Below are 57,671 nucleotides of genomic sequence, written 5' to 3'. Positions count from 1 at the left end.
CTAAAGCACCGACTCCCGTCTTAGTTGGAGAGGGCAAGAACCGGAGTCGTAACCCCAGTCGCTCGCCATGACAGGTGAAATCAGTTCTTGCGAAACCCCAGCACCAGCACCACGCCGCCCAGCACCATCGCACCCAGGCTCATCCACTGGGGGATATTGACGGATTCTTTTTCCTTCACGGTGAGTTCCAGCGGGCCCAGCTTGGCTTGGGTGGTGTCCTTGGTAAAGCTGAAGCCGCCGGTCAAAAACCCGGCCAGCCCCGCCACCAACAACAGCACACCAACGATTCGCATTGCATTCATGACACTTCTCCCGATGCCGGGTTTGGAGGACTGCGACAAAGTGGACCCGGCTCCCGGCCTTTGCGCCAGCCCAATGTAGGTGCGCCAGCGCAGGGCCATCGTAGGACGCCGCCCCGGCGCGATGTAGCAGGCGGGCGCGATCCGAACCGCCTTCCCCTGTGCGCTCCGGGCTCTTGCCCTGCGTGCTACCCTCACGCCCCATGTTCAGCCCCTCCCAAGCCGATGTGCGCCGCTTTCTGTGCGGTGTGCACGCCAAGACCCAGAGCGGCGCCCCCATGGAAGCCATCGAGACGCTGGCCAGCCTGTGGATCGCCGAGCACCCCGAGTACCACGCCGACCTGTCCGACGCCGATGCGGCCGTGGCCCGCAACTACGACGAAACACCGGGACAGACCAATCCCTTCCTGCACCTCTCGATGCACCTGTCCATCAGCGAGCAGTGCAGCATCGACCAGCCGCGCGGCATCCGCCAGGCGGTGGAACTGCTGACAGCACGGCTCGACTCCTTGCACGACGCGCACCATGCCGCCATGGACTGCCTGGGCGAGATGCTGTGGGAGAGCCAGCGCGCAGGCCGTCCGCCCGATGGCGACGCCTACATCGCCTGCGTGCAGCGGCGCGCCACACGGGACTGACCACCCACGCTACATCCGCTGGCCGGTCACAACAACTTGAACGCCAGCACCGCCACCATGGTAGGTGGCAAGGCACCCAGCAGCAGCCCCAAGGGGTGGATGGCGTTGTCAGCGAACTTCTCTTTCAGGATCGCCGCGCCTGCAGGGTTGGGTGCATTGGCAATCACAGTCAGCCCCCCACCCGTTACTGCACCCGCCACCAAGGCGACCTTGAACTCGTCACTCAGGCCTTCGACCAACGAGCCCAGGTAGGTCAGCGCAGCGTTGTCCGTAAAAGCCGTGAGCGCCGCCGCCCCAAAGAACACGGCATTGGCGTCCATCTTCATGAGCACCGGCTGCAGCCACCACTGCTGCAAACCACCCAGCACCACCAGCCCGGCCAGGAAGAAAGCCACCAGCAAGGCCTCCCGCAGGATCAGCGGGTTTTGGTGGCGCTGGTAGGCCGTGGTGAACCCCATGAAAAACAGGAACAGGCCCATGAAGACTGCTGGGTGGTGCGCAAACAGCACGACAAGCCCCAGAAATACCAGATGCACCAGCATCACGGACACAGGCACGGGCGCCTCGTGCGTCGTGATCTTGCGTCCCATGTGCCCCACCTGTTGGCGAAACAGCAGCGTGGCGATACCGGCGTTGACCACCACTGCGACGGCCGCCTTCCAGCCAAAGTTGGACACCATGAACCACAGGTCCCAGTTCCACTGCGCCGCCACCATGAGCACCGGCGGCGCAGCGAACGGCGTGAGGGTGCCGCCGATCGAGATGTTGACGAACAGCACGCCAATGGTCGAATACTTGAGCTTGTTCGACAAAGGCTGCGAAAACAGGATGTCACGCAGCATCAGTGCCGCCAGCGTCATCGCAGCAGGCTCGGTGATGAAGGAGCCCAGCAGCGGAACGGCCGACAACACCACAAAGTACATCGCCACACCGCGCTGAAAAGGCATGCACCTTGCCAACACCCGCACCGCGGAGCCAGCCATCTGAAGAATCGGCCGTGTAGCCGCAATCACCATGATCGCGAACACAAACAGCGGTTCGGTGAAATTGCGCGAGTCCAGGTAGGCCGTGGCCTCCTGCTTGCCGCTGATGGAGAACATGAACAGCATGAGCACCAGCGCCCAGAAGCCGAATACCACCTCGACCTCGCCCAGCAAATGCCAGATGCCCGCATGCTTGGGCTGCGTATGCGCCAGGCGTTCGAAATACTTGGTGGAGAAGGTGTGGAGGATGGCCAGGCCGAACAGGACGGCACCGATCACCTGGATCAGGGTGGGAGAGGAGTTCATGGGTCGCAGAAAAACCGCGTGGCGGCCCGACCAGCGCATGAACCTGCCAGGCCACCATGGCGCCGACACCCAGCTTCCATTTTACCGTTGCACAACGGCGGCTCCGTGTAGGCGCAGCGCGCTTGGAACGCCGCTCACGGCATACACACAACCATGCACCGCACTCGGGAGTCGCGCTTTCCAGACAATGCGGGCACCGTACCCGGAGGCACCATGCACAGTCACCCATCCGCACAACCCTTGACTTCACCACCCCCTGCGCCGATCCCTGGTCCCGTGGCCTGGCTGGGCTATGGTGGCCTGCTGCCGTTTGTGGCACTGGCGGCTGGGGGCCTGTGGGCACCCAGCACGCCCTGGTGGAGCGCGGCGCTACTGGCCTATGGCGCGGTGATTCTGAGCTTTGTGGGAGCGCTGCACTGGGGCTTCGCCATGGCGCTGAGCGGCCTCAGCACCGCCGAGCGCACACGCTGCTTTGTGTGGAGTGTGGTGCCATCGCTGATGGTCTGGCCTGCGACGCTGTTACCCCCAGCGGGAGGGGCAGCGCTGCTGGTGACAGGCTTTGTGGCGCACCTGGTGCAAGACCATTGGCTGGCCGCACGCACATCGCTGCCGGCGTGGTACCTGCCGCTGCGCTGGCGCCTGACAACCACGGCCTGCGTGTGCCTGGCCGTTGGCGCCATGGCCGCCAGCCGCTGACGATTCGATAGCCCAGCAAAAAGCCCGCCGAAGCGGGCTTTTTATCAACGGTGGTGTCGCTTAACGGAAACGTGACTGAGGCACCGTGTGCAGATCACCTTCGAGGCCGCTGATGTAGTTGGACAGCGCCTTCAGCTCAGCGTTGGTGAATTGCTTGGCCACACCGCCCATGATGGCGTTACCACGGCCCACATTGGCGTTCTTCTCGACCTTGTAGGACTTGAGGGCCACGAAGAGGTAGTCGGCATGCTGGCCGGCGATCTTGGGGTACGAGGGATCAATGGGCTTGGCGAAGTTGTCGCCGTGGCAGGACACGCAGGCGCCCTTCTTCAACAGCTCGGCCACCTGCACACTGGGTTCGCGGCCGGGCTTGGCGGGCAGCTCGGCCCCCGTCTTGCCGTGCTGTTCGTAGTAGGCCGACACGTCTGCGATGTCCTTCTCGGACAACGACTCGGCGATGCCGCGCATGGTGGGGTGCTTGCGCTCGCCCTTCTGGTAGGCGACCAGGGCTGCCGCAATGTACTTGGCGCTTTGGCCCGAGATCATGGGCACCTTGTGGATCTCAGGAAAGCTGGCCTGGTAGCCAACAATGCCGTGGCAGCCAATGCACATGGCAATCTTTTGCTTGCCGGCTTCCACGTCGCCTTTGGCTTCCTGGGCATGGGACAAGGCGGTCACGGAAGCGACAGCCAGGGCAAATAGCGTGGTCAGCGTTTTGTTCATTTTGCGCGCACAATCTCGTGGAAGTTCAGCTCTGGGCTCTGATCAGCCGTCGATTATAGCCAGCGCCCTGTCAAGCCCATTCATCAACGATCCGGTGTTTTCCCCCATGAAATTCCAAGGCTCCCAGAACTACGTCGCCACCCAGGACCTGATGCTCGCCGTCAATGCCGCCATCACGCTGCAACGGCCGCTGCTGATCAAGGGCGAGCCCGGCACGGGCAAGACGATGCTGGCCGAGGAAGTGGCCCAAGCGCTGGACATGCCGCTGTTGCAGTGGCACATCAAGTCCACCACCAAGGCCCAGCAGGGCCTGTATGAATATGACGCCGTGAGTCGCTTGCGGGACAGCCAGCTCAACGACGGCGACAGCGCAGAGCGCGTGAAGAACATCCGCAACTACATCATCCAGGGCGTGCTGTGGCAAGCCTTCACGGCCGACCGGCCCGTGGCACTGCTGATCGACGAGATCGACAAGGCCGACATTGAATTCCCGAACGACCTGCTGCGCGAAATCGACCGCATGGAGTTCTACTGCTACGAAACGCGCGAACTCATCAAGGCCAAGCACCGCCCGCTGGTGTTCATCACGTCGAACAACGAAAAGGAGCTGCCCGACGCCTTCCTGCGCCGCTGCTTCTTCCACTTCATCAAGTTCCCCGAGGCCGACACCATGCGGCAGATCATCAACGTGCACTTCCCCACGCTCAAGAGCGAGCTGCTCAGCGTGGCGATGAAGACGTTCTATGACGTGCGCAACCTGCCGGGCCTCAAGAAGAAGCCATCGACCAGCGAACTGATCGACTGGCTCAAGCTGCTGGTGGCTGAAGACATTCCGCTCACCGCCTTGCAAAGCGCCGACAACAAGGTGGCGGTACCCCCGCTGGTGGGGGCGCTGCTCAAGAATGAACAGGACGTGAGCCTGTTCGAAAAGCTGGTGTTCATGAATCAGCGCAACCGCTGACTCCCCGGCAATGTCCCAACACCCTACCCCTTCGCTGGCAGACGGCATTGCCGACGCCATTGGTTTTGTTGGCGGCGCACTCGCCGGTTTCTGGCTGGGTCAGTGGCTGGGCATGGACATCTTTGCGCCAGGCTACGGCACCCCGGCCCTGGTGGGCATTGCCCTGGTGGGACTGGGCGGCGGCCTGGGCCTGCACGCTGCGCGGCGCTGGCAGACCAGTCGGCGCAACAAGCCCTCCAAGGATTGACGAAGAGAAAAGACCCATGGCTTTTGTAGAACCAGTCACCCTGCGCGACCGAGGCATCCGCCTGGAGCCCCTGGCGCTCTCCCACGAACACGGCTTGGCCGCCGCTGCGGCCGATGGCGAGCTGTGGAAGCTGCGCATCACCTCGGTACCCGAGCCCCAGGACACCCGCGCGTACATCGAAGCCGCCTTGAAGATGCGCGAAGACGGGAACCGCTTTGCCTTTGCGGTGGTGGATGACGCGACGGGCAAAGTGCTCGGCTCCACCAGCTACCACGACATCGTGCCGGCCGTGAAGCGCGTGGAGATCGGCTGGACCTGGTACTGCCAAAGTGTGCAGCGCACCCACGTCAACACCACCGCCAAGCTCTTGATGATGGGCCACGCCTTCGACACGCTGGGCTGCCATGTGGTGGGCTGGCGCACCGACAACTACAACTTTGCATCGCAAAAAGCCATCGAACGCCTAGGCGCCAAGAAGGACGGCGTGCTGCGCGGCCACGCGCTGCGCCGCGACGGCACCATCCGCGACACGGTGATGTACAGCATGCGCTCAGGCGAGTGGCCTGAGGCCAAGGCGCAGTTGCTATATCTTTTAGAGCGCCACGCGCAATAAGCACTGGCGCTAGAGGCCCAAATCATGCTCATCGACTTCTTCTACACCCTGCGCTCGGCCAAGTTGCCCGTGTCGGTCAAGGAATACCTCACCCTGCTCGAAGCCCTGCAGGCCGGTGTGGTGGGCCCCAAGTCGGATGACGCATGGAGCCTGGACGACTTCTACAACCTCTCGCGCCTCACGCTGGTCAAGGACGAGAAGCACTACGACAAGTTCGACCGGGCCTTTGGCGCCTACTTCAAGGGCGTGGAGATGGTGGCCGACTTCACCAAGGAGATCCCGGCCGACTGGCTGCGCAAGATCCTGGAAAACGAGCTCACGCCCGAGCAAAAGGCCGCCATCGAGAAGATGGGCTGGGACGAGCTGATGGAGACGCTGAAGAAGCGCCTCGAAGAACAAAAGGAGCGCCACGAGGGCGGCAGCAAGTGGATCGGCACGGGCGGCACCAGCCCGTTCGGCCACGGCGGCTACAACCCGCAGGGCGTGCGCATTGGTGGCGCGGGCAAGAACAAGAGCGCGGTGAAGGTGTGGGAGCAGCGCGCCTACAAGGACTACGACGACCAGCAGGAGCTGGGCACGCGCAACATCAAGGTGGCCCTGCGCCGCCTGCGCAAGTTTGCGCGCGAAGGGCATGAGCTGGAGCTGGACCTGCCCGACACCATCCGCAGCACGGCCGCCAACGCGGGTTACCTGGACATCAAGATGGTGCCCGAGCGGCACAACAACGTGAAGGTGCTGCTGCTGATGGACGTGGGCGGCACCATGGACGAACACATCCAGCGGGTGGAAGAGCTGTTCAGCGCGGTCAAGAGCGAGTTCAAGCACCTGGAGTTCTATTACTTCCACAACTGCGTGTACGACTTCATGTGGAAGAACAACCGCCGCCGCTTTGCCGAGAAGTTTCCGACCCTGGACATCATCCGCAAGTACAACAAAGACTACAAGCTGATCTTTGTGGGCGACGCGACCATGAGCCCCTACGAAATCCTGCAGCCCGGCGGCAGTGTGGAATACAACAACGAGGAAGCGGGCGCCGAGTGGATTCAGCGCCTCACGCACGCCTTCCCCAAGTTTGCGTGGATCAACCCCGAGCCCCAGGGCGTGTGGCAATACCGCCAGAGCATCAGCATCATCCAGCAACTGGTGAGCAACCGCATGTACCCGCTGTCGCTCAAGGGGCTGGAAGAGACCATGCGACTGCTGTCGAAGTAGGCGGGATGGGGCCCCAGCGCTTTGGAGCCCATCGCGCGGAACTGTCTGACACGACCGGGCTGATTTTCGGTGCATAGTGGCGGTGGGCCGGTTTTGCAGCCAGCCCCAACCACCCAAACCACCTTCTCCTGCCGTGCCTTTTCGCGTCCTGCGCCCCACTGCCCTTTTGTCAACGCCGGCCCCATGGTCGGCGTTGCTGCTTTTCAGCGCGCTGTGCCTGCAGGGCTGCAGCCTGCTGCCGCGCGGTGAGGATAGCGAGAGCACAGGCTCGGCGCCTACCCCGGCCATTGCCGAATCGGGCACGCCCTCTTTCGCTGTTCAGGTCAACGCCCCCGCCAACGTGCGCGAGACGCTGGAGCGCCACCTGGAGCTGCAGCGCTTTCGCCACCTGCCCGATCTCCACGCCAACGAGCTGCAGCGCCTGCTGGGCGCAGCCGATGCCAACGCCCGCGAACTGTTGGGCACGATGGGCTACTTTGCACCCACCATCACGGTGGAGCTGACCGAAACGCCCGACAGCAAGGCTGCCCCGCGCACGGTGGTGGTCACGGTGCAGCCCGGCCCGCAGACCCGCATTGCCAGCGCGGACATCGACTTCACGGGCAACACGGGCGGTACGGACAGCTCCAGCGCGGAGCAACCAACAGAAGAAACCGGTACCAGCGCCAGCATCCGCCAGCAGCAGCGCGTGCAGCGCAACTGGTCCCTGCAGCCGGGCCAGCCGTTCACCCAGTCTGCCTGGGACTCGGCCAAGAACGACGGCCTGCGCCAGCTGCAGGCGCGCCGGCACCCCACCGCCCGCATCGCCAGCAGCCGGGCCGAGATCGATGCCGACCAACACGCGGCAAAACTCAGCGTAACCTACGAGACCGGCCCGCCCTACCGCTTCGGGCCGCTGCGGGTAGAGGGCAGCCAGCGCTACGACCCCGACGGCGCCCGGCGCCTGGCGCGCCTGCCCACAGGTGCGGTGTATGACGAGGCCGAACTGCTCGACGCCCAGCTGCGGCTGGCCAGCAGCGGTTACTACGATTCGGTGTTCCTCACGCTCGACACCGAGGGTACTGACCCGCAGGCCGCGCCCGTGGTGGCCCAGGTGCGTGAGGCACCGATGCAAAAGCTGGTGTTCGGCCCCGGCTTCTCAACGGACAGCGGCGCGCGCCTGTCGCTGGAGCACATCCACAACCAGTTGCCCGTCATCGGTTGGCGCGCGGTGAGCAAGCTCTCGCTGGACCGCGAGACCAAACACGCCAGCAGCGAATGGACCGACCTGCCCAACAACAACGGCTGGCGCTGGTTTGCAGGCGCCCAGCTGCAGCGCGAGGCGACGGGCGACTACGACGTCAACAGCGGACGCGTGCGCTATGGCCGCAGCAAAAGCACCAAGAACATCGACCGCAACTACTTCCTGCAGTACGACTACGCCAACAGCCAGGGGCTTGCCGCCAACGTGCAGTCGCCGTCCGACACCAGCACGGCCCTGAGCGTGAACTACGGCTGGACGGGCCGCTACTTCAACAGCGCCACCGCCCCCACGCGCGGCCATGGCATCGCCGTGGAGCTGGGGCTGGGCACCACGCTGCGGCCTGAGCGCGACCCGTTTGTGCGCACCCTGTTGCGCTGGCAGTCGTTCATCCCCGCAGGCCGCGTGCAGGACGCCGCTGGCGTGGGCCGCAGTGCCCGCGTGGCCTTGCGCGCAGAGGGCGGGACCGTGCTGGCGCGCGATGGCGCGCAAATCCCTGTCACCCAACTCTTCCTGACCGGGGGCGACACCACGGTGCGTGGCTACGGCTACCGCAGCATCGGCGCCCGCACCGACAACGGCCAGCTCTACGGCGGCCGCTACCTGGCCGTGGGCAGCGTCGAATGGCAGCGCCCCATCGTCTACCAGGGCGCCATGACCGACTGGGAGAGCACGCTGTTCGTGGATGCTGGCGCCGTGGCCGACCGCCTGGGCGACCTGGACCCGCGCGTGGGCATTGGCGCTGGCGTGCGCTGGCGCAGCCCTGTGGGGCCGCTGCAGGCCGACTTGGCCTATGGCGTGAAAACCAAGGAAGTGCGACTGCACCTGCGGCTGGGGTTCAGCTTCTGATGAGCGCTGCACCCATGCCCCCCCACTCCCCGACACCCCGCGCACGCTCCTCCGATTTCAGCGCAGGGGCATCGCACCACCAGGGTGGCCAGCACCCTTCGCCACGACGTGGCCGCCGTGCGCTGCGTGCACTGGGCTGGCTGTTGGTCGCAATGATTGCGCTGCTGATCACTGCCGCAGCCGCCGTGTGGTGGTGGGCAGGCAGCAGCACTTCGCTGGCCCTGGCGCTGGCGCGCGCGGCGCAGTACCTGCCCGCCAACCAGCAACTGGAGAGCCGCGAGGTCACCGGATCACTGCGCAGCGGGGGGCGTATTGGCTGGCTGCGCTGGCGCAGCCCCAGCCTGTCTGTCGAGGTGACCGACATCCGCCTGGGCTGGCAGTTGGCCCCCTTGCTGCAACGCCGCCTGGAGCTGGGCGAGGTGCATGCCGCACGCGTGCAGATCACGCCACTGGGCAGCCAGCCCAGTGCAGAGCCACCCACGCCCCTGACACAGCTGGTGCTGCCCTTGCAGATCGGTGTGCCGTTCCGCGTAGACCAGATCCAATGGGCGGGTGCCCCGGCCGTGGAAGCCCAGGGCCTGGCCGGCGACTACCGCTTTGACGGGCGCGAGCACCGCCTGAACATCGCCAGCGTGGCGCTGGCCCAAGGTCAATACACCGCGCGGCTGACGCTGCAGGCCCAGGCCCCCATGGCGCTGAACGCCACTGTGGACGGCACGGTGAGCGCCGCCGTGCCCGGCGGCGCCACCGCCCTGCAGGTGGGTGCACACGCTACCCTGCAAGGCACGCTGGCCACAGCGGCAGCGCAGCTACAGCTGCAGGCGCGCATCAGCCCCACCGCCGCCCAGGCCGGGCCCACGCAGCCACCCCCTGCCCCTGCCAAACCACCCACCGCCAAACCAGCAGCACCGCCACCACCCGCCGCAGAACCCATGCAGGCCGACCTGCAGGCCACGCTGGCACCCTGGTCCCCACAGCCCTTGCAATCGGCCCAGGCCACGCTGCGTGCCGTCAACCTGGCAGCTCTGTGGCCCCAGGCCCCGACCACCCGGCTGCATGGCACCGTGCAGGCCGGGCCCACCGGGAGCGGAGCAACAGCCAGCACTGGTTGGTCCCTGCAGGCACAGCTGCGCAACGAACTGGCAGGCCCGTGGGACCAGGCCCGTCTGCCCATCACCGCCCTGCAGGCCGATGCCAGCTACGACGGCACCCGCTGGACGGTGCCCGGCGCCACTGTGAATACAGGCACCGGCGCAGTCACCCTGCAAGGCAGCTACACCCCTGGCACTGGCGCGCTGGAGGGCCAGGCTGAACTGCGCAACCTGCGCCCAGACGCCCTGCACACCGCCTGGGCAGCCGCCCCGCTGGCGGGCCGCGTGGGCGCGCAGATGCAGGGCGACGTGGTGCGCTTTACGGCAGATATCCGCGCCACCGGCACCGCCGCCTCCGGCAAAACTCCCACCAACCGCCCCGCCTTGCTGCGCATCAACACGCTGACCACCCAAGGTAGCTGGCAACCCCCGTCACCCACCCAGCCCGGCGGCACCTTGCAGCTGGATCGCCTGCTGCTGGACGCCCTGCAGGCCCGCATTGAAGCCACCAACCTGCGTGTGGCCCCCGGCGATCTGTCGGGCCAGGGCCAGATTGCGCTGACCGTGCCCGGCGCCACAGCGCGCGCCCAAGGCAGCCTGGCGCCCCAGGCGGGTGCGGGCGACCTGCAGGTCCAATGGACCGACGTGGACCAAACCCAACGCTGGCTGGCCAGCCTGCCGCTGGTAGGCCCCCGTTTGAATGAATCCCTGCGGGGTGCCACCGCCAAAGGCGCCGTGCAGCTGAACGCGCGATGGAAAGGTGGCTGGCAGACAGCGGCCCGGCAACTGCAAGCCGCCACCGCAACCACCAGCGACAGCACATCCCCCAACGCCAGCCGCGCGGGCAACACGCCACCATCGGACAAAGCCACCTTCGAGCTGCAAGCCAAGCTCTCCACCTCGCTGCTGGACCTGTCACTGCCTCCCGGTAAAGACGAGGGCGGCGGTGCCACCGCCGTGCAACTGCGCGCTGTGCAGGCCGGCCTCTCGGGCACCCTGGCGCAGGCCACGCTCACGCTGGATGGCGAAGCCCGGCTGAATGCATCCCAGCCCCAGCAGATGCAGCGGCTGGCCCTGCAAACCCGCGCCACGGTCGGGCTGGCCACACCCACGCAAGGGGCGCAGGTGCAGATCAGCGAACTGCGGCTGGTGGCACAAGACACAGCACGCCCCGGCCCCTGGACGCTGCAACTGGCCGAGCCTGTATCTATCACCGCACGCGCCACCACCGGTACACGCTCGCCAACAGCGGGCTACACCGTGTTGGCCACTGCAGGCCAGGCCCGCCTGACCGGCCCCCTGCCCGGCACCGCCGTGCTGCGCTGGCAGCCCCTGCGCGTGGCCACCGACGCGAACCCTGTGCAATTGCAAACCCAGGGCACCGTGCAGGGCCTGCCCATGGCCTGGGTCGACGCGCTGGGCCTGGGCAACACCCCGGCCGCCGCAGGCCGCCCTGCCCAGCCGCTGCTGGCCCGCATGGGGCTGGCCACCAGCATCGTGCTGGACGGGCAATGGAAAGTGGACAACACCCAAGGCCCCCTGCGTGCCAGCGCCAGCCTGCGCCGCGCCAGTGGCGACCTGCGCATCCTGGCGGGCGACGCCACCACCATCACCGCCGTGCAAAGCAGCGGCCAGGGCACGGGCGCAGGCGCCACGGCGGTGATCGCCACCGAGGCCTCGGCAAGCCCCTCGGCATCAGCTGCTGCATCCGGTGCAGGGGCAGGCACCGCCGCCGGTGTGCGCCAGGCCGAAGTTACCGTCGAAATCGAAGGGGAAGCCCTGCGGGCCCAACTCGCCTGGGCGAGCGATCGGGCGGGCGAGGTGCAGGCCAACGTCAGCACCCGTCTCACACCCGGAGCGCCCGGCGCCTCCGCCGCTGCGGGCGCCAGCCCCTCCTCGCCCGTCAACTCTTCGCCAGCCACCTCTTCGCCCTTCACCTGGGCGCCCGATGCACCCCTGGCCGGCACCCTGCGCGCGCGCCTGCCCGACGTGGGCGTGTGGTCGGCCCTGGCCCCGCCCGGCTGGCGCGTGCGCGGCACGCTGGACGCCAGCGCCACCTTGTCAGGCACCCGAAATGCGCCGCGCTGGGCCGGCACGCTGGGCGCCGACGACATGGCCGTGCGCTCGGTGGTCGATGGCGTAGACCTGCAGGGCGGCCGCCTGCGCGCCACGCTGCAAGGCAACCAGCTCAATATCACCGAGTTCCGCCTGCAGGGCGGGCGCGGCAGTGGCGCGCGCATTGCAGGCTTCAGCGGCAACCGCACGGCCGCCCCGCAAGACGGAGGCATGCTCACCGCTACTGGCCGCGTGAGCTGGGGCGACAGCGCCACCGCAACCGCAGCCACGGGCCTATCAGGCATAACCATGTCACTGCAGGCCGAGGCCAAAGCGCTACAGGTGCTGGTGCGGGCCGACCGGCAGATCAGCGTGTCGGGCCAGCTGCAAGCACAGCTTCAGCAAGGCCAGATCAGCCTGCGCGGCAAGCTCACCACCGACCGCGCCACCATCATCCTGCCCGACGAAACCGCGCCCACGCTGGGCTCCGACGTGGTGGTGCGCTCTGCTGCCAAGGACCGCGAAGACCAGGCCAAGGCCCAGGCCGCCGCCAAGGCCAACCAGGTAGCGGCGCAGGCCGAAACCGCCAAGCCCCCCGACATCGCGATCACCCTGAACCTGGGGCGCGACTTTGCCCTGAGCGGCCAGGGCATCACCACGCGGCTGACGGGCGAGGTGGACATCCGCAGCAGCGCCGTGCCCGGCGCCCCGCCGCGCGTGACCGGCGAGGTGCGCACCGAAGAAGGCCGCTACCGCGCCTGGGGCCAGATGCTGGACGTGGAGACGGGGCTCATCCGCTTCAACGGCCCCTACAACAACCCCTCGCTCGATATCCTGGCGCTGCGGCCCAACATCAGCGTGCGCGCAGGGGTGCAGGTCACCGGCAGCGCCCAGGCGCCGCGCGTCAAGCTGTATTCAGACCCCGAGCTGCCCGATGCCGAAAAACTCTCGTGGGTGGTCCTGGGCCGCAACGCCTCCGCAGGCGGCGCCGAAGCCGCCGTCATGCAGCAGGCCGCCCTGGCCCTGCTGGGCCGCCGTGGCGGCGGCAACACCAGCGCCAACATCGCCAGCCGCATCGGCCTGGACGAAATCGGCTTTCGCAGCGCCACCACAGGCGAAGACGCCAGCGCCGCCGCCCTCACCTTCGGCAAACGCCTGTCCAAGGATTTGTATGTGACCTACGAACGCAGCTTGTCGGGCACGCTGGGCACGCTGTACATCTTTTACGACCTTACCCGCAGCCTCACGCTGCGCGGGCAAACGGGCGAGAAGAGCGCGGTGGACATCATCTACACGGTGAAGTACGACTGAGGCTGCGCACTCCGGCGGGCGTGCGCGTGCCCACTACAATGCGCGGCTGTCTTGCTCCTCGTAGTTCAATGGATAGAACGAGTGCCTCCTAAGCGCTAGATACAGGTTCGATTCCTGTCGAGGGGACCAAATTCATGGCGAAATGGCCTCTAGCGCTTGGTGGATAAGCGCTAGCAGCTATTTAATCAATAGCCAACACTGCAGCCGCAGCCTGCAGAATGCGCACCAAGCCATCGAGCTGCGCTATCCAATCGCCGTTTGCATTTGGTCACAAATGTGTAGATTGACATGATATGTCAACGCACCTATTCTCCCCATCCATGCAGGCACACGGATCTTCCCCGGCCGCCTGTCCCACCCGTGTGATGAAGGAGACGCTGTGCCCACTTTGCTGGAACAACTCAACAACCTGGACGTGCTGACCTCCGCACTCATGGGCGGCGCAGCGGTGCAGTTGCAGCCCATCGCAGGGGATGTGCCTGTGGTGCAGGTCAGCATCGAGGGGCGCGATGAGCTGCCTATCTTTGTGACCTGCTCGGACATGCAGGTCATATGCCTGTGCTACCTGTGGACCGATGCCGATGTGCGCCCCGAGCGGCGCGCCGAGCTGATGGAAGCACTGCTGGACCTGAACCCTTCGGTGCCGCTGTCTGCCTTTGGCCGTGTGGATGGGCGCTTTGTGCTGGTGGGTGCGCTGGCCCGTGCGGCGCGCGCTGAAGACGTGGCGCACGAGGTGGCGGTGCTCAGCGACAACGCGCTGGATGCACTGGATGCGCTGGCTGAATTTCTGCGCTGAACGGCGGCCCCCCCCTCGCAGTCCCCTTTTTTCATGATCTTTCGACGTTGACAGGAGAACACCATGTCGGTCATCAAGAAACTCGTCACCCTGCTGCGCGGCAGCGCCCGCGAACTGGGCCAGAGCGTGGTCGATGGCAATGCCACGCGCATCTACGAACAGGAAATCATCGACGCCAAGGCCAGCATCACCGAGGCCAAGACCGAACTCACGGGCGTGATGGCCAAACAGATGCAGACGGCGCGCGACATTGAGCGTATCAAGGCCGATCTGCTGCGCCACGAAGACCTGGCCGTGCAGGCGCTGCACAAGGCGCAGGAGAACCTGGCGCTGGAAGTGGCCGAGCGCGTGGCGGGCCTGGAGACGGAGCTGAACGCGCAGACCCAGGCCCATGCCAGCTACGCCATGCAGGTGTCGCGGCTCAAGGACTTGATCCGCGCCGCAGAGACCCGCGTGCGCGAACACGAGCGTGAGATTGGCATCGCCAAGACCACCGAGAGCGTGTACCGCGCCACCCAGAGCATTTCGGAAAGCATTGGCGCCACGGGCTCGCAGCTGACCAGCGCCCGCGATTCGCTGGAGCGCATCAAGAAGCGCCACGAAGACCTGGCCGACCGCATGGCGGCGGCGGAACAGCTGGACCAGGAGTTTGGCCACCGCGCGCTGGAGCGCAAGCTGGCCGACGCGGGCATTGGCGACAGCGACAAGGTGCGCGCCGCCCAGGTGATGGAACGCATTCGTGCCCGCCAAGCAGCTGCCGTTGCGGGCACCACCACGTCCCCGGCCACGCCATGAGCCCCGCCCCGCGCAAGCCGGTGCGGTGGCAGGGCTCCGAGCCCGCGCTGCGTGCCGTGCAGGTGGCCTTTGATGTGGAGGAAGCGGTGATGGAAGCCATCCGGGTCGCGGCCTTCCATGCCAACGTGTCGACCTCCACACAAATCCGCAGCGTGCTCAACCTGCCTGTGGCGGCGCGTCCCAAGCGGCCCCGGCTTACGGTCACGCTGGACACCGCCGACTACACCGTGCTGGCCAGCCGCTACGGCCTGGCACCCGACGACCGGCTGGGCATCAAGGAAGCGGCAACACGCGAGCTGATTGCGTTTGTAGAGCAAGTGCCGCAAGTTGCCCCCAGCCCCGGCCCGGCCAAGGCGGCCCGCAGGGGCAAAGGCAAAGGCGAGATGAGGCCCTGACACGGCACCGACTCGCAAAAAAACAAAATCAAAAACAAGCAATCCTCGATCAAGAACCAACACAACGAGGAGGAGGGAGTTTCATGTTCGCCAATCTTGTTGCTGCGGCCACCGGGTTTCCGACCGCCATCTATACCGTGCTGCTGGGCGTGGTGCTGGTGTATTGGCTGCTGGCCATTGTGGGCATGGTCGATTTCGAGTCCAGCGGCATTGACCTGGACATCGAGGCCCATGCCGATGCCAGCGCCGACGACCTGGGCGCCATTGCGAGCTACGTGGTGGCCTTCGGCCTGAACGGGGTGCCGTTTTCCATTGTGGTGAGCCTGCTGGTGCTGGTGGGCTGGACGCTGTCGTGCATGGCGGGCGTCACGCTGCAGGCGTGGATCCCGACGGACATCCTGCGGTGGCTGGCGGGCCTGGTGATTCTGGTGGTGTCGGCCGCGCTGTCGCTGGTGATTACCGCGCGCATCGTGCGGCCGCTGCGAGGCCTGTTTGTGAGCCACACGGCGCAAACCAATGCGTCGCTGGTGGGCCAGACCTGCAAGGTGCTGACCGGCGTGGTGGACGAGCGCCAGGGCCGTGCCGAGGTGGCCCAGCGCGGCGCCAGCATCAATATCCGCGTGTGGTCGCCCAGCCCCAACCTGCTCAAACGCGGCGACACCGCGCTGATCACCGACTACGACTCGGGCAGCCACCGCTACCTCGTCATGCCGCTGCCGCCCGCGTGACCTTGCAGCCACCCATGGCTTGCGACAACCAAAACCGTGCGCCAGCCGGTCCCTGATCTTCCGTTCTCTTCAATTCAACCCTTTCAGCAGAAAGCGTTCTCATGCAGCAATCCTTCATGGTCATCCTGATTGCCGTTGGCGTCCTTGTCTTCCTGATCCTGGCGATGTTCGCCATGTTCGCGAAGTTCTACCGCAAGGTGGAGCAAGGCCACGCGCTCATCATCAACACCCTGCGCTCCGAGCCCGAAGTCACCTTCACCGGCCGCATGGTCTACCCCATCATCCACAAGGCCGAGCTGATGGACATCTCGGTCAAGACCATCGAGATCGACCGCTCTGGCGACCAGGGCCTGATCTGCGCGGACAACATCCGCGCCGACATCAAGGTGAAGTTCTTCGTGCGGGTGAACAAGACGGCCGAGGACGTGCTGCGCGTGGCCCAGGGCATTGGCTGCGCGCGCGCCTCCAACCATGAGATTCTGGAAGACCTGTTCTCGGCCAAGTTCTCCGAGGCGCTCAAAACCGTCGGCAAGTCGCTGGACTTTGTGGACCTGTACCAGGCGCGCGACCGTTTTCGCGACAAGATCATCGAGCAGATTGGCGATGACCTCTCGGGCTATGTGCTGGAAGACGCGGCCATCGATTACCTGGAGCAGACGCCGCTGTCCAAGCTCGATGCCAACAACATCCTTGACGCGCAAGGTATCAAGAAGATCACCCAGCTCACGGCCGTGGAACACGTGGTGACCAACGAGCTGCGCCGCAACGAGGAAATGCAGATCAAGAAGAAAAACGTGGAGACACAGGAAGCCCTGCTGGAGCTAGAGCGCCAGCAGGCCGACGCCACCGCCCGCCAGGCCCGCGAAGTAGCCACCGTGAAGGCACGCGAAGAAGCCGAAACCTCCAAGATCCAGGCCGAGGAGCGCACCCGCTCCGAAATGGCGCGCCTGCAGTCGGAGCAGCAACTCGCTGTTCAGCAGGAAAACGTGCTGCGCGAAAAGGAGGTGGCCGAGAACAACCGCAAGCGCGCCGTGGTGATCGAACAGGAACGCGTAACCCGTGCACAAGAACTGGAAGTGGTGGCTCGCGAGAAGGAAGTGACGCTGCAGCGCATTGAAAAAGACAAGGCTGTGGAAGTGCAGAAGAAGGCCATCGCCGACGTGGTGCGCGAGCGCATCGTGGTCGAACGCACGGTGGCCGAGCAGGAAGAAGCCATCAAGGAAGTGCGGGAAGTGGCAGAGGCCGACCGCACGCGCAAGTCCATCGTGATTGGCGCCGAGGCCGCTGCCGAAGAAAAGGTCATCATGGAAGTGAAGACCGCCGAGGCGCAGGAACGCAAGGCCCGCCACAAGGCCGCCGAAGACCTGGTACTGGCCGATGCCCGCCTGAAGGTGGCCGAACGCGATGCCGAAGCCAAAAAGCGCGATGCCGAAGGCATTGAAGCCCTGACCGCAGCGCCCGGCCTGGCCGAAGCCAAGGTGCAGATGGCCAGCGCCAGCGCCAAGCTGGCCACCATGGAGGCCGAAGCCAGCGGCAAGGAAAAAGTGGGCCGTGCCGAGGCCCAGGTCATCGAAGCCCAGGCCCAGGCAGAGGCCGTGGGCCTGCGAGCCCGCATGGAAGCCGAAGCCGCCGGCAAAGAAAAGGTCGGCCAGGCCGAAGCCCTGGTGCGCACCGTGGATGCCGAAGCCCTGGCCAAGATGGGCGACGCCGAGGCGCACAACATCGACGTGAAGTTCAACGCCGAAGCACGCGGCCTGAAGGAAAAGTTCGAGGCCATGAAGGCCATGAGTCCAGAGACCCGCGAGCACGAGGAATATCGCATGCGCCTGGAGCGCGCACACACCGAAACCCTCAAGGGCATCGAGGCGCAAACCGCCATCGCCAAGGAACAGGCCGAGGTGCTGGGCGTAGCGCTGCAAAACGCCAAGATCGACATCGTGGGCGGCCAGGGTGACTATTTCGACAGCTTTGTGCGCGCCCTGTCGGTGGGCAAGGGCATCGACGCCACGGTGGGCAAGAGCCAGACGCTACAGGTCGCCTTCAAGGACCAGTTAAGCGGCGAGCGGGATGTCGTGGACGACCTCAAACAGATCCTCGGCGCTGCGGGCGGATCAGCCAGCGAGCTGCAGAACCTGAGCGTTTCGGCCCTGCTGACCCGCATTGCCACCCAGGGCACCGATGGCCAAAAGCAGGCGCTGCAGCAGCTGGTGCAGAGCTTGCGCAAATAAAAACCATAGCTGCTTGCGCTTTTTTTGTAAGGAATTCAGGTTGTTATCGAGCCGAAACCGAACAAGAAAAAGCGCCAGCCGCTCCTGATTTTGAAGCACCCTCACCGCCCCAGATTACACAGACCTTGCGAAAAGGCTGCTGCATGGTTTCTGTGGGTGAGCGAGGGTAGCGCCTTCTGCCGCCTGAGGCGCCCAGTCCGTCAAGTTAACTGAAACGGCCCATGACCGATCACGCCCCCCCTACAGACCCCAGGAACGCCATCGACACCAGCGTGGCCGAAAGTAGCAGCTACGAGCTGCTGAAAAAGCGCCTGGAAGCCCAGGGCGACCAGCTGCTGTCCAAGGCCCAGGCGCTCAATGCGGCACGCATTGAACAGTTCGGCCAGCGTGACCAGCAGCTGCTGATGCGGCTGCGTGCGCGCACCGAGCACAATTGCGTGGCGCGCGACCTGGCCTACATCGGCGGCAACCGGCTGCTGTTTGGCTACAACGTGTTCATGGGCCTCAAGCGCGAGACGCGGGTGGAGGACGTGTTTGCGCTGTACGAGCTGGCGCACCACGATGCGAGTATTGAAGGGGTGGGCGCGCCCGAGAGCGATGAGCTTGTGCAGGTGCCCATCGCAGGCAGTTTTCTGGACGACCCACGCTTTGTGGCCGACTTCAACGAGCTGTATACCTACTACAAGCAGGCGACGCTGCAACTGCTGCGGCCCACGCCCGAGTTTCTGCTGGCGGCCTTCCAGATCGGGCAACAGGCGCAAGACATCCGCGTGTTCCGCTGGCGGCGCGAGAGCGATGGCTCGCTGAAATACGTGGACAACCGGGGCGAGCGTGACCTGACGCCGCCACCCAGCCACGACTTCAGCTGGACGCCGCTGACGCGTGAACACCATGTAGGCGGCGCCCACCCGCACATCAACGTGCTGGACACAGTGTTTGTCGAAACCGTGGGCGGCACGCTCACCGTCAAGGTCGAGAACAACACCGAAACCGGTCTTGGCATCTACGAAGAACCGGTGGACGACGCCAACCAGGCGCTGGGCGATGCCGAGTTTGCGTATGCCAAGCTGGGCCTGCTGATCCTGCTGCAGGTGCGCCCCTACCGCGAAAGCACCACGCGCTACCTGGTGTTCAACCAGCGCACGCAGCAGGTGGTGCGCATCGACGCGGTTGGCGCGTCGTGCATGCAGCTGCCGGAGGACCACGGCATCATCTTCCCCGGTGGGTACTACCTGCAATCGGGGGAGACCAAGCGCTTTGACCTGCCACCCGAGCTGACCGAGCAGCTGCGCTTTACGCGCATGAAGCGCTCGCCCAACGGCGAGGACGTGGCCTACATCTTCTACGGCACCGTGCCCCCGCCGCAGGGCAGCCCGGCCACGCTGGATGCGGGCTGCTACGCCATATTCACCTACAACCTCATCGAAAAATCCCTCGCGCCGCCCATCCTGGCGGACGGGTACAGCACCTTCCCCGACGGCCGCATGCTGGTGTTCCAGGCCGCGCGGGGCGAGGCGACGCGCGTGCACCCCATGCAGCTGTGGCGCACCCCGTTTGCAACCGAAGAACACGCCAGCCGCCAGCCCGCAGGCACGGGCTTCTTCGGGCGTGTGGGCAATGCCGACCTGGTGCGCGGCATCTCGGACCTGCTGGGCATTGCCCGCATGGTGCGCGAACAGGTGCCCACGCGCACCGCGTACGAAGACCTGATCCGCCAGTGCCAGCGCGCACGCGACGCCTACTTCTGGCTGGATGCGGGAGAGGTGCAGAACGCCGCCGCCGACCTGGGCGGCATCGAGCAGGCCGCGCAGGCCACGCTGGGCGAGTTTGAAAAGGTGGAGAGCATCCGCCAGGACACCAGCCGCGCGCTGCAAAAGGCCGAAGGCCAGCAGCGCGAGCTGATGACCGCCATTGCCAGCCAGCTCTGGCGCAGCCCCAGTGACTTTGTGCAGGCATTGAACCGCCTGCGCCAGCGCCAGGGCGAGCTGCACCTGCTGCGCGAGCTGCGCTATGCCGATCTGGCCACCATTGATGCCATGGCCGCGCAACTCACGGCCGAACAGCAGCGTGTGGGCGAGCGGGCGCTGCAGTTCCTGTCCGACGAAAAAGCCTTTGACGGCCAGCGCCAGGCCCTGACCAAGGTGGCCGCCTCCCTGCCCCAGGCAACGACGGCGGGGCTGCTGGCCGAACACCTGGCCACGCTGGACACCGAAGCCGCGAGCCTCGATTTGCTCAGCGAACAACTGGGCAGCCTGCCCGGCGGCGATGCGGTACAGCGCACCACCATCCTCGACCGCATTGCGCTGCTGTACGCCGACATCAACCGCCTGCGCGCCGATGCCCGCGCACGCCGACGTAACCTGGGTGCGGCCGAGCAACGTGCCGAGTTTGGCGCGCAGTTCAAGCTGTTTGGCCAGGCCGTGGAGAACGCGCTGGAACTGTCGGACACGCCCGAAAAGTGCGACGAAGCGCTGACCCGCCTGCTCGCGCAGCTGGAAGACATCGAAGGCCGCTTTGCCGAGCAGGAAGAGTTTCTGGCCGACATCGCCACCCAGCGCGAGAGCGTGTACGAGGCCCTGTCGGCACGCCGCCAGAGCCTGGTGGATGCGCAACAGCGCCGTGCCAAGGCGCTGGCCGATGCGGCCACACGCGTGCTGGATGGTGTGCCGCGCCGCATCGCCGGTTTCAACGAGCTGGCCCAGGTGCACAGCTATTTTGCGTCCGACCCCATGCTGGCCAAGCTGCGCGAGCAGGTGGCCGAGCTGCGCCGCCTGGGCGCGGCCGTAGCGGCGGACGATATCGACACGCGCCTGAAAACCGCACGCGACCAGGCCGTGCGTGCGGTGCGCGACCAGCGTGACCTGTCTGCCGGCACAGAAGGCGGCCTGAAGCTGGGCAGCCACACCTTCACCATCAACAAACAGCCGCTGGACCTCACCCTCGTCGCACACGGCGATGGCCTGGCCTGGCAGATCACCGGCACCGACTACCTGACCCCGGCGCACCACGACCGTCTGGAGGCCCTGCGCCCCTTCTGGCAACAGGCGCTAGTGTCCGAAACACCGCAGCTTGCGCGTGCCGAATACCTGGCCGCCGAATGGCTGGACGCCCTGCAGCGCGGCGAGGCCGAGCCCGGCTGGAGCGAGTTGCTGGTGCAGCTGGCCGAGCACGCCAGCACCGATGGCACCGAGCCCACCGCCCCGCCCGCCGTGCTGCTGGATTCGCTGCGCCGCTTTGCCGCCAGCCGCTACCAGGAGGGCTACCAGCGCGGCATCCACGACGACGATGCCCTGGCCATCGTGCGCGTGCTGGCACCCATCCAGGATGCGGCCGGGCTGCTGGTCTACGGCCCGGCCGAGCGTGCGCTGGCCAAGCTCTACTGGCACCTGGGCCTGCGCGAGGAAAGCCGCCACTCCCTGGCGCGCCGCGCACGCAGCGCGCAGCACATTGCCCAGCTGTTTTCAAAGACCCACCTGCGCGACACGCTGGAGGCCGAAGCTGCGCAGGGCCTGCGCCAGTTTGTGGAGCAGCACCCCGTGCTGACCGCGGAATGGCTGCCCGAACTGGCCCATGCACTGAGCACCGGCAACTCGGAAGGTGCAAGCGACGAGGCCCTGCTGCGCACCCTGGTGGAAGAAGCCGGTGCGTATCTGGTGCGCGAGCTGGCGCAGACCGAGATCGGTACCGCCGAGCTGTCGCCCGTTACACCCCAGTGGGTCATCAGCAACACCGGCGCCGACCTGGTGCAAGCCCTGCAGCGCGCGCTGGACCATGGCGGCCTGGCCAGCGCCTGGCAGCGCGATCTGGCCGCAGCAGAGCCGCTGGAGCGCTGGCGCCTGGCGCGTGGCTGGCTGCGCGCGTTTGCAGCCACACAAGCCACGGCCGATGGCGCCGCACCGGGCCTGGCCTGGATTGACGACGCTGCCACGGCGCTCACCTTTCAGGGTGCACGCCGCCGCATCAATACCACGCTGGACGCGCAGGTGGCCGGGCTGCGCAGCGAACACGCGCGCATCCAGCACGGCGCGCTGGCGTTCAACCTCAATGACTTCCGCCGCCGCGTGCGCCACCACCGCAGCCACGCGGTGCAGGGCTTCACGCAGCTGCAGGCCCTGCGGCACGAGCTGCTCGTGCAAGAAAAAGCGCGCCTGCATCTGGCGCAGTTCCAGGCCAAGCCGCTGGCCACCTTTGTGCGCAACCGACTCATCGACGAGGTGTACCTGCCGCTGGTGGGCAACAACTTAGCCAAGCAGTTGGGCGCCGCAGGCGACAACGCACGCACCGACCGCATGGGCATGCTGCTGCTGATCTCGCCGCCCGGCTACGGCAAGACCACGCTGATGGAATATGTGGCCAACCGCCTGGGCCTGGTGTTTGTGCGCATCAACTGCCCCGCCCTGGGCCACGGCGTGACCAGCATCGACCCCAGCACCGCGCCCAACAGCGCCGCCCGGCAAGAGCTGGAAAAGCTCAACCTGGGCCTGGCCATGGGCAGCAACGTGATGCTGTACCTGGACGACATCCAGCACACGCACCCCGAGTTTCTGCAAAAGTTCATCGCCCTGGCCGACGGCACCCGCCGCATCGAAGGCGTGTGGCAGGGCCAGCCCCGCACCTGGGACATGCGCGGCAAGCGCTTTGCCATCGTGATGGCGGGCAACCCGTACACCGAGTCCGGCGACGTGTTCCGCATCCCCGACATGCTGGCCAACCGGGCCGACATCTACAACCTGGGCGACGTGCTCTCGGGCCGCGAGGCCGTGTTTGCGCTGTCGTACATCGAAAACAGCCTGACCGCCCACCCCGTGACCCAGCCCTTAGCCGCACGCGAACCGCAGGACGTGCACCTGCTGGTGCACATGGCGCAGGGAGAAGCCATCGACACCAACAGCTTCGCCCACCCCTACAGCGCGGTGGAGCTGCAGGAGCTCAAGGGCCTGCTGCAGCGCCTGTTCAAGGTGCGCGATGTGCTGCTGAAGGTGAACCTGGCCTACATCGCCTCGGCCGCGCAGGACGACCGCTACCGCGAGGCTCCCCCCTTCCGCCTGCAGGGCAGTTACCGCAACATGTCGCGCCTGGCGCCGCAGGTCACGCCGCTGATGCAGGACGATGAGCTGGACGCGCTGCTGCGCGACCACTACCGGGGAGAGGCGCAAACGCTGACCACCGGCGCCGAAGAAAACCTGCTGCAGCTGGCGCAGCTGATAGGCCGCCCCACGCCCCAAGAGCAGGAGCGCTGGGACCAGATCCGGGGCGACTACCAGCGCCAGCGCAAGATGGGCGGCGCCGAAGACGACCCCAGCGTGCGCGTAACACGCGGGCTGCTGGACATTGCCCGCAGCGTGGAAGCGCTGCAGCCCCGCAAGGTCTCCGAGCAGCTGGCCCAGGCCCAGGCGGCCACGCTCTCACGCATCGAACCTTCGCTGGCCGCCCTGGCGGAGATGGCCCAGCATCTGCAATCGGGAACGACGCAGACGCAGGCCCAGATGCGCGCCAGCCTGGAAGCGACTGCTCAGGCCCTGCAAGCCCTGCAGGCCAGCACCCAGACCCTGCACAGCCACAGCGACCAGGCACAGAACCAGCGCATGGTGGATGCGCTGCTGTCCCTGTCAGTCACCTACCGCCAGCTCATCATGCCGCTGGTGCGGGCCGTGGAAGCACGGGTGGGCACAGACGCCAAGATGCACCAGGAGGTCGAACGGCTGGAGAACATGATCGACAACCTGCGCGAGCGTGCGCCGAAGGCGTAACGGCGACCGAACTCGCTCGCGGGACCGCACTTGCCGCCAGCAGTCGCATTGGGTTGCCGCTTTGCATTCGCGAGGGACACAGCCGCAGGCGGATCAGGCAGACGGATCACCCCGCCCGCCTTTTGCAGCGACCGGGTGCTCAGCGTTTTTAACGGTAGGGTCGGGGACCTCACCAGCCTCTTCGGTATTGACCGCCGTACCCGCTGCCGCGCCGCCCAAGGCACCCGCAATGCCGCCCAAGGTGCCTCCGACGACCACGCCGACCGGACCAGCGACTGCAACGCCCACGGCCGCACCGGCAGCCGCGCCCGCCATCATGCCGCCGCCCACCAGCACGGAATGGGCCTCGCGCTCTGCGTCTTCGGGCTCCAGGGCGGTCTGGGCGCCAGGTCGCGGGTCTTGCGACGGGATGCCGTAGCCGGGGCGGGCTTGGTCGGCCAAGTCTTCATCCACCGGTGGGGTGGCCGGATGAGGGAGTGTGGATGGATGCATGTGCGTCTCCTGGAAGGGGGTGACAAAACAAAACAGTTTCATCTCCCTCTCTTTTAGGGTCCACTCAGCGCCGTGTGCGCCATCCTGCAGACCGTGAGGCTGTCGGACAATGCCCGGTGCCCCGGCAGATGCGCACTTTCTCAAGTCAATACGCCACTTGCCCACCTAAGAACCTGTTCAAGCTCTTTTCGGGGTCGCACAAGTACCTTGCCGGGATAGGATGCAAGGCGCGGTGCGTAGCCAATAGCTCGGCTATTGGCAAGCGCCGCAACGCTGCAGACCGCCCGGCAAGGCACTTGCCCGAAGGGTTAGAGTGAAATCGGGCGATTGGAAGCCCCGGCTGCTTGCATGGGCACAAGCCCATGCGGCGCATCCGTTGCATCCACTCATCCCGATTGCACTCCAATGCGATCCCCGAAAAGAGCTTGAACAGGTTCTAAGATCACCCCATGTCGGCATCCCCTTCCCCCTCCATCCTTCCCTTTGCCCCACAGCCCTCCGCCAGCGCACTGGCACAGGCGCTGGGGATTCCCGTTTTTTCCCCGCACTGGCACATGCCGCAATACCCCGATGGGGCCGTGGGGCCGTGGCAGATGAAGCGCACTGGGGTGGGGCTGGACCGTGGTTACCACAGCGGCCCGTGTGTCACCTCGGGCTCGACAGTGCTGATGCGCCAGAGCGCTGCGGGCGGGTGGGAAACCTGGATGTCGCTGTCGCCGATGGAAGTGGAAAGCCAGGAACTGGCCTGCCGCCATGCGCGGGGCCACACGGTCGTGATGGGCCTGGGCATGGGCTGGGTGGCGGCCAACATCGCGCTGCAGCCCACGGTGGAGCGCGTGACCGTGGTGGAGCGGGATGGGGATGTGCTGGAGCTGTTTGGCCGTTGCCGCGTGCTGGAGGGGCTGCCGGAGTCTGCAGCGCGCAAGGTAGAGCTGGTGCAGGCCGACGCGCTGCAGTGGCAACCCCAGGGCGCGCCCGTTGACTTCCTGTATGCAGACATCTGGCTGTACCTGGCGGAGCCACAAACCTTGGCGGAGGTGCAGCGCATGCAGGCCAACGTGCACGCTGACCAGGTGTACTTCTGGGGGCAAGAACTGGTGTTGGGTGCCATGGCCAGCGCACAGGCGGCGCCCGGTACGCCCGCATGGACCGACGCGGTGGACCATGCCGTGCGCGAGACAGGTTTGCCGCTGCTGGCGCAGGCAGACGAAGGGTATGCCAACCTCATTGCGCGGGTGTTGCAGCTGCGCCAAGGCGGCCGACCTACCGCCGGTTGACCGGCTGGCAGCCCAGCCAAGGGCCTCGGGCTTTTGCGTTATTTGGTGAGCCACTTGCGCTGCGCGCGCGGCTGTACGGTGATGTCGACGCTCTGGTGCACGGCTGGCTGGCCGCTAGCGGCGTCGGTTTCCACCACGTCTTCCAAAGCGATGTCCTTGACCTCTGAATGGGTCGTTTCTTCCAGGTCGGCCAGGATGGCGCTGACCTTGCGTTCAGCCTCAGCGACCTTGGATTGTGGCAACGGCGAAGTGCGCATCATGGGCGGCTCCTGTGAGATAGACCCATTCTGGCCACGGAGCACGCTCTGTGCGTGTCATCCTTTGCCGACGGCCGGGTGTCAGCGTGACGGCCATCCCGGAGGTCTGGACATGCCCAGGCGGTGCGCGATTTCAGGCCGCCTGAGGCGCTGCGCGGTCGGCGCCAGAGGGCCGACCAGCAGTCATCGCACTGCCCATGGACGCCGCCACGATGCAGCCAATGGCCAGCCACTGGATGACGCTCAGATGCTCGCCCAGCAGCAGCAAGGCCAGCACGGCAGCCACCGCAGGCTCCATGCTGATCATGATGCCGAAGGCCTCCTTGGGCAGGCGCTTCAAGGCCATCATCTCCAGCGAGATCGGAAGGGCGCTGGACACTGCCGCCACCGCCAGCCCGATGAGCAGCACGGTCGGCGACAGCAGCGCAGCGCCCGCATGCACCACGCCCACCGGCACCACCACCAGCGCCGCCACCAGGAGGCCCAGCGACACCGTGTGCCCGGCGTGCAGGTGCCCGGCGCGCTTGCCGAACACGATGTACAGCGCCCAGAACACCGCCGCGCCTAGGGCATACAAAACTCCCACGAGGTCCAGCGTGCTGCCGTTCAAACCCAGCGGCAGCAGCATGCCCAACCCGGCCATGGCCAGCGCCACCCACACAAAATCCACGGCGCGCCGCGAAGACCAGATCGCCACCGCCAGCGGCCCTGAGAACTCGATGGCCACCGCCAGCCCAAACGGCAGGGTGCGCAGCGACATGTAGAACATAAGGTTCATGCCCCCCAGCGCCGCGCCGTACAACATGACGGCACGCGCATCAGCCCGCGACAGATGCCAGCGCCACGGCCGCCACAGCAACAGCACCAGCAACGCCGAAAAGCCCACGCGCACGGCAGTGGTGCCCTGCGCCCCCACCACCGGAAACAGCCAGTGCTTGGCCCAGGAGGTACCAATGCCCAACGCGGTGACGGAGCCCAGGACGGCGAGAAATGGGAAAAAACGGTGCAGAAGGGAAGCGCTCATGGGTTGAAAATATAGTGTGACCCATGCGTGCTTTTTGCTCGATTTTCAGGGCCCGCGTGCAACTTTCGCTCACCACCACGAGGCGCCCCATGCCCGCCACCCCAGCACTCGACCGCTTTGACATCGCCATCCTGGACATCCTGCAGACCGACAACACCACACCCCAGCGCGTGATTGCGCAGGCGGTCAACCTCTCGGCACCCGCTGTGCAGCGGCGCATCCAGCGGCTGAAAGACAGCGGCGTGATCCGCGCCAACGTGGCCGTGCTGGACCCGGTGAAAGTGGGCAAACCGCTGACCATCGTGCTGGAGGTGCACCTGGAAAACGAGCGCCCCGACCGCACCGCCCCGCTGCGCGCGCGCATTGCCAGCGAAGACGCGGTGCAGCAGTGCTACAGCGTGACGGGCGAGGCGGACTACCTGCTGGTGGTGAACGTGGCATCGATGGAAGACTACGAGGGGCTGACGCAGCGGCTGTTTGAGGGGGATGACAACATCAAGCGGTTCAGAACGTCGGTCGCACTGGCCAGCCTGAAGACCGGGCTGCGTGTGCCGCTGGACCACGCGCTTCCAACTGCCTGACTACAGCCCCAACGCCCTGCGCATCTGCGCGCCCGTGAGGCGCTGGCGCGGGCCGCCCAGCAGCTCGCACATGCGCGCATTCAGCGGCGCCTCCATGCCCTGCTGAGCCGCCAGCCTCACCACAGCCCCGCTGAGTGCATCAATCTCGGTCACACGCCCGGCTTCCAGGTCGTCCCACATCGATGAGCGCGCCTTGGCGTCGATCTGCAGCATGCGTTTTGCCAGCCGGGTGAAGAGCCAGTTGGGCAGGCGCAGCACATGGGGCAGGAGCGTGGGCGACACGGCTGTGACCTGGGCGGGTGCGATGCCTGCGCGCGCCATCACACGCAGCGCCTCGGTTTGCAGGGCAGCAAAGACGCGGCGGCAGTCGCGGTCGAGCAGCTCTTGCCGCAGAGGCAGGTCGGACAGCGCATTGACCGGGTTGTTGAGGTTGAGCAGCAGCTTGCCCCACTGCACCGCACGGATGTCGGCGGGCAACACGGTGGCCAGGCCTGCAGCGTTGAAGACCGGCGCGATGCGTTCGGTGACGGCATCACGCTGCAGTTGCAAATGGCCCGCGGTGGCACGGTGCACCTGGGCGCCGCGCAGCACCACGTTGTAAGGCACCATGCCCGCCAGAACACTCAGGCCTGGCGCCCGGGCTGTGACACGGGCCACGTTGTCCACGCCGTTTTGCAGCGAGATGACGGGCGTTCCCGGCGCACAGGCGTCGGCCAGTTCGCGCGCAGCGGATTCGGTGGCGCCGCTTTTGACGCACAGCAGGATGATGCTGTCCGGGCCCGGCGCCGCGTCGGCCAGTGTGTGTGCCAGTTGCAGCGCAGACACGGGCGCGGTACGGTCAAAGCCGTCGAGGTCCGTGACTTTGAGGCCGTGCAACGCGATGGGCTCCAGCGCATGCGGACGGCCCACCAGGCAGACCGGCTGGCCGTGGGCGGCCAGGCGCCCACCCACATAACAACCAATGGCGCCTGCGCCGAGAACGATGAAGTGCATGCGAGTGCTTTGTTGATCAACGGAAGACAGTGCACAGGGATGGGTGCCGCGCCTGCGCATTGTGCGGCGGCGCGCTCTTGCAGCCTGGCGCAGAGGCGACGGTACCTGCTGACACCTGCAGCCTTCATATTTTGGGATTTTTTGGCCTCTGGCGCTTATTCATCAAGCGCCAATAGCTATCAAAATAGAAGCATCGTCACCACCACCACCTGCGCCCAACGGGCCTTCCACCAGCAGCCCTCAGCCAAACCGCACCGTCACCAGCAGCCCCCCCAGACGCGGCGAAGCGCTGAGTTGCACCGTGGCGCCATGGCCTTGCGCAATGGCCTGCACGATGGCCAGGCCCAGGCCGCTGCCCGGGGCGCCTTCCGAGGTTTCGCGCACAAAACGCTGCATCACGCGCTCGCGGTGCTCGGGGGCGATGCCGGGGCCGCTGTCTTCCACCGTGAGCACGGCAGCATCACCCTCGCGGCGCACCCGCAGGTCCACCCGGCCGCCGGGCAGGGTGTACTTGATGGCGTTGTCCAGCAGATTGCGCGCCAGCATGCGCAGGGCTTCGGCATCACCACGCACGGTCACGGGCACGTTGGCGGCGTCGGAGTGAAGCAGGCCTACATCCATGCTGCGCGCCTGCGCGGCGGGGGCCACGTCGGCCAGGGCCAGCTGCGCCACGGCGTGCAGGTCCACGGGTTCGGTGGTGGCGGTGCTGGCCTCTTGCCGGGCCAGGGTGAGCAATTGCTCCACCAGGCGCGTGGCGCGGTCGATGCCGGCCGACAGGCGTTCGATGGCGACGGCACGCGCGGCATCATCGCCCGCGCGCTGCAGGCCCTGCAGCTGCAGGCGCAGCGCGGCCAGGGGCGAGCGCAGTTCGTGCGCGGCATCGGCCACAAAATGCTCCTGCGCGTCAAAGGCGCGCTGCACGCGCTCGAACAGCAGGTTGAGTTCACTGACCAGCGGCTGCACTTCGTCGGGCAGTTGCGCATCGCTCACGGGCGAGAGGTCATCCGCCTGGCGCTGCGCCAACTGGCGGCGCACGCGCTCCACCGGGGCCAGCGACCGGCTCACACCCCACCACACGGCCAGCACCAGCAGCGGAGCCATGATGGCCAGCGGCGCCAGCGTGCGCAGCGCCAGGCTGCGGGCCATGTCGCGCCGCGCGGCCATGTTCTGCGCCACCTGGATCACCTGCGAACGCGTCTGCATCGAAAACACCCGGTAGGTGCCGCCGCGCGCCTGTACGTTGGCAAAGCCCAGCACGGCGATCTGCGGCAGGGCCGCGCCCACGGCGGATTCAAAAATGCGCAGGCCTTCGTTGGTCCACACCTGCACGATGAATTCGTGGTTTTCGTCCTCGGGGTCCAGGCCCCTTCCCAGCCCTTGCGCATCCACCGGCAGGCCCGAGCGCAAGGCCAGTGCGGTTTGCTGCATGTGGTAGTCGAACAGCGCATCGGCCTCGTCCAGCGCACCCCGGTAGGCCAATGCGCCCTGCACTGCGCCGGCCAGCACGATGGCGGCCAGCAGGAACACCAGCAGACGCATGCGCAGCGAGCGCGGGAGCATGGACTGCAGCGCGCTGCGCCAGGAGGTAGTTGGCACGTTCTTCATCTCTATCCATCCATCCCCGCCGCATGCTCAGGGCGGGAGATTGCGCGGGGGCAGCCAGCAAGGGCCGCCCCGCAGCAAAGGCTGTCGTCCCCTTGGGGGGAAGCGGCGAAGCCGCTCAGGGGGGTCATGCCTTCGGCACGAGGTAGCCCACCCCGCGCACGTTCAGCACCAGCTCGGGCCCCAGCTTCTTGCGCAGGCCGTGGATATAGACCTCCACCGCGTTGCTGCTCACCTCGTCGCCCCAGCCGTAGAGTTTGTCTTCCAGCTGCTGGCGCGACAGCACCATGCCGGGCCGTGCGATCAGCGGCTCCAGCACCGCCCATTCGCGCGCCGACAGCACAACAGGAACTCCATTCACCGTGGCCTCGCGCGTGGCGGGGTTGATGCACACGCCCTTGTGCTCATACACCGGCTCGGCCCGCCCTGCAGCGCGGCGCAACAGGGCGCGGATGCGGGCGAGCAGTTCATCAAGGTCGTAAGGCTTGAGCACGTAGTCGTCCGCCCCCGCGTCGAGCCCCTCGATGCGCTGGGCCACGGCATCACGTGCGGTGGCCACCAGCACCGGGGTGCGGTTCTTGCGCGCCCGCAGGTCGCGCAGCACGGCAAGGCCGTCGCGCTTGGGCAGACCCAGGTCCAGCAGCACCAGGTCATAGGGCTGGGTGCGCAATGCCGTGTCGGCGGCGTCGCCGTCACGCGCCCAGTCCACGGCGTAGTGCTCGGCGCGCAGCAGGTCTTGCACGGCTTCGCCGATCATGGGGTCGTCTTCAACTAGCAAGAGGCGCATGGTGGGCAAGCATAGCCAATGAAATCAATCGGGCCACCGAAGTGGCCCGTGCAGGCATCGCATCACAGCGGACCACAAAGCTCAGCGCAGCGGTTCTGGCCAGGAGGCTGTCGGACTTGGAGCGTCGAAGCGAAAATTGGCCCCAGCGAGGACAGCTTTTGCCGGATTTGCAGCCTCATAGCCGAGCTATGGGGCAAAAAGACGGTAAAAAATGGACCGCTGCGGCCAATTTGCAGCCGACGACTTCCAAGTCCGACAGCCTCCTACGCGTTTCGTCGCAGACAGTACCGAAAGTACGGCAAGACGGAACAACGACGCCAGGAGAGCCTTTGGGACCGCTTAGCCCAAACGCACCGGCACAAAGATCTTGTTGCCATCGCGCTCGATCAGCAACGCCACCGACTTGCCCGTGGTGGCCTTGGCCATTGCCGCGCGCACCTGCTCGATGTTCTTGGCGGGCGCGCCGTTGATGGCCAGCAGCACATCCCCCGGCTGCACACCGGCCGCCGCAGCGGGGCCGCGCGCCTGTTCGATCACCAGGCCCTCGCTCACGCCTACCTCGCGGCGCTCCTCGGGGTCCAGCGGGCGCAGCGACAGGCCCAGCTGGCCCTTGCCCACGGCATCGTCGTTGCGCGCCTGCTTGGTCGCCTTATCGCTGGCGTCGCCCAGCGTGGCGGTCAGCTCCAGGGGCTTGCCCTGGCGCCACACCGACAGCTTGGCCTGCTGCCCCGGCTGCGCCTGGCCCACCCAGGCGGGCAGGTCGCCCGAGGCCACGATGGGCTGGCCGTTCACCTGGCGAATCACGTCGCCCGCCTGCAGGCCTGCTTTCTCGGCCGGGCTGCCCTTGCTGACGCTGGCGACCAAAGCGCCCTCGGGCTTGTCCAGCTGGAAGGATTCAGCAAACGCCTGGTTCACCTCCTGCACGGCCACGCCCAGCTGGGCGTGGCGCACCTTGCCGGTGGCCACAATCTGGTCCTTGATCTTGGCGGCCAGCTCGATGGGGATGGAGAACGACACGCCCTGGTAGCCGCCCGAGCGGCTGTAGATCTGCGAGTTGATGCCCACCACCTCGCCGCGCGCGTTGAACAGCGGCCCGCCAGAGTTGCCGGGGTTCACCGCCACGTCGGTCTGGATGAAAGGCACCAGGCTGTCGTCGGGCAGCGAGCGGCCCTTGGCGCTGACCACGCCCGCCGTCACGCTGTTTTCAAAGCCAAAGGGCGAGCCGATGGCCAGCACCCATTCGCCCACCTGCAGGTCGCGCGTGCTGCCCAGGCGCACGGTGGGCAGATCCTTGGCGTCGATCTTGAGCACGGCCACGTCGGTCTTGGGGTCGGCGCCCAGCACCTTGGCGCGGAACTCGCGCCGGTCAGTGAGCTTGACGACCACTTCGCTCGCGCCCTTGACCACGTGGGCATTGGTCAGCACCAGGCCATCAGGGCTGACGATGAAGCCCGAGCCCTGGCCATGGGTGGGTACGTTGGGCTGGCCTTGCGGGCCCGCGCCGGGGAAACCGAACTGGCGAAAGAATTCGTAAAACGGATCGTTCGGGTCGATCTGCGGGCCACGGCCCTGGCGGGCAGCGGGTTGCTCGTCATCGTCGTCATCGTTGGCCATCGCCGTCTTGGTGCTGCCCGTGACGCTGATGTTGACCACGGCCGGGCCGTTCTGCGCGGTGATCTGCGCAAAGCTGGGCAGCGCACCGCCCGGGGCCATGGCCGTCTGCGCCACGATGGGCGTGGAGGGTGTGACCGCGCGGGCCTGGTGCCCGCTGATGAGGCCGGCGCCGGTGGCGCCCACAGCGCCCGCGGCCACCAGGGCCAGGATCAGGCGGCGGGGAGTGGATGCAAGCGTGTTGTTCATGGTGTCTGCCTTTTCAATCAGGGTTGCGATGGAAGGCAGTGTGGGCACGGACACTTAGACGAAACTTAGGCGGCGTGATGTGCCCATGGGTATCTGGACAGCATTCCTGTTTCGTCCCGAGAGCCGTCGACATCGGCACTGCCCCAGACCAGTGCCACCGTGCAAGGACCGCCCCGCCGCACGGGTGGCGTCCCCCTGCCCGCATCGCGCAGCGATGCGAGAGCGGGGGGAAGGCGCGAAGCGACTCAGGGGGGTGTTCTCTGCTTCACAGGAACATGCCGCCCGACGCCTCGATGCGCTGCGCATTCACCCAGCGTGTGGCCGGTTGCAGCAGCGAAGCGACCAGCGGGCCGATATCGTCCGACACGCCCACACGGCCCAGTGCCGTTTGCGCGGCCACGAACGCATTGAGCTGCGCGTTGTCGCGCACCGCGCCGCCGCCAAAGTCAGTCTCGATGGCGCCCGGGGCCACCACGTTCACGGTGATGCCACGCGGGCCCAGTTCTTTGGCCAGGTAGCGGCTCAGCACCTCGATGGCGCCCTTCATGGCCGCGTAGGCGGCGTAGCCCGGCAAGGCGAAGCGGGCCAGGCCCGACGACAGGTTCAGGATGCGGCCGCCATCGTTCATCAGCGGCAGCAGGCGCTGCGTGAGGAAGAACACGCCCTTGAGGTGCACGTTGACCAGCGCATCGAACTGCGCTTCGGTGGTTTCGGTGATGGGCGCATGCACGCCCATGCCCGCGTTGTTGACCAGAAAGTCAAACCGCTCGCGCTGCCAGTGGCTGCGCAGGGTTTGCTGCAGCTGCGCAGCGAAGGCTTCGAAGCTGGCTACATCGCCCACATCCAGTGGCAAAGCCACAGCACGGCGGCCCAGCTTTTCGATGTCGGCCACCACAGCCTGGGCTTCGGCGGCCTGATGGCGGTAGGTCAGCACCACGTCGATGCCGCTGTGTGCAGCGGCCAGCGCTGCGCTGCGGCCCAGGCCGCGGCTGCCGCCGGTGATCAAAACGACGGGGGTGGGGGCTGAAGAAAGGGATGAAGCGCTTGTCATGGCAGGGTCCTTTGCAGTGTCTGAAGCCCGGTCACACCGCGTGACCGGGGCTGGAGATGAACTTTATTGGAGTGCCAATCAAAGATAAACCATGCAAAATATGATTCATTGTCCATCCACGAAGAACAATGAACCCTTTAGACCGCATGCAGATCTTTGCCCGTGTGGCCGAGCTGAGCAGCTTTACCCAGGCTGCGCAGGTGCTGGGCCTGCCCAAGGCCAGCGCCTCTCTGGCCGTGCAGCAGCTGGAGGCCCACCTGGGCACGCGCCTGCTGCACCGCACCACGCGGCGCGTGCAGCTGACGCAAGACGGGCAGGCCTTTTACGAGCGCTGCAAGGACTTGCTGGACGATGTGGACGAACTGCAGGCCATGTTTCAGCAGCCCGATGGCGCGGCGCTGCGCGGGCGCGTGCGCATCGACATGTCCACCGGCATCGCGCGCCAGCTGGTGCTGCCCGCGTTGCCCGATCTGCTGGCCCGCCACCCGCTGCTGGAGGTGGAGCTGAGCAGCACAGACCGCCGCGTGGACCTGGTGCGCGAGGGTTTTGACTGCGTGATCCGCGTGGGCCCGGTGGCAGAACCCGGGCTGGTGGCCCGCCCCCTGGGCCTGGTGCGCGTGGCCAGCTGCGCCAGCCCGGGCTACCTGGCGCGCAAGGGCACACCCCAATCACTGGCCGACCTGGCGCAGCATGACCTGGTGCACTACGTGAGCACACTGGGCACCAAGTCCGCCGGATTTGAAACGATGGGCGACGACGGCAGCCCGCAGTTTCACCCCATGGCTGGGCGTGTCACCGTCAACAGCGCCGAGGCCTACCTGGGCGCCTGCGCAGCAGGGCTGGGCCTGATCCAGGCGCCTTTGCTGGGCGTGCGCGAGCTGATCGACCGGGGACTGCTGGTGGAGGTGCTACCGCACCACCCTGCCCCGCCCATGCCGGTGACGCTGATCTACCCCCACCGGCGCCACCTGCCCCAGCGCGTGCGGGTGGTGATGGACTGGCTGACCGCAGTGGTGCAGGCGCATCTGCAGAGCGAGGCCCATGGCGCACCTGCCGCCGCATGAAGGTTTCGCGCGGCGCTTCGACTACGCGCAGTCAACGGTTTCCAGTGGATTGAGATCGAATCGACAGCTATCAATTAAATAGCTACTAGCGCTTACTGGATAAGCGCTAGAGGCCAAAATCACTTAAAAATCACATGAACAGTGTCATCGCAACCCTCACCAAGTCCCGCCCAGCCTCACCCGGTGAAGCGGTACACGATGGCCCCCTGCACCACGTCGCCCGGCGCCAGCCAACGCAAGGGAAACCCTGGCTGGTTGGGCGCATCGGGATACTCCATGGGCTCCAGGCAGATGCCGTCGCCCGGCTGCCATAGCCAGACGCCCTGCTCTGCGCCCCGCCCCAGGTCGCGCACCGGATCAGCCTTGAGGCCGTGGCCTGCGTAAACCTGCACCCCGGGCGCGGTACTCCATACCTCCATGGTGCGACCAGTGAGGGGCTCGCTCAGCAGCGCCGCAAGACGCAGGCCTTGCGAGGGCGTGACGGGTGACACCGGTGGCGTCCGCACCGCGCCCTCTTCGTCCCACACATGGTCATCCAGCACCAGGTAGTGGTCCAGCCCACCCGCCAGCGACAGCTGTTCGCTGGGCTCCGCCACGGCGGCACCCACGCTGCGGGCTTCGCGAAGGTCGAAAGGCGTGGCATCTACAGGCTGCACCAACCCGCTAGGACACACATCAGCCGCCAGCGGTACATAGCGGCTGGCGGGCACTTGCAGGGTGTGGCCGTGGGTGCTGCCAGCGCCCGCCAGGTTGAAGAACGCGTGCCCGGTGATGTTGAGCAGCGTGGGGGCGTCCAGCGCCTCGCCCGTCCACGCCATATGCAGCGCGTTGTCGGCCGTGATGTGCAGGCGCAGCTGCAGGCGGAGCGTGCCCGGCACGCCGTCGTCCTCGGTGCGAAAGGTGTGGATCAGGGTGAGCGCATCGGCCTGCACGTCATCCACCGCAAACACCTGAAAGCGGCTGCCCTTGGGCCCGCCATGGTGGTGGTGGGGGCCGCTGTTGGTGGGCAGTTGCCGCTGTGCACCATCGGGCAGAGTCAACAAACCACTGCGCAACCGCCCAGCCCAGCGGCCGATGAGGGCGCCCATGGAGAGTTGCCCGTCCAGGTAGCCCTGCAGGCTGTCGTAGCCCAGCGCCACATCAACGAGGCCGCCCTGCCCGTCGGGCACCGCCACCTGTACCAGCCGTGCGCCGTAGTTGCTGACGGCCACCTGCAGGCCACCAGCACCGCGCAGGGTGAAGAGGTCAGTCGGTTGGCCGTGAAGCTCTTGCTGAAACGCTTTGCGTGAAAGGGAATAGGCCATGGCTGCGAGTCTATTTGGTGGCGGACGCAGCGGGCGCGTCGCGCGTGACCAGCCAGATGCCCCCGCACACCATCACCAGGGCCAGCAGGTTCTTCCACTCCAGCAGCGCCTCGCCCAGGAACAGTGCTGACAGCGCCGCGCCGAAGATCGGCACCGTGAAGTTGAACACCGTGACCTGGCTCACGCGGTTGTGCTTGAGCAAGATGCTCCACAGCGAAAACGCGGCCGACGACAGCAGCGCCAGGTACACCAGCAGCACGGTGGTGCCCCAGGTAAAGCCCGTGAGCGAGCCGCCCAGGCCCCAGCCAATGGCCAGCAACGCCACGCCGCCAAGCCCCAGTTGCCAGCCCGTCATCACCACCGAGTCCATGCGCTGCGACACCTGCTTGCCGTAGATGCTCGCAGCGGCCAGCACGAAGGCGGCGATCACCACAAAACCTTCGCCCAGCAGCGTGAAATCCATGTCCAACGTGCCGCGACCCAGGTTGACCACCATCACTCCGACAAAGCCGACCAGGCAGCCCCACAGCTTGGCGTGGCTCAGGCGGTCGTTGTGATAGACCCAGTGAGCGAGCAACACGCTGAAGAACGTGCCGGTGGCATTCATGATGGAGCCCTTGACCCCCGTGGTGTGCGCGAGGCCCACGTAGAAGAACACGTATTGCAGCGTGGTCTGCGCCAGGCCCAGCACCACCAGCTGGCGCCCGGCCACAAAGCCCAGCCCCCAGATGGCCTTGCGCGTGGTCACAGCCCAGGCCAGCAGGATCAGCCCCGCGCCCAGAAAGCGCCAGCCTGCAAACACCAGCTGCGTGGGAATGTCATTGCGGGCGATGCCGAACCAGGCGTAGCCGGTCTTGATAGCGGGGTAGGAGCTGCCCCAGAGCAGGCAACACAGCAGCGCCAGTGCGATGACGACCCTGGGGTCGGAAAAACGGGGATGTCCCATGTGAGTTCTTGGTCTCTCTAGTGAAACAGCCCGTGCAAAGACGGGCTGTGAGGGGGAGGCTTGCAGCCCCAGGACGCAGCCTGCAAGGCCACCGTTTCAGTGATCCGTTGCGCTACGCGCCACCGCCAACGCATGCGAAGGGCGCGGCCCAGGCGAGGGCAGCCGCGCAAGGGCCGCCCGCCGCGGATGCGGTGCTTTGCTTGTGTGCGCTGGCTGCGTCCCCCTCCCGTAGCGCGCAGCGCGTAGAGAGAGGGGGAAGACGCGAAGCGACTCAGGGGGTGTCACTTCAAGTCACCGGTGCGGGGTTGAACAGCACCAGCGCGTTGTGCAGCTTCCACTGCTCGGCCCAGGTCTTCTTGCGGCCGCTGGCCACGTCAAGCAGCAGGTGGAACATCTCCCAGCCCAGCTCTTCGATGGAGGCTTCACCGTCCGCAATCTTTCCGGCGTTGATGTCCATCAGGTCATGCCAACGGCGCGCCAGGTCGCTACGCGTGGCCACCTTGACCACCGGGCATTCGGCCAGGCCATAGGGCGTGCCCCGGCCGGTGGTGAAGACATGCAGGTTCATGCCGGCGGCCAGCTGCAGCGTGCCGCAGATGAAGTCGCTGGCGGGCGTGGCGGCGTACACCAGGCCACGCTGGTCGCGGCGTAGTTTTTCGCCCGGAGCCAGAACGTGCGCGATGGGCGCGGTGCCGCTCTTGATGATGGAGCCCATGGCCTTCTCGGCGATGTTGGACAGGCCGCCCGCCTTGTTGCCCGGCGTGGTGTTGGCCGCGCGGTCCACGCGGCCTCGGTCAAGATACTGGTCGTACCAGCCGAGTTCTCGCACGATGGCTTGCGCGACTTCAGGCGTGGCGGCGCGGCTGGTGAGCTGCTCCACGGCGTCGCGCACCTCGGTGTTCTCGCTAAACATCACCGTGGCACCCGCGCGCACCAGCAGGTCTGCGCAAAAGCCCACGGCCGGGTTTGCGGTGACGCCCGAGAACGCATCGCTGCCGCCGCACTGCACGCCCAGCACCAGCTCGCTGGCGGGGATGGTCTCGCGGCGGCGGGCGTTGAGGCGTTCGAGGTGGGGCTGCGCGCTTTGCACGATGTGGTCGAGCATGGACATGAAGCCCACATGCTCGTCGGCCTGCAGGCACACCGTCTCGGGCCCCAGGGCTGCATCGCGCTCGTCGGTGATGGGGAAGCTGCCCGGGGGCAGCAGGCGGTCGGGCTGCAGCTTTTCGCAGCCGAGACTCACCACCATGACCTCGCCCCCAAAGTTGGGGTTGAGGCTGATGTTGCGCAGGGTGCGGATGGGGATGATGGCGTCGGGCGCATCAATGGCCACGCCGCAGCCGTAGGTGTGCTCCAGGCCGATCACGTCGTCGACGTGCGGAAACGAAGGCAGCAGCTCGTCCTTGATGCGGCGCACCGCTAGGGCCACCACGCCCGCCACGCACTGCACGGTGGTGGTGATGGCCAGGATGTTGCGCGTGCCTACGGAGCCATCGGCATTGCGGTAGCCCTCGAAGGTGTAGCCCGTGACGGGTTCGAGCACCGGCGGCTTCACCGTGGCCATGGGCAGGCCTTCGAGCGCGCGGGCCGAGGGCATCTGCAGCAGGCGCTCGTGCACCCAGCTTCCCGCCGGGATGGCCTTGAGCGCATAGCCGATGGGCACGTTGTAGCGGCGCACCACATCGCCCTCGGCCATGTCCTGCAGCGCCACCTTGTGGCCCTGCGGCACCTTGTCGCGCAACGCGATGCCGGCGCCGGGCACGCCCTCAGGCAACAGCGTGCCCACGGGCAGGCCGCCGTCGTTGGCGACGATGGCGACGTTGTCGTCCGCATGCATGCGGATGGTCAAGGGGTTGTTCATATCGGTTTTCCGTAGCCTCGTGCATGACCCGCTGCCGATGCAACTGGCGCGGCGAGAGCCAGCGCACCCGTGGAACCGGCTTCGCCGGGCCACCGGGTGCGTCCCCCTCCCGCATCGCGCAGCGAAGCGAGAGAGGGGGAAGACGCGAAGCGGCTCAGGGGGTGTCTCATTTCAACACCAGGTCCGGCAGCCACATCGAGAACTGGGGCACATAGGTCACGAGCATCAGCGCGACGATGAGCGCGCTGTAGAACGGCCAGATGGTCTTCATCACTTCACCCACGCTGATACCCCCGATGGTGCAGCCAATGAACTGCGTGGTGCCCACCGGCGGTGTGTTCAGCCCGAGCGCGCAGTTGATCAAAATCACGATGCCGAACTGCTCCGTGCTCATGCCGAACTGCTGGCAGATGGGCAGGAAGATCGGCGTGCAAATGAGGATGGTGGCCGCCATGTCCAGGAACGTGCCCAGAATGAAGAGGATGATGTTCACGCACAGGAAGATCACCCACGGCGAGGTGCTCATGGACTTAAGGGCGTCGCCCGTGAGTTCGGCCACGCCGTACAGGCCGATGAGGTAGCCGAACATCGACGAGATGCCGATCAGCAGCAGCACGGTGCCCGTGGTCTTGACCGCCTTGGAGGCAGCCTTGAGAAACTGCTCGCGGGTAAGTTTCTTGTAGACGAAGACCGAGAGCAGCAACGCCCAGAGCACGGCCACCGAGGCGGACTCCGTGGCCGTGAACGCCCCCGACAAGATGCCCGCAATGATGATGACCACCACCGCCAGCCCGGGAACCGATGCCCGGAACGAGATCCACACGATCTCCCAGCCGGGGAACGTGCCCGCAGGGTAGCCGCGCTTGACGGCCACGAGGTAGGCTGCCAACAGGTTGCAGACGGTCAGCAGCAACGCAGGCACGATGCCGGCCAGGATCAGCGCCGCAATGCTCACCTTGCCGCCAGCAGCCAGCGTGAAGATGATCAGATTGTGCGACGTGGGCATGAGCGCGCCCACCAGCGAGGCGTGCGTGGTCACGTTCACCGCATAGTCGGCGTGATAGCCCTCTTTCTTCATCTGCGGGATAAGCACGGCGCCCATGGCAGACACATCGGCCACGGGCGAGCCCGAGACGCCGCCGAACAGCGTGCAGGCAAGCACGTTGCTCATGCCCAGCCCGCCGCGCACATGGCCGGCCACGCTCTTGGCAAACACCACAATGCGGTCGGCAATGCCGCCGTACATCATGATTTCGCCCGCGAAGATGAAGAACGGAATCGCCAGGAACGAGAACGGGTTCATCCCCGAAATCATCTGCTGGAAGCCCACTGCCAGCGGCAGGCCTTCATACAGGATGGTGGCCAGCGACGACAGGCCGATGGAAAACGCCACGGGCACGCCCAGCAGCAGCAGGAGCGTGAAGGTCACGCACAGAATGGTCAGCGCCATGATGGAAATCTTTGTAGGGACGTGAGATGCGGGGGCGAAATCAGAGGCTGGGAATTCTTTGGCCGCACCCGGTACGGTGCATGCAGTGGGCGGGACCCGGGCCAGGGCAGCCGAGCCAGGGCCGCCCCGCCGCGAGGGCTGCGTTCCCCTGCCCGCATGGCGCAGCCATGCAAGAGCGGGGGGAAGCGCCGCAGGCGCTCAGGGGGGTGTACTTTCATCCTAATGCCAGGCTGGCTCGACCTCTGTGCCGCGGACCAGGGCGATGATGTGCTCCAGGGAGAACATCGCCACCAGCACGCCGGCGAGCGCGGGAGGAACGTACTTGAACGCTTCGGAGATACCGAGCGTGGGAATCTTGTAGGGCGCCACGGACTCGGCGAGCACGCCGCAGTTCCAGGCCATGACCACGCCGAAGATCAGCACCAATACGTGGATCACGATTTCCAGCTTGTGGCGCAGCCAGTCGGGCGCGAGCACCAGGAACGATTCGAGGCCGATGTGCCCCGCATCGCGCACACCTACGGCCATGCCCAGCATGGTGACGTACAGCACCAGGAGCACTGCACCACTCTCGGCCCAGGTCGGTGTGTTATTGAAGATATAGCGTCCAATGACCTGGTAGAGCACGGCGCAGACCAGAAGCACCAGCCCCGCCACTCCCAGCTGCAGACAAGAGCGCGCAATGAAGGCGCAAAGACGCGTGTACATAGAGAACATTCAGAAGACGGAAAGAGGGACCCGCCGCAGGGCATACTGCGCTGCGGCATGGAATGCCAGGATTACTGCACCGTGTCGATGCGCTTGACCATGTCCTGGAGCTTGGGGTCCTTCAGGAATTTGTCGTACACCGGCTTCATCGCTGTCTTGAAGGCGACCTTGTCGATTTCGACGATCTGCGCCCCCGCAGCCTTCACCGTGGCCAGGGACTTTTCTTCACGCTCGTCCCAGATCTTGCGCATGAAGCCCACCGATTCCTTGGCGGCAGCGCGGATGGCCTTTTGCTCGTCGGCGCTCAGGGTGTCCCACACGCGCTTGCTGAACAACAGAATCTCAGGCGCCATCGAGTGCTCGGTCTTGTTGAAGTACTTGGCAACCTCGAAGTGGCGTGAGCTCTCGTAGCTGGGGTAGTTGTTTTCGGCGGCGTCCACCAGGCCGGTCTTGAGCGCGGTGTAGACCTCACCAAACGGCATGGGGGTGGCGTTGGCACCCATGGCTTCGAGCAGGGAAACCCACAGATCGCTCTGCTGCACGCGCACCTTCAGGCCCTTGACGTCGGCCAGCGTCTTGACCGGTTTCTTGACGGTATAGATCGAGCGGGCGCCGGAGTCATAGAACGCCAGGCCGACGAAGCCTTGCGATTCGCAGTCCTTCAGGATCTCGTCGCCAATCGCGCCATCAAGCACCTTGCGCATGTGTTCCTTGTCGCGGAACAGAAAGGGCATGGTGGGCACCATGGTGGCGGGACAGATGTTGTTCATGGGGGCGACGTTCACGCGCGTCATGGCAATGGCGCCCAGTTTGGTCTGCTCGATGGTGTCCTTCTCGATGCCGAGCGATCCCTTGGCGTAGACCTTGATGCTGTGCTTGCCGCCCGTGGCTTTGGACAGCGTCTCGCCCATGTGGCGCACGGCCAGCACGGTGGGGTAGTCCTCGGGGTGGATGTCCGACGAGCGGAACTCCGTGGCCTGCGCGGCCAGGCTGCCAAACAGCATGCTGGCGGCCAGAGCGACGCGGCCGAACAAGTGGGGGATCTTCATGGTTGTCTCCTGGTTGAAAGTGTTGTGAATTGGGGGAGAGCTCCGAAGGCCTGTGGTCGTCAGGCGCTCCGGTAGGGTGTTTCTGGCAGTCCCGCCACGCCGGGGCGGGTGGCGAAAATGCCGCCGCCCAGCGCCACGTCGTCGCCCTGCGGCTGACCGGGGCGGATGGAGGTGATGAACAGCACGTCCAGACCCGGGCCGCCGAAGCTGCACATCGAGGGCTTGCTCGTGGGCACGGCGATGGACCGGTCCAGGCGGCCGTCGGGCGTGAAGCGGTGCACCACGCCGGCGTCGTTGCCGCAGATCCAGTAGCAGCCGTCGGCATCCACCGCGCCGCCGTCGGGCCGGCCGGGCAGATCGCGCATGTCCACGAACAGCGAGCGGTCGCCCACCGATCCATCGTCGTGCAGAGGCAACTGCCAGATCAGCTGCACGCTGGGGTGACTGTCGCTCAGGTACATAGTTGTGCCGTCTGGACTGAAGCCCAGCCCGTTCTGCGTGACCAGGCCCTGCACTTGTGGTGCAGACAGGCCGTGCTGCGCATCCATGCGGTACAGGCTGCCCGCGGGCCGCGCCAGCGACATGTCGCGCACCATGGTGCCTGCCCAGAAGCGGCCCTGGCGGTCGCAGCGGCCGTCGTTGAAGCGCATGCCGGGCTGTGGGTGATCCACACCTGCATGCAGCGTGGCTGACAGCAGGCCGCCCGCCTGGGGCTGCAGATGGAACACGCCGGTGTCCATGCCCGCGATGAGGCCGCCCGCCGCATGCAGGGCGATGCAGGCAGGGCGCTCTGCGGTGTCCCAGCTTTGTACGCGCTGGTCCGCATAGGTCCAGCGGTGCAGCTTGCGGCCTTCGATGTCCACCCAGTAGAGCGCCTGCTCGGCAGGGCTCCACACTGGGCTTTCGCCCACTTGGTCCCGGTGGTCGGGCAGCAGCAGTTCCACCGCAAGCGTCCTCTGCGCGCTCATTCGAAAGGACCGGTGCGCACGAACGGACCGCCCTGGTAGATGACGGCGGGGTCGGTCAGGTCGGGGTGCGGATCGGCGGCTTCAACCTTGGCGCGGAAGGGCTCGGAGCTGTCCTGCGGGCGGTAGCCGATGTGGCGCGCCAGGGTGTTGTCCCACCAAGTGGTGGTGTTGTCGCCCATGCCGTAGATGATGCTGTGGCCCACCACCGGTGCCGTGAGGCTGGCAACAACGAGGCGCTCCAGGTCGTCGTAGCTCATCCAGGTGGCCAGCATGCGGCGGTTGCGCGGCTCGGGGAAGGAAGAGCCAATGCGCAGGCACACGGTTTCAATGCCATGGCGGTCAAAGTAGAAGCGCGACAGGTCTTCGCCAAAGGCTTTGGACACGCCGTACAGGCCGTCAGGCCGGGCCGGGTCGTTGGGGCCCACCACTTCGTCCTGGCGATAGAAACCGGTGACGTGGTTGGAGCTGGCAAACACCACCCGCTTGACGCCTTGCTTGCGCGCCGCTTCATACAGGTTGTAGACACCCACGATATTGGCCTGCAGGATGGGCTCCCAGGGCTGCTCGGTGGAGACGCCCCCGAGGTGCACCACGGCATCAACGCCCTCCAGCAAGCTGAGCACGGCGCCCGCGTCTTCGAGGCGTGCGGGGCGCAGCTCCTCCCCTGCGCCTTCGTCGCCCAGGTTCGCGATATCAGACAACCGCAAGGTGGTGCAGTAGGCTTTCAGGCGCGCACGCAATTCCTGGCCCAGGCCTCCGGCAGCTCCGGTCAATAACAGGCGTTGGAAACGAATAGGCGTCGGATGGCAAGGCATGGCGGTTACAAAGGCAGAGGTTCTTGGTACAGTGGCAACAGATTCCGTTGAACGTCATCAGTTGTCGTACAACGAAAAGCAATGTACCGCTTCTGCCCCCGGCGCCCCATAGGGATAACACCAAGAAATGACCACCGATACCCCGCTTCGCCGCAAGCCCCGCACACTGGCCCTGGAGCTTGTCGAATCCCTGGGAGACCGCATCCGCGACGGCCGCCTGGCTCTGGGCGACAAGCTACCCACCGAGGCCGCCATCATGGCCGAGTTCAGCGTGAGCCGCACCGTGGTGCGCGAGGCGATTTCCAAGCTGCAAGCCTCTGGCCTGGTGGAAACGCGGCACGGCATCGGCACCTTTGTGCTGGGGCTGGGGCAGGCGCCCGGCTTCAAGATCACCCCCGACCAGTTCAGCACCCTGCGTGACGTGATTGCCGTACTGGAGCTGCGCATTGGGGTAGAAACTGAAGCCGCCGCGCTGGCCGCGCAACGCCGCACCGAGGCCAACCTGAAAGCCATGCGCGAGGCGCTGGACGCCGTGGCAGCCGCCGTGGATGCGGGCCGCGACGCGGTGGCGGCGGACTTCCAGTTCCACCTGGAAATCGCACGTGCCACGCAGAACAGCCACTTCGCCGAACTGATGGGCACGCTGGGCAGCATGATCATCCCGCGCGCCCGCCTGGCCGCCATGGATTCGGCCAATGACGAACGGCGCCAGTACCTGCGCCGTGTCAACGGCGAACACGAAAGCATCTACGACGCCATCGTGGGCCAGGACCCCGACGGTGCACGGGCCGCCATGCGCACCCACCTGGCCAACAGCCGCGAACGTCGGCGGCGCGCGCAGGCCGAAGCGGGCTGAATCACCCCAGCCGAGTCACTCATTCATGAACCCTGGGGAATCATGGCCAAGGTGAGGTGCCCGGTTGTCCCATCAGTAGTTACCCGACACCCGAGGGGACTTCTTATGTTGTACGATGACATACAACGAAATATTGCAATGCTTTCGCGCGGTCGGGCCTGCGGCGCCTTTCAAACCACCAGGAGTTGTCTGTCGTAAAGCCCTCAGCGCTCATTGAAAGACATCCTTCCTGGGTGCAGCGCCAGTTTGCGCTGCGCAAGCTGCGCACTCAGCATGCAACCGCCCCTTTTTTTCTCAACACCCTCTTCTTCACCACCACACCACCACCATGCATGCAAACCTGATTGGCGGCGCCTGGACTGACGGCGTTCGCACCTACCAGAACACCAACCCGTCCGACACGCGCGATGTGATAGGCGACTACGCCGTGGCGAGCCGCGAGCAGGCACTCGAGGCCGTCGCCGCAGCGCACGCGGCCTTCCCGGCATGGAGCCTGTCCACGCCCCAACAGCGCTTTGACATCCTGGACGCGGTGGGCAACGAGATCATCGCCCGCAAGGCCGAGCTGGGCGACCTGCTGGCCCGCGAAGAAGGCAAGACCCTGCCCGAAGCCATTGGCGAAGTCGGCCGCGCCGCGGCCATCTTCAAGTTCTTTGCCGGCGAGGCGCTGCGCCCCGGCGGTGAGATGATCCCGTCCGTGCGCCCTGGCGTGGGCATCGAGATCACACGCGAACCCCTGGGCACCATCGGCATCATCACGCCGTGGAACTTCCCCATCGCCATCCCGGCTTGGAAGATCGCGCCCGCCCTGGCCTATGGCAACTGCGTAGTGTTCAAGCCCGCCGAGGTGGTGCCCGGCTCCGCCTGGGCGCTGGCCGACATCCTGCACCGCGCAGGCCTGCCGGCCGGTGTGTTCAACCTGGTCATGGGCCGGGGATCGGACGTGGGCGCCGTGCTGCTGGAAGACGAGCGCATTGCGGGCGTGAGCTTTACCGGCTCCGTCGGCACGGGCCAGCGTGTGGCCGCCGCCTGCGTGCCGCGCGGTGCCAAGGTGCAGCTGGAGATGGGCGGCAAGAACCCGTTTGTGGTGCTGGACGACGCCGACCTGAACGTTGCTGTGGGCGCCGCCATCAACAGCGGGTTCTTCTCGACCGGCCAGCGCTGCACCGCCAGCAGCCGCTTGATCGTGACCGAAGGCATCCACGACCGCTTCGTGGCCGCCATGGTCGAGAAAATGAAGACCCTGAAGGTGGACGACGCCCGCAAGGCCGGCACCGACATCGGCCCCGTGGTGGACGACCGCCAGCTCGCGCAAGACCTGGAATACATCGGCATCGGCCAGCAGGAGGGCGCCAAGCTCGCCTACGGCGGCGAAGCCCTGGAGAAGAACGCCGACGGCGCGCCCGGCTACTACCTGCGCCCCGCCCTGTTCACCGAGACCACGCCCGGCATGCGCATCAACCGCGAAGAAATCTTCGGCCCCGTAGTGAGCGTGCTGCGCGCCAAGAACTACGAGGAAGCGCTGGCCCTGGCCAACGACACGCCCTTCGGCCTGGCCAGCGGCATCGCCACCACCAGCCTCAAGCACGCCACGCACTTCAAGCGCCACGCGCAAGCGGGCATGGTGATGGTGAACCTGCCCACGGCGGGCGTGGACTACCACGTGCCGTTTGGCGGCCGTAAGAGCAGCAGCTACGGCCCACGCGAGCAAGGCCGGTATGCGGCCGAGTTCTACACCACGGTCAAGACAGCCTACACCCAGGCGTGAACCTGGCGCCGCCGCCGACGCGGCGGCGGCGGGGGCGCCAGCAGCCACGGTGCTTGCCCTGCGTCAAATTGCCGCAAAATCCGGCCCTGGCGCTGATGTAGAAAGCGGGGGAAGCTATAACATTTATAGCAAAACGCCCTGCACCGCTGTGTCGCCGCAGTATCATCGCGCCCCATGACCGCCCTCCCACGAACAACCTTTGCCGCGCTGCGCCTGTGGGTGCTGGCATGGTTCGTGGCGTCGATGGGGGTGGCGATTGCATCGCCGCTGGTAAACCCGCAATCCTTTGAAGTGATCTGCTCGGGCACCGGCGCCATCAAGCTGCTGGTGCAGGCCGACGATGGCACGGTGGAGATGGGCGCCATGGGCATGGACTGCCCCTTGTGCGCCACTCCCAGCGCGCCGCCCCCCACCCCGGTAGCCGCCGTGCTGCCACCCCACCCCCTGGCCCATGCGCTGCAGCCCGTCGAGGCCGCCCGCATCGCAGCGGCCACTGCAGCGCCACTGCCCGCACGCGGGCCCCCATCGCGCTCTTGATCTGAAGCCTGTTGGCAGTACCCCGTACCTGGTGGTCGGGCGCTGCCTTGTTCCCGCTGGTTTCCAGACCGCGCAGCCCTGCGTGCACTCCACGCGGGCCTGGTTGCGCTGTCGCCTCAAGACTAGAGCGTTTTCATGTCCCGTTCGTACTCCTCCTCCTGCCATGCTGCGGGCTCTCCGCGCCTGCCTCTTTCTCCTTCGTGCTGGGGCGTGTTCGCCACCTGCGCACTGGCCTCCCTCTCCGTCCCTGCCCAGACCACCACGCCCACGCTCAAGGCCGTGGACGTGGTGGACACCGCCGCATCCCCCAACGGCAAGCTGAACCTGGACACACCCGTGGACACCGGCAGCCGCCTGGGCCTGACGGCGCGCGAGAACCCGGCCTCCGTCACCGTGGTGGATCGCGCCACCATCGACGCACGCAGCGCACAGGACACGCAGGAAATCCTGCGCGCCGTGCCGGGCGTGGTGGCGCACAACGCGCCGGGCTCCATGTCCGCGCACTACCGGGGCTTCACCAGCAACTCGGTCGCGCAGCTGTACAACGGCATCAATCCGCAGTACGGCAGCGCCACACGCGCGGTCGATAGCTGGATCTACGACCGGGTCGAGGCCATCGGCGGCGCGTCGAGTTTTCTGTACGGATCGGGCGGCGTGGGCGGCTCTATCAACTACATCACCAAGACGGCCGAGCGCAGCGACTTCACCGAGGGCCAGCTGCGCCTGGGCTCCTACAACCTGAAGGAAGTGTCGGTAGGCCTGAACCGCCGCATTGCAGGCGGCGATGGCAGTGCAGGCCCTGCCCATTACGCGCGCATCGACCTCAACCACCGCAACGCAGGCAGCTGGATCGAAGGCACCAGAACACAGTCCACCCAACTGGCGACCTCGCTGCTGTCCGACCTGGGCGGCGGCTTCACGCACACACTGGCCTACGAATACCAGAGGGACCACGTGGACCGCCCGTACTGGGGCACGCCGGTGCTCAACCCCGCCGTGGGCGCGCTGGCCATCGACCCGGCCACGCGCTTCAAGAACTACAACAGTGCCGACGGGATGTACGAGCAGCGCGTGCAATGGCTGCGCTCGGTGGCGCAATGGCGTGTGTCGGATGCGCTGCAGCTCAAGAACACGTTCTACGTGTACGACGCCCTGCGCGACTACCGCAACGTGGAGACCTACACCTTCAATGCCACCAACACGGCGGTCACGCGCACGTCCCCGCTGTTGCAACGCCACGACCAGCAGCTCGTGGGCGACCGGCTGGAGGGCACGTACCATGGCCAGCTCGCAGGCCGAAAGAGCGACTGGGCCTTTGGCCTGGACGTGAGCGTGAACAAGCAGACGCGCTTCCCGTTCGGCCCCTTGGTCACCGTGAGCACGGTCAACCCGTACCACTTCTCCACCGAGAACTTCTTCGACATTCCCGGCATGTCACCCGTCCTGAACCCTGACAAGGACAACAAGATCACCAACACCGCGCTGTACCTGGAAAACCGCACCCTGGTGGCCTCCGGCGTGAACCTCGTCACCGCGCTGCGGCACGAGCGCATCGATCTCGACCTGGTGAACCGCCGCGCCGTCACAGCCACCGCGCCCGCCACCTTCAGCCGCAGCTACAGCCCCACCACTGGCCGCCTGGGCGTGGTGTGGGACATTGCGCCCGGCGCCAACCTGTATGCGCAGGCCTCCAACGCGGCCGACCCACCCTCGGGCTCGCTGGCCTCGGCCTCGTTTGCCGATGTGCGCAACAACAGCGAACTGACCACGGGCCGCCAGGTCGAGGTGGGCAGCAAGTTCGACTTCTGGGACGGCAAGGGCAGCGCCACGGTGGCGGCGTTTGACATCCGCCGCAAGAACATCGCATCGCAAGATCCATCCAACCCCAACCTCACAGTGCTGGTGGGCGAGCAGTCGTCCAAGGGCATCGAGCTGTCGGCTGGCATTCGGCCCACGCCGCAATGGCAGTTGCAGGGCAACCTGACGCTGACCCGCGCGCGATACGAGAACTTTGTGCAGGGCGGTGTCTCGCGCGCGGGCAATGTGCCCCAACTGGTGCCGCAGCAGGTGGCCAACCTGTGGGCCTCGTACGCGATCACGCCCACCGTCACGGCCAGCGTGGGCGTGCGCCATGTGGGCAAGGTGTACGGCAACGCCGCCAACACCAAGTTCTGGCCGTCGTACACGCTGCTGGACCTGGGCCTGGCCTGGAAGGTCAACAAGACCACAACGCTCACCACCCGCGTGCGCAACGCCACCGACCGCATCTACGCGGCAGAGACGCGCGACCAGGTCTACCTGGGCGCACCGCGCACGCTGGACGTGACACTGCACACCGCGTTCTGACGCAGGCGGAACACCAGACATGCCACACGCCAAACGCTGGCTGTACCTCGTCCACCGCTGGCTGGGCGTGCTGCTGTGCGCCTTCTTCGCCATGTGGTTCCTCTCGGGCGTAGTGATGATGTACGTGGGCTACCCCAAGCTCACGCAGGCCGAGCGGCTGGCCCACCTGCCGCCGCTGCGCAGCGCAACGCTGGGCACAGAGCCTCTGCTGGAGCCCGCTGACGCCTTGGCGCACGCAGGCCTGACAGGCCCGCTGCAGGACCTGAGGCTCGCCGTGGCCAGCGGCGCGCGCGCGGTGTACATGGTGGTTCCCGCCGCCCCTGCCGGAGACGCCGTACCACGCCCAAGCAGGGCGCCAGCGCCTGCGGTCATCGACGCCCTCACGGGCGAACGGTTGCAGCGCGTAGACGCCGAGCACGCCCTCGCTTCGGCTCGCGCCTTCGCGCAGGAGCCCGGCGCACGGATCGCACACCTGGGCACGATCGACGAAGACGCCTTCACCCACTCGCGCGCGCTCGACGTGCACCGCCCCCTGCACCGCCTGCACCTGGGCGACAGCGCGGGCACCGTGGTGTATGTGTCGGGCAGCACGGGCGAGGTGGTGCGCGATGCGCCGCTGCAGGAGCGCGCCTGGAACTACGCAGGCGCCTGGATCCACTGGCTCTACCCCTTCCGGGGCAATGTCTTCAACGGCTACTGGACGGACATCGTCAACTGGCTTTCCATTGCGGGCATCGTGCTCACGCTGACGGGCACCGTGGTGGGGGTGCTGCGCTGGCGCTTCCAGGGCCGGTACAAGACCGGTTCGCGCACGCCCTACCGGGGCTTCATGATGCGCTGGCACCATGTGTTCGGGCTGGTGTTTGCGCTGATCACATTCACCTGGATCTTCAGCGGCCTCATGTCCATGAACCCATGGAAGATTTTTGACAGCGGCGCCGCGCCACTGCGCCAGCAGGCCATGAACGGCGGCCCGCTGGTGTTGCCCCCGCAAGCCGCCGCCGTGCAGGCTTTGCTGTCAGGCGTTTCGCCGAACACGCGGGAGCTGCGCTGGGTGCAAAGCGCGGGCCACCCGCTGGTACTTGCGTACAGCCCGACCGGCGCCCCCGCGCTGCTCGACGCGACCACTGCCGCACCCCACCAGTGGCCCCCAGGCGCGGTGGCCGAGGCCGCAGCGCGCCTGCTGCCCCACGCCGTGGTGCGCACCGAAACGCTGACCGCCTACGACCTGCACTACTACGACCGCGCCACCCACACCATGACGGGTGGGGGCGACAAGCCCCTGCCCGCGCTGCGCCTGGTGTTTGACGACCCCCATGCCACCTGGGTCCACATCGACCCCCACACCGGCGCCGTACTCGGCCGCACCGACAGTTATCGCCGTACCAGCCGCTGGCTGTTCTCCATGCTGCACAGCTGGGACTGGCTGCCGCTGCTGGAGCGGCGCCCGCTGTGGGACATCGTTCTCATTGTGCTGAGCCTGGGCGGTACGTTGCTGAGCGCAACGGGGGTGGTCATTGGACTGCGGCGGCTGGGCGCCAAGTTCGCATTCGCAGCGGGCCCAGCGTCGCAGCTTGCCGGACAGGGCCGCCGCAGGCGCGCCCGTGTCTTGCCTACGACAGGTGGCTGAGCCGTCATTTTTTGTTTGATACTTTTTGTTTCAAACAACTACACTGGGCTTCACCCACCGCACGTCCATCCCGGGCGTGCTGGGGCTCCATCCCTCGCAGAGATTTTCCCCATGCAACTGATCCGCACCATCACTGGCGCCGCCCTCCTGTTGGCCGCTGGCACTTCGGCCTGGGCCGCCACCGACTACAACCGCCCACCTGCAGGCGACGCGCAATACCGGCAGTGCCTGAGCTACTCTGCCACCGTCTACGAGGGTGGCAACGAGCCCAGCCCCATCAAGGGCCAAACCAAGGCCCAGGCCTGGTGCACCTGCATGTGGAACGAAACGCCCGAAGATTTCAAGGGCAACCTCGTGAAGTTCGCCGAAACCCGCAAGGGCAAGGAAACCAACAAGCTGTGCGAGAAGCACTCCGATTGGAGCGAATGAAAAGGGTCCGCTCACAGCAGCGCACTGCCAGCCGCCTTCGGGCGGCTTTTTGTTGGACGGGAGCGGGATGCCTCAGCGCAGGTCACCCCCGGCTGCGCAGCGTGCGGCTCAGCAAGATCACGGGCACCAACCCCACGGCCACCAGCGCCAGGGACGGCAACGCCGCCTCACCCAGCCGCTCATCGCGCGCCAGCTGGTAGGCCACCACGGCCAGGGTGTCGCTGTTGAAGGGGCGCAGCACCATGGTGGCGGGCAGCTCCTTCATCACGTCCACAAACACCAGCAGCGCGGCAGCAGCGGTAGACCGCTTGAGCAGTGGCCCATGCACACGCGCCATCAGGCCCACGCTGCCCATGCCCAGCATGCGGGCAGAGTCATCCAGGCTGGGGGGAATTCGCGCGTATCCGCTCTGAATGGACTGCAGCGCCACCGCGCAGAACCGCACCAGGTACGCCCATACGATGCCCAACGCCGTGGCCGTGACCAGCGCGCCCACGCCCCACTGCGGCATGGCCGCCTGCAGCCACCCCACGGGCAGCAGCAGGCCCACCACGATGACGGCACCTGGCACGGCGTAGCCCACGCTGGCCAGTTGCACCACGCCGCGTGTGATGGCGTCCGGCTGGCGGCGCACTGCAAATGCCAGCGCCAGGGCGATGACCACGGCCAGCACGGCGGTGATGCCCCCCAGGCGCACGCTGTGCCAGGCCCATTCCATGAATCGCTCCCACGGCAGCACCGACCAGTCGGCCGCCAGCGGGCGCAGCATGAAGAGGACCGGGGCCACAAAACCCATCACCACCGGCACCGCGCACACCACCCAGGCGGCCCAGCGGCGTGCGCCGCGCAGCGCCAGGGGCTGTGCCTCGGCCGAGCCTGCGCGCCCGCCGCCCGTGGCGAAACGCATGCGCTTTTGCGCGCGATGTTCCAAGTGCAGCAGCGCCATCACCACCACCAGCAGCATGGTGGCCAGCTGCGCGGCGGCCAGGCGGTTGTCCATCGACAGCCAGGCCTTGTAGATGCCGGTGGTGAAGGTCTGGATGCCGAAGTAGCTGGCCACGCCAAAGTCAGCCAGCGTTTCCATCAGCACCAGCGCAACGCCTGCAGCGACTGCCGGGCGTGCCAGGGGCAGTGCCACGGCGCGAATGCGGCGCGACAGCGGAGCGCCCAGCAGGCGCGCGGCCTCCATGAGGTGCGCGGCACGCTCGCCCAGCGCCGTGCGCGCCAGCAGGTACACATACGGGTACAGCGAAAAGATGAACACCCACACCGCGCCGCCCAGGCTGCGCACCTCGGGCAGCAGGCGGCCTTCCAGGCCAAAGGTGTTGCGCAGGCCCACCTGCAGCGGGCCGCTGAACTGCAGAAAGTCGGTGTAGGCATACGCGGTGACATACGCAGGCATGGCCAGGGGCAACAACAGCAGCCACTCGAAGGTGCGGCGGCCCGGAAAGTCGAACAGCGTCACCGCTGCTGCCGTGCCTGTGCCCACAATGGCCGCGCCCAGGGCCACCAGCACGCTCAGCCACAAGGTGGTCCACACATAGCCGGGCAACACGGTGGCCGCCATCTCGCGCAGGATGGCGCCCGCCTGCGCATCGCCCTGCCCCACGGGCAACCACGATGCGAGCACGGCCAGCACGGGCAGCGCCAAAAACCCCGCGAACAGGATCAAAGGGATGGTGCGAAGGGCAGAAAATGGCGTGCGGCGCAAGGCGAGTGGCTCGGCAAAGTAAGAAAGCGCACACCCGCTGGCAGGCTCAGGCCGGGCAACGATCAGGAATGCAAATGCGAATTTTAAGCATTCGTCCCTGCCCGCCTAGAATCAAGCGATGTTTCTAGAGGTCTCCCAACTCGAAGTGCGCTACGCAGGCCGCCCCAACGCGGCGGTGGAAGGCGTCACGCTGGGCCTGCACGCAGGCGACATCGGTGTGCTGATCGGCCCCTCGGGCTGCGGCAAGACGACCTTGCTGCGCGCTGTGGCAGGGCTGGAGCCCGTGACGGGCGGCGAGATCCGCCTGACCAAAAGTGTGGTCAGCAGCGCCACGCTCAGCGTGCCGCCTGAGCTGCGGCGCATTGGCATGGTGTTCCAGGACTACGCGCTGTTCCCGCACCTGTCGGTAGGCCGCAACGTGGCGTTTGGCATCCACCAGTTACCCCGTGCCGAGCAGGCCGCGCGCGTGGCCGAGGTGCTGCAGCTGGTGGGGCTGGAGGGCAGCGAGAACCGCTTTCCGCACGAGCTTTCTGGCGGGCAGCAGCAGCGTGTGGCCCTGGCTCGGGCCCTGGCACCGCGCCCTCAGCTCATGCTGCTGGACGAGCCTTTTTCGAACCTCGACGTGGACCTGCGCGAGCGCCTGGCCCACGAGGTGCGCGGCATTCTGAAAGCCGCTGGCGCCACGGCCCTGTTTGTGACGCATGACCAGTTCGAGGCCTTTGCCATTGGCGACGTGATCGGCGTGATGCACGAAGGCCATCTGCACCAGTGGGACGATGCGTACACGCTGTACCACCGCCCCGCCACCCGGTTTGTGGCCGACTTCATCGGCCATGGCGTGTTCGCCCCTGCCACGCTGCTGCAGCGCGGCAACAACGTGGTGGCGCAGACGCCGCTGGGCGAGCTGACCGACCTGGAGGAATGCCCGCTGCCCAGCAGCTACCCCGGTGGCGAATGTGATGTGCTGCTGCGTGCGGATGACATCGTGCACGACGACCATGCCCCCGTGCAGGCGCAGATCGTGCGCAAGTCGTTCCGGGGTTCGGAGTTTCTGTACACGCTGCGCCTGGCCAGCGGCCACACGGTGCTGGCGCATGTGCCCAGCCACCATGACCACGCCTTGGGCGAGTGGATAGGCATCCGCGCCCAGGTGGACCATGTGGTGACGTTCCCCCGCGAACAGGGAACCACCATCTAAGCCAAAATAGGCTCTAGCGCTTATCCACAAAGCGCTGGTTGCTATTACTTTTGATGGCTCATTGCGCCACGGCGCACTGCGGCCTTCAGGATTTGCCCTTGCGCTGCAGGCTTTCCAAGGCATTGAGATCCACCTGCGACATGAAGCCCCGCAGATCCTTCACGCCCATGTTGTCGCCCTCAATGCTGACCACCAGGCCGTTTTTCAGGATGGTCTTGAACTCGGCATGGCTGCCGTCCTTTTCATAGCGCTGGTGCAGGGTGCGGCCACCCTCCTGCCAAGTCTTCTCGGCGCTCGTTGGGTCTTCTTTTTCGCCCTGGGCCATGCCCATGGCCATGACCGCCATCTGCCCCAGGCCGCCGATGTCCACGATCTCCAGGCGCACCTGCTTGTCATCGCTGCCGTACTGCGCACTGGCCTGGCTGGTGGGCAGGCCCAGGGCGGCACCGTCCTGCACATCAAAGCCCGTGCGCGGCAGGCCGGCGAGCTTCTCGGGCAGTGCCGCCTTGAGCGATTGCGCCGCAATGGCCTGGCCACCCCCCAGCGCACCTGCGGCGGCCTTGGCTGCATCACCAGCAGCCGCGGCAATGGCGGCGGGGTCCTGGCTCTTTTGCGCTTCTTCCATCTTGCGGGCAGCCTCTTCCATCTTCTTGCCTGCGGCCTCCAGGCCGGCGGTGTCGATGGACACCTTGCCGCCCGGCGTATTCATCGTGATGGCGGGCGCATCGGCCCCGCCAAACATCGCTCCGCCACGGGGCAGAAAGAGCGCACTGACGGCGCCGATGACCACCCCCATCACAATGGCCGCGATGATGACCACCACTGTGTAGACCACCGACTTGTCGGGGGCGTTTTTCATGAGCACCGGCAGGCCGGTGTAGAGCAGGTAGATGGAGTACAAAGCCGCCAGCAGGCCCAGCATGGATAGCGCAGGCAGCAGGCTGAACACCCCGCCCAGCATGGCCGCCGTGCTGGCATACACCGCCACCTTCAGGGCCTGGATGGAGTTTTTCTGGCCACCAAAGGTGGAGGCCAGCGCATCGATGATGAGCCCGAGCACGAAGATGCCCACGAGGCTGAGCACATACGACACCACCATGTTCACCAGCCCCGAGACAAAGGGCACGCGGATGGTGACGCCAAAGCCCCCAAAACCGATCAGCGACATGCCAATGAAACCGCAGACTGCCGGGATGGCGGCCAAAATCATGGCGTAGCGGGTGTACAGGGTGGCGGCGTCGGTGCTCTCGGCCTCAATGGTGACCCAGGTGTCCTTGGGTTGCAGAAGAATGCTCTTGGCGCGCTCAATCAGGTTCATGGTGCCCTCCCGGCAGTGTGGGTGAGCCTGCCCACGCATTTGCAAGCGCTTGCAGGCGAAAGACGCGGACGATACGGGAAATTGCGTGCAATAGAGATCGGATGTGCAGACCGCGCGGCTGCAAACGTGGAATATGCACGCTTTTGCCCACGGAAACCACCCCTGTCCCCAGAGCGCCAGCTCAGGCTTTGCGCAACTGATCGACCGTATCGTGCAGGTGCTGCGTCCAGGTACGGCGGTCGCGCTCGCCCGCCAGCTCGGGGGGGCCGTAATGCACCACAGCCTCGATGGGCGGGGCGCACAGCGTGCGCCAGATGGAGCCCACCAGGGTTTCGTCGCCGATGTAGCTGGGCGCAAAACTGGTGGCACCCGTGGCCTTGTCGGCAAAACGCAGGCCCACGGGCTGCACCGGAGCCTGCGCCACCACAGCGGCTTGCAGCAAATTGGCGTGAAAAGGCAGCATCTCGCGCCCATCGCCCGTGGTTCCCTCAGGGAACACGGCCAGCACCTCGCCCCGCTCCAGCGCCTCCTGCATCGACCGCACCATGCGCAGCGCATCACGGCGCGAGCTGCGCTCGATGTAGAGCGTGCCTGCGGCCGTGGCCAGGGTGCCGATCAGCGGCCAGCCCTGTACGTCGGACTTGGAGACAAAGCGGCAATGCCGCGCCGCGTGCATCACCGGGATATCAAGCCACGAGATGTGGTTGGCCACCAGCATCACCGGGCCGGTGAGCGGGGGCTGACCCAAGATGCGCAGGCTGATGCCTAGGTGCGCCAGCAGCTGCAGCGACCACACCTGCACCCGGGCATGCTGCTGGTCCGGCGAGAGCGCTGGAAAACGCAACGCCACGATGGCGAGCCCTTTGACAATGTGGCCCAGCAGGCGCAGCAGGCGCCAGCAGGCACGCAAAGACTTCACCGCAGGGCCTCGCAGCGTCGCACTACCTCAACCCCGGTCAAAAGCCACCTGGCCACCGACGAGGGTCATGCGCACACAGCCAGGCAGTTCGTAGCCCGAGAACGGGGTGTGTTTGCCTTGGCTGCGCAATGCGTCGTCCTGCACCGTCCACGCCGCCTGCGGGTCAAAGACGCACAGGTCGCCCACGCCACCTTCCACGATCTGGCCGACGCTGGCCTGCAGTGTGCCCAGGGCGCTGCCGAGCACGCGCGCGGGTTCGGACGTGACGGTGGCGAGCGCACGCTGCAGGGGCACACCGCTGTCCTGCGACCACTTGAGCGCGAGCGACAGCAGCAGCTCCAGCCCCGTGGCGCCGGGCTCGGCTTCGGCGAATGGCAAGGTCTTGGCGTCTTCATCGACCGGCGTGTGGTCAGACACCAGGGCGTCGATGGTGCCGTCGGCCAGCGCAGCGTTCAGCGCATCGCGGTCGCGCTGCTGGCGCAGCGGGGGCGACAGGCGGGCGCGGCTGTCGAAGAAGCCGATGTCCACGTCGGTGAGGTGCAGCGAGTTGATGCTGACATCGGCCGTCACCTTCAGGCCCTCGGCCTTGGCGCGGCGCAGCAACTCGACACCGGCAGCACTGCTGATGCGGCACAGGTGCACGCGGGCGCCGGTGGTCTTGAGCAGTTCAAAAATGGTGTGCAGCGCAATGGTCTCGGCCGCCACGGGCACGCCCGACAGGCCCAGGCGCGTGGCCAGCGGGCCGCTGGCAGCCACGCCCTTACCCAGGTGCATCTCCTGCGGGCGCAGCCACACGGTGTAGCCAAAGGTGGCGGCGTATTGCAGCGCGCGCTGCAGCACCTGGGTGCTGGCCAGCGGCACCTCGGCCTGGCCAAAGCCCACGCAGCCGGATTCGGTCAGCTCGGCCATCTCGGTCAGCACCTCGCCTGCAAGGTTGCGCGTGAGGGCCCCCAG

At 66.4% G+C, this 57,671-nt stretch carries 47 protein-coding genes and 1 tRNA gene (1 of these 48 only partly in view); 25 read left to right on the top strand and 23 right to left on the bottom strand.

From position 1 onward, the window contains the following. Positions 1-80: 80 nt before the first annotated feature. Entirely contained in the window at positions 81-302 is a 222-nt protein-coding gene (locus tag C8C93_RS00495) for a hypothetical protein (RefSeq protein ID WP_199726963.1), read from the bottom strand. Positions 303-502: 200 nt separating this feature from the next. Between C8C93_RS00495 and C8C93_RS00490 the strand changes: the two genes are divergently transcribed. Continuing rightward, positions 503-937: a DUF1841 family protein gene (locus tag C8C93_RS00490; RefSeq protein WP_010459392.1), complete on the top strand. Its 435-nt coding sequence runs from the start codon at positions 503-505 to the stop codon at positions 935-937. Between the two features lie 26 nt (positions 938-963). On the opposite strand, the gene C8C93_RS00485 is transcribed toward C8C93_RS00490, so the two are convergent. Then, the gene (locus C8C93_RS00485) at positions 964-2,226 is read right to left on the bottom strand and encodes a putative Na+/H+ antiporter (RefSeq protein ID WP_199726962.1); all 1,263 of its coding nucleotides are present in this window, start codon (positions 2,224-2,226) and stop codon (positions 964-966) included. A gap of 240 nt (positions 2,227-2,466) precedes the next feature. On the opposite strand from C8C93_RS00485, the gene C8C93_RS00480 reads away from it, so the two are divergent. Further along, positions 2,467-2,922: a DUF3429 domain-containing protein gene (locus tag C8C93_RS00480; RefSeq protein WP_233559218.1), complete on the top strand. Its 456-nt coding sequence runs from the start codon at positions 2,467-2,469 to the stop codon at positions 2,920-2,922. Between the two features lie 60 nt (positions 2,923-2,982). Here C8C93_RS00480 and C8C93_RS00475 read toward each other — a convergent pair whose 3' ends face one another. Further along, positions 2,983-3,645 (bottom strand): cytochrome c, encoded by a 663-nt coding sequence (locus tag C8C93_RS00475; RefSeq protein ID WP_055401586.1) that lies wholly within the window; start codon positions 3,643-3,645, stop codon positions 2,983-2,985. A 106-nt stretch (positions 3,646-3,751) separates the two neighbouring features. Here C8C93_RS00475 and C8C93_RS00470 point away from each other — a divergent pair, with 106 nt between their 5' ends. The 13 genes from C8C93_RS00470 to C8C93_RS00410 all read left to right on the top strand — a co-directional run bounded on the left by C8C93_RS00470 (position 3,752) and on the right by C8C93_RS00410 (position 23,916). Next, entirely contained in the window at positions 3,752-4,606 is an 855-nt protein-coding gene (locus C8C93_RS00470) for a MoxR family ATPase (protein ID WP_055401588.1), read from the top strand. Between the two features lie 10 nt (positions 4,607-4,616). Further along, positions 4,617-4,853 carry a hypothetical protein gene (locus C8C93_RS00465; RefSeq protein WP_055401590.1) on the top strand — a complete coding sequence of 79 codons (237 nt, stop codon included), beginning with the start codon at positions 4,617-4,619 and terminating at the stop codon, positions 4,851-4,853. A 16-nt stretch (positions 4,854-4,869) separates the two neighbouring features. After that, positions 4,870-5,466: a GNAT family N-acetyltransferase gene (locus tag C8C93_RS00460; RefSeq protein WP_121505544.1), complete on the top strand. Its 597-nt coding sequence runs from the start codon at positions 4,870-4,872 to the stop codon at positions 5,464-5,466. Positions 5,467-5,490: 24 nt separating this feature from the next. Then, positions 5,491-6,678 carry a VWA domain-containing protein gene (locus C8C93_RS00455; RefSeq protein ID WP_121420979.1) on the top strand — a complete coding sequence of 396 codons (1,188 nt, stop codon included), beginning with the start codon at positions 5,491-5,493 and terminating at the stop codon, positions 6,676-6,678. A gap of 133 nt (positions 6,679-6,811) precedes the next feature. Further along, a complete protein-coding gene (locus C8C93_RS00450; protein ID WP_121505543.1) occupies positions 6,812-8,767 on the top strand; it encodes an autotransporter assembly complex family protein in 1,956 nt (651 codons plus the stop codon). Between the two features lie 14 nt (positions 8,768-8,781). Continuing rightward, positions 8,782-13,224: a translocation/assembly module TamB domain-containing protein gene (locus tag C8C93_RS00445; RefSeq protein WP_199726961.1), complete on the top strand. Its 4,443-nt coding sequence runs from the start codon at positions 8,782-8,784 to the stop codon at positions 13,222-13,224. Between the two features lie 54 nt (positions 13,225-13,278). Next, positions 13,279-13,353: transfer RNA gene (locus C8C93_RS00440), tRNA-Arg, on the top strand. 250 nt (positions 13,354-13,603) lie between these two features. Then, on the top strand, positions 13,604-14,020 hold the full coding sequence (locus C8C93_RS00435) for a YjfI family protein (RefSeq protein WP_121505542.1): 417 nt from the start codon (positions 13,604-13,606) through the stop codon (positions 14,018-14,020). A 63-nt stretch (positions 14,021-14,083) separates the two neighbouring features. Further along, positions 14,084-14,815 carry a PspA/IM30 family protein gene (locus C8C93_RS00430; protein WP_121505541.1) on the top strand — a complete coding sequence of 244 codons (732 nt, stop codon included), beginning with the start codon at positions 14,084-14,086 and terminating at the stop codon, positions 14,813-14,815. Further along, entirely contained in the window at positions 14,812-15,210 is a 399-nt protein-coding gene (locus tag C8C93_RS00425; protein ID WP_233559217.1) for a hypothetical protein, read from the top strand. The genes C8C93_RS00430 and C8C93_RS00425 overlap by 4 nt, the downstream gene beginning before the upstream one ends. A gap of 83 nt (positions 15,211-15,293) precedes the next feature. Continuing rightward, positions 15,294-15,938 carry an OB-fold-containig protein gene (locus C8C93_RS00420; protein ID WP_121505540.1) on the top strand — a complete coding sequence of 215 codons (645 nt, stop codon included), beginning with the start codon at positions 15,294-15,296 and terminating at the stop codon, positions 15,936-15,938. 101 nt (positions 15,939-16,039) lie between these two features. Beyond that, positions 16,040-18,166: a hypothetical protein gene (locus C8C93_RS00415; RefSeq protein WP_233559216.1), complete on the top strand. Its 2,127-nt coding sequence runs from the start codon at positions 16,040-16,042 to the stop codon at positions 18,164-18,166. Between the two features lie 221 nt (positions 18,167-18,387). Beyond that, complete coding sequence (locus tag C8C93_RS00410; RefSeq protein WP_121505539.1) at positions 18,388-23,916, top strand: DNA repair ATPase; 5,529 nt, start codon at positions 18,388-18,390, stop codon at positions 23,914-23,916. A 93-nt stretch (positions 23,917-24,009) separates the two neighbouring features. Here the strand turns inward: C8C93_RS00410 and C8C93_RS00405 are convergent, their stop codons facing one another. Further along, entirely contained in the window at positions 24,010-24,408 is a 399-nt protein-coding gene (locus C8C93_RS00405; RefSeq protein ID WP_233559215.1) for a hypothetical protein, read from the bottom strand. Positions 24,409-24,857: 449 nt separating this feature from the next. Between C8C93_RS00405 and C8C93_RS00395 the strand changes: the two genes are divergently transcribed. Beyond that, positions 24,858-25,685: a hypothetical protein gene (locus C8C93_RS00395; RefSeq protein ID WP_121505538.1), complete on the top strand. Its 828-nt coding sequence runs from the start codon at positions 24,858-24,860 to the stop codon at positions 25,683-25,685. Between the two features lie 38 nt (positions 25,686-25,723). Here C8C93_RS00395 and C8C93_RS00390 read toward each other — a convergent pair whose 3' ends face one another. Together C8C93_RS00390 and C8C93_RS00385 are read right to left on the bottom strand one after the other, a co-directional pair. Continuing rightward, complete coding sequence (locus C8C93_RS00390) at positions 25,724-25,945, bottom strand: hypothetical protein (RefSeq protein ID WP_121420983.1); 222 nt, start codon at positions 25,943-25,945, stop codon at positions 25,724-25,726. 130 nt (positions 25,946-26,075) lie between these two features. Continuing rightward, complete coding sequence (locus tag C8C93_RS00385; protein WP_121505537.1) at positions 26,076-26,966, bottom strand: EamA family transporter; 891 nt, start codon at positions 26,964-26,966, stop codon at positions 26,076-26,078. 89 nt (positions 26,967-27,055) lie between these two features. Here C8C93_RS00385 and C8C93_RS00380 point away from each other — a divergent pair, with 89 nt between their 5' ends. After that, positions 27,056-27,547 (top strand): Lrp/AsnC family transcriptional regulator, encoded by a 492-nt coding sequence (locus C8C93_RS00380; RefSeq protein ID WP_055394356.1) that lies wholly within the window; start codon positions 27,056-27,058, stop codon positions 27,545-27,547. Here the strand turns inward: C8C93_RS00380 and C8C93_RS00375 are convergent, their stop codons facing one another. The 5 genes from C8C93_RS00375 to C8C93_RS00355 form a co-directional block, all read right to left on the bottom strand. After that, positions 27,548-28,540 (bottom strand): 2-dehydropantoate 2-reductase, encoded by a 993-nt coding sequence (locus C8C93_RS00375; RefSeq protein ID WP_121505536.1) that lies wholly within the window; start codon positions 28,538-28,540, stop codon positions 27,548-27,550. Between the two features lie 240 nt (positions 28,541-28,780). Further along, positions 28,781-30,100 carry an ATP-binding protein gene (locus tag C8C93_RS00370; protein ID WP_121508601.1) on the bottom strand — a complete coding sequence of 440 codons (1,320 nt, stop codon included), beginning with the start codon at positions 30,098-30,100 and terminating at the stop codon, positions 28,781-28,783. 169 nt (positions 30,101-30,269) lie between these two features. After that, positions 30,270-30,929 carry a response regulator transcription factor gene (locus C8C93_RS00365; protein ID WP_055394326.1) on the bottom strand — a complete coding sequence of 220 codons (660 nt, stop codon included), beginning with the start codon at positions 30,927-30,929 and terminating at the stop codon, positions 30,270-30,272. Positions 30,930-31,268: 339 nt separating this feature from the next. Next, the gene (locus C8C93_RS00360; protein ID WP_121505535.1) at positions 31,269-32,789 is read right to left on the bottom strand and encodes a DegQ family serine endoprotease; all 1,521 of its coding nucleotides are present in this window, start codon (positions 32,787-32,789) and stop codon (positions 31,269-31,271) included. A gap of 265 nt (positions 32,790-33,054) precedes the next feature. After that, positions 33,055-33,840: an SDR family NAD(P)-dependent oxidoreductase gene (locus C8C93_RS00355; protein ID WP_121505534.1), complete on the bottom strand. Its 786-nt coding sequence runs from the start codon at positions 33,838-33,840 to the stop codon at positions 33,055-33,057. Between the two features lie 128 nt (positions 33,841-33,968). Between C8C93_RS00355 and C8C93_RS00350 the strand changes: the two genes are divergently transcribed. Continuing rightward, on the top strand, positions 33,969-34,904 hold the full coding sequence (locus C8C93_RS00350; RefSeq protein WP_121505533.1) for a LysR family transcriptional regulator: 936 nt from the start codon (positions 33,969-33,971) through the stop codon (positions 34,902-34,904). Between the two features lie 176 nt (positions 34,905-35,080). On the opposite strand, the gene C8C93_RS00345 is transcribed toward C8C93_RS00350, so the two are convergent. The 8 genes from C8C93_RS00345 to C8C93_RS00305 all read right to left on the bottom strand — a co-directional run bounded on the left by C8C93_RS00345 (position 35,081) and on the right by C8C93_RS00305 (position 44,005). Next, complete coding sequence (locus tag C8C93_RS00345; RefSeq protein ID WP_121505532.1) at positions 35,081-36,208, bottom strand: aldose epimerase family protein; 1,128 nt, start codon at positions 36,206-36,208, stop codon at positions 35,081-35,083. Positions 36,209-36,218: 10 nt separating this feature from the next. Beyond that, positions 36,219-37,154, bottom strand: coding sequence for a DMT family transporter (locus C8C93_RS00340; protein ID WP_121505531.1), 936 nt, complete (start codon positions 37,152-37,154; stop codon positions 36,219-36,221). A gap of 286 nt (positions 37,155-37,440) precedes the next feature. Then, positions 37,441-39,015 (bottom strand): galactarate dehydratase, encoded by a 1,575-nt coding sequence (gene garD, locus C8C93_RS00335; RefSeq protein ID WP_121505530.1) that lies wholly within the window; start codon positions 39,013-39,015, stop codon positions 37,441-37,443. A 166-nt stretch (positions 39,016-39,181) separates the two neighbouring features. Further along, entirely contained in the window at positions 39,182-40,465 is a 1,284-nt protein-coding gene (locus tag C8C93_RS00330) for a TRAP transporter large permease (protein ID WP_121505529.1), read from the bottom strand. 219 nt (positions 40,466-40,684) lie between these two features. Then, positions 40,685-41,173: a TRAP transporter small permease gene (locus C8C93_RS00320; RefSeq protein ID WP_121505528.1), complete on the bottom strand. Its 489-nt coding sequence runs from the start codon at positions 41,171-41,173 to the stop codon at positions 40,685-40,687. A 71-nt stretch (positions 41,174-41,244) separates the two neighbouring features. Next, positions 41,245-42,222 (bottom strand): TRAP transporter substrate-binding protein, encoded by a 978-nt coding sequence (locus tag C8C93_RS00315; protein WP_121505527.1) that lies wholly within the window; start codon positions 42,220-42,222, stop codon positions 41,245-41,247. Between the two features lie 59 nt (positions 42,223-42,281). Beyond that, a complete protein-coding gene (locus C8C93_RS00310) occupies positions 42,282-43,190 on the bottom strand; it encodes an SMP-30/gluconolactonase/LRE family protein (protein WP_121505526.1) in 909 nt (302 codons plus the stop codon). After that, positions 43,187-44,005, bottom strand: coding sequence for an NAD(P)-dependent oxidoreductase (locus tag C8C93_RS00305; RefSeq protein ID WP_121505525.1), 819 nt, complete (start codon positions 44,003-44,005; stop codon positions 43,187-43,189). Before C8C93_RS00305 ends, C8C93_RS00310 begins: the two co-directional genes overlap by 4 nt. A gap of 127 nt (positions 44,006-44,132) precedes the next feature. Here C8C93_RS00305 and C8C93_RS00300 point away from each other — a divergent pair, with 127 nt between their 5' ends. The 6 genes from C8C93_RS00300 (at position 44,133) to C8C93_RS00275 (ending at position 51,571) form a co-directional block, all read left to right on the top strand. Then, positions 44,133-44,861 carry a FadR/GntR family transcriptional regulator gene (locus C8C93_RS00300; RefSeq protein ID WP_121505524.1) on the top strand — a complete coding sequence of 243 codons (729 nt, stop codon included), beginning with the start codon at positions 44,133-44,135 and terminating at the stop codon, positions 44,859-44,861. Between the two features lie 328 nt (positions 44,862-45,189). Continuing rightward, positions 45,190-46,629: an aldehyde dehydrogenase family protein gene (locus C8C93_RS00295; RefSeq protein WP_121505523.1), complete on the top strand. Its 1,440-nt coding sequence runs from the start codon at positions 45,190-45,192 to the stop codon at positions 46,627-46,629. 174 nt (positions 46,630-46,803) lie between these two features. Then, on the top strand, positions 46,804-47,166 hold the full coding sequence (locus C8C93_RS00290; RefSeq protein ID WP_121505522.1) for a DUF2946 family protein: 363 nt from the start codon (positions 46,804-46,806) through the stop codon (positions 47,164-47,166). A gap of 135 nt (positions 47,167-47,301) precedes the next feature. Then, on the top strand, positions 47,302-49,512 hold the full coding sequence (locus tag C8C93_RS00285; protein WP_233559214.1) for a TonB-dependent siderophore receptor: 2,211 nt from the start codon (positions 47,302-47,304) through the stop codon (positions 49,510-49,512). Positions 49,513-49,531: 19 nt separating this feature from the next. Further along, on the top strand, positions 49,532-51,142 hold the full coding sequence (locus C8C93_RS00280) for a PepSY-associated TM helix domain-containing protein (RefSeq protein WP_121505520.1): 1,611 nt from the start codon (positions 49,532-49,534) through the stop codon (positions 51,140-51,142). 111 nt (positions 51,143-51,253) lie between these two features. Continuing rightward, positions 51,254-51,571 (top strand): hypothetical protein, encoded by a 318-nt coding sequence (locus C8C93_RS00275; RefSeq protein ID WP_055402051.1) that lies wholly within the window; start codon positions 51,254-51,256, stop codon positions 51,569-51,571. 82 nt (positions 51,572-51,653) lie between these two features. Here C8C93_RS00275 and C8C93_RS00270 read toward each other — a convergent pair whose 3' ends face one another. Further along, a complete protein-coding gene (locus C8C93_RS00270; RefSeq protein WP_121505519.1) occupies positions 51,654-53,282 on the bottom strand; it encodes an iron ABC transporter permease in 1,629 nt (542 codons plus the stop codon). Between the two features lie 118 nt (positions 53,283-53,400). Between C8C93_RS00270 and C8C93_RS00265 the strand changes: the two genes are divergently transcribed. Beyond that, a complete protein-coding gene (locus C8C93_RS00265) occupies positions 53,401-54,480 on the top strand; it encodes an ABC transporter ATP-binding protein (RefSeq protein WP_055402047.1) in 1,080 nt (359 codons plus the stop codon). 85 nt (positions 54,481-54,565) lie between these two features. On the opposite strand, the gene C8C93_RS00260 is transcribed toward C8C93_RS00265, so the two are convergent. The 3 genes from C8C93_RS00260 to C8C93_RS00250 all read right to left on the bottom strand — a co-directional run. Further along, positions 54,566-55,798 carry a Yip1 family protein gene (locus C8C93_RS00260; protein WP_121421089.1) on the bottom strand — a complete coding sequence of 411 codons (1,233 nt, stop codon included), beginning with the start codon at positions 55,796-55,798 and terminating at the stop codon, positions 54,566-54,568. Between the two features lie 181 nt (positions 55,799-55,979). Continuing rightward, complete coding sequence (locus C8C93_RS00255; RefSeq protein ID WP_121505518.1) at positions 55,980-56,717, bottom strand: 1-acyl-sn-glycerol-3-phosphate acyltransferase; 738 nt, start codon at positions 56,715-56,717, stop codon at positions 55,980-55,982. Positions 56,718-56,744: 27 nt separating this feature from the next. Continuing rightward, positions 56,745-57,671, bottom strand: the 3' portion of a protein-coding gene (locus C8C93_RS00250; protein WP_121505517.1) for a dihydroorotase. The gene runs 369 nt beyond the window's last position; 927 of the gene's 1,296 nt are visible here — the last part of the coding sequence; its start codon lies beyond the right edge, outside the window — the gene reads right to left on this strand; its stop codon occupies positions 56,745-56,747.

The organism is Acidovorax sp. 93 (assembly GCF_003633835.1).
Lineage (GTDB): Bacteria > Pseudomonadota > Gammaproteobacteria > Burkholderiales > Burkholderiaceae_C > Acidovorax > Acidovorax facilis.
The sequence above is the reverse complement of the archived record's forward strand: the minus strand, read 5'-3'. Positions and strand labels throughout refer to the sequence as shown.

Coding starts and splice junctions, on each gene's coding strand:
- C8C93_RS00380 (WP_055394356.1), top strand. CDS start 27,056: ATGCCCGCCACCCCAGCACTCGACCGCTTTGACATCGCCATCCTGGAC.
- C8C93_RS00410 (WP_121505539.1), top strand. CDS start 18,388: ATGACCGATCACGCCCCCCCTACAGACCCCAGGAACGCCATCGACACC.
- C8C93_RS00470 (WP_055401588.1), top strand. CDS start 3,752: ATGAAATTCCAAGGCTCCCAGAACTACGTCGCCACCCAGGACCTGATG.
- C8C93_RS00495 (WP_199726963.1), bottom strand. CDS start 302: ATGAATGCAATGCGAATCGTTGGTGTGCTGTTGTTGGTGGCGGGGCTG.
- C8C93_RS00290 (WP_121505522.1), top strand. CDS start 46,804: ATGACCGCCCTCCCACGAACAACCTTTGCCGCGCTGCGCCTGTGGGTG.
- C8C93_RS00390 (WP_121420983.1), bottom strand. CDS start 25,945: ATGATGCGCACTTCGCCGTTGCCACAATCCAAGGTCGCTGAGGCTGAA.
- C8C93_RS00490 (WP_010459392.1), top strand. CDS start 503: ATGTTCAGCCCCTCCCAAGCCGATGTGCGCCGCTTTCTGTGCGGTGTG.
- C8C93_RS00275 (WP_055402051.1), top strand. CDS start 51,254: ATGCAACTGATCCGCACCATCACTGGCGCCGCCCTCCTGTTGGCCGCT.
- C8C93_RS00420 (WP_121505540.1), top strand. CDS start 15,294: ATGTTCGCCAATCTTGTTGCTGCGGCCACCGGGTTTCCGACCGCCATC.
- C8C93_RS00385 (WP_121505537.1), bottom strand. CDS start 26,966: ATGAGCGCTTCCCTTCTGCACCGTTTTTTCCCATTTCTCGCCGTCCTG.
- C8C93_RS00415 (WP_233559216.1), top strand. CDS start 16,040: ATGCAGCAATCCTTCATGGTCATCCTGATTGCCGTTGGCGTCCTTGTC.
- C8C93_RS00300 (WP_121505524.1), top strand. CDS start 44,133: ATGACCACCGATACCCCGCTTCGCCGCAAGCCCCGCACACTGGCCCTG.
- C8C93_RS00310 (WP_121505526.1), bottom strand. CDS start 43,190: ATGAGCGCGCAGAGGACGCTTGCGGTGGAACTGCTGCTGCCCGACCAC.
- C8C93_RS00455 (WP_121420979.1), top strand. CDS start 5,491: ATGCTCATCGACTTCTTCTACACCCTGCGCTCGGCCAAGTTGCCCGTG.
- C8C93_RS00345 (WP_121505532.1), bottom strand. CDS start 36,208: ATGGCCTATTCCCTTTCACGCAAAGCGTTTCAGCAAGAGCTTCACGGC.
- garD (WP_121505530.1), bottom strand. CDS start 39,015: ATGAACAACCCCTTGACCATCCGCATGCATGCGGACGACAACGTCGCC.
- C8C93_RS00305 (WP_121505525.1), bottom strand. CDS start 44,005: ATGCCTTGCCATCCGACGCCTATTCGTTTCCAACGCCTGTTATTGACC.
- C8C93_RS00430 (WP_121505541.1), top strand. CDS start 14,084: ATGTCGGTCATCAAGAAACTCGTCACCCTGCTGCGCGGCAGCGCCCGC.
- C8C93_RS00370 (WP_121508601.1), bottom strand. CDS start 30,100: ATGCTCCCGCGCTCGCTGCGCATGCGTCTGCTGGTGTTCCTGCTGGCC.
- C8C93_RS00350 (WP_121505533.1), top strand. CDS start 33,969: ATGAACCCTTTAGACCGCATGCAGATCTTTGCCCGTGTGGCCGAGCTG.
- C8C93_RS00280 (WP_121505520.1), top strand. CDS start 49,532: ATGCCACACGCCAAACGCTGGCTGTACCTCGTCCACCGCTGGCTGGGC.
- C8C93_RS00405 (WP_233559215.1), bottom strand. CDS start 24,408: ATGCATCCATCCACACTCCCTCATCCGGCCACCCCACCGGTGGATGAA.
- C8C93_RS00315 (WP_121505527.1), bottom strand. CDS start 42,222: ATGAAGATCCCCCACTTGTTCGGCCGCGTCGCTCTGGCCGCCAGCATG.
- C8C93_RS00285 (WP_233559214.1), top strand. CDS start 47,302: ATGTCCCGTTCGTACTCCTCCTCCTGCCATGCTGCGGGCTCTCCGCGC.
- C8C93_RS00320 (WP_121505528.1), bottom strand. CDS start 41,173: ATGTACACGCGTCTTTGCGCCTTCATTGCGCGCTCTTGTCTGCAGCTG.
- C8C93_RS00425 (WP_233559217.1), top strand. CDS start 14,812: ATGAGCCCCGCCCCGCGCAAGCCGGTGCGGTGGCAGGGCTCCGAGCCC.
- C8C93_RS00360 (WP_121505535.1), bottom strand. CDS start 32,789: ATGAACAACACGCTTGCATCCACTCCCCGCCGCCTGATCCTGGCCCTG.
- C8C93_RS00295 (WP_121505523.1), top strand. CDS start 45,190: ATGCATGCAAACCTGATTGGCGGCGCCTGGACTGACGGCGTTCGCACC.
- C8C93_RS00465 (WP_055401590.1), top strand. CDS start 4,617: ATGTCCCAACACCCTACCCCTTCGCTGGCAGACGGCATTGCCGACGCC.
- C8C93_RS00445 (WP_199726961.1), top strand. CDS start 8,782: ATGCCCCCCCACTCCCCGACACCCCGCGCACGCTCCTCCGATTTCAGC.
- C8C93_RS00330 (WP_121505529.1), bottom strand. CDS start 40,465: ATGGCGCTGACCATTCTGTGCGTGACCTTCACGCTCCTGCTGCTGCTG.
- C8C93_RS00460 (WP_121505544.1), top strand. CDS start 4,870: ATGGCTTTTGTAGAACCAGTCACCCTGCGCGACCGAGGCATCCGCCTG.
- C8C93_RS00375 (WP_121505536.1), bottom strand. CDS start 28,540: ATGCACTTCATCGTTCTCGGCGCAGGCGCCATTGGTTGTTATGTGGGT.
- C8C93_RS00355 (WP_121505534.1), bottom strand. CDS start 33,840: ATGACAAGCGCTTCATCCCTTTCTTCAGCCCCCACCCCCGTCGTTTTG.
- C8C93_RS00475 (WP_055401586.1), bottom strand. CDS start 3,645: ATGAACAAAACGCTGACCACGCTATTTGCCCTGGCTGTCGCTTCCGTG.
- C8C93_RS00365 (WP_055394326.1), bottom strand. CDS start 30,929: ATGCGCCTCTTGCTAGTTGAAGACGACCCCATGATCGGCGAAGCCGTG.
- C8C93_RS00395 (WP_121505538.1), top strand. CDS start 24,858: ATGTCGGCATCCCCTTCCCCCTCCATCCTTCCCTTTGCCCCACAGCCC.
- C8C93_RS00265 (WP_055402047.1), top strand. CDS start 53,401: ATGTTTCTAGAGGTCTCCCAACTCGAAGTGCGCTACGCAGGCCGCCCC.
- C8C93_RS00260 (WP_121421089.1), bottom strand. CDS start 55,798: ATGAACCTGATTGAGCGCGCCAAGAGCATTCTTCTGCAACCCAAGGAC.
- C8C93_RS00340 (WP_121505531.1), bottom strand. CDS start 37,154: ATGGGACATCCCCGTTTTTCCGACCCCAGGGTCGTCATCGCACTGGCG.
- C8C93_RS00485 (WP_199726962.1), bottom strand. CDS start 2,226: ATGAACTCCTCTCCCACCCTGATCCAGGTGATCGGTGCCGTCCTGTTC.